This window comes from Hymenobacter actinosclerus (genome assembly GCF_900111515.1).
Classification (GTDB): domain Bacteria; phylum Bacteroidota; class Bacteroidia; order Cytophagales; family Hymenobacteraceae; genus Hymenobacter; species Hymenobacter actinosclerus.
The window spans coordinates 515258-571972 of the sequence record NZ_FOHS01000003.1; the positions used below are offsets into that span (position 1 = coordinate 515258).

The following is a 56715-nucleotide window of genomic DNA, read 5'->3' on the forward strand; positions in this document are numbered from 1 at the left end:
CATGGTGGAACGCAAGAAATTCGGCAAGCGTAAGGCCCGCCGTTCGTTCCAGTTCTCGAAACGCTAATCTTCCAGAGGAACCCTATCATGGCCCAGACTACCACCTATAAAGAATTGCTGGACGCCGGTTCGCATTTTGGTCACCTCACCCGCAAGTGGGACCCCAAAATGGCTCCGTACATCTTCATGGAGAAGAACGGCATCCACATCATCGACCTCAACAAAACGCTTGCCTCGCTCGAGCACGCGACCAGCGCCATTCGCAACATCGCGAAGAGCGGCCGCAAGATCATGTTCGTAGCGACCAAGAAGCAGGCCCAGGAAATTGTGACCGAAGAGGCCAAGCGCCTGCACATGCCCTACGTTACCGACCGTTGGTTGGGCGGCCTGCTCACCAACTTCGCTACTGTTCGCAAGTCGCTGAAGAAGATGAGCACCATCGACAAGATGGTGAAGGAAAACACGGCGTACGCCGCCCTGGCTAAGCGCGAGCGGCTGATGCTGTCGCGCGAGCGGGAGAAGCTCGACCGGGTACTCGGTGGCATTGCCGACCTGAGCCGCCTGCCCTCGGCCCTGTTCGTAGTCGACGTGAAGCGCGAGCACATTGCCGTGAAGGAGGCCCAGAAGCTGGGTATCCCGGTATTCGCCATCTGCGATACGAACTCGAACCCCGAGTCGGTGCAGTTCCCGATTCCCGCCAACGACGACGCCTCGAAGTCTATCCAGCTCATCGTGGGCATCATGGGTAAGGCTATTGAGGAAGGTCTGTCGGAGCGTAAGGTCGACAAGGAAGACGCTGATAAGAAGCAAGCCGAAGAAGAAGGCATCAAGGAAAAGCAGGACGCCGACGAATAAGGTTGGCAGAAGCTAGAAGTTAGGAGCTAGGAGATAGAATCAGAGGGAAACCGACTGGCCAATTCTAGCTCTTAGCTCCTGACTTTTTTGCATCCAGCCAGACGGCTTTCTGGCCCTCTTTTCCCTCCTCTCATTCAATTCTACCCATCCGTTTTTAGCTTCCGGCTTTGTCCTTTGTGATTCTGGCTGCTAGCTACTAACTCCTAACTCCTACCAAATGGCCGCTATTACCGCCGCTGATGTAAATAAGCTCCGCACCATGACCGGTGCCGGCATGATGGATTGCAAAAAAGCCCTTGTAGAGGCCGACGGCGACTTCGAAGCCGCCCGCGACCTGCTGCGTAAGCAGGGCCAGAAGATTGCCGACAAGCGCTCGGAAAACGAAACGTCGGAAGGCGTGGTGCTGGCCGCCGTGAGCGAAGATGGCACCAACGGCAAGCTGGTGTCGCTGGCCTGCGAAACCGAGCCGGTTTCGAAGGTTCCCGATTTCAAGGAGTTGGCCCAGCGCATTCTGGATACGGCCGTTAAAACCGACGCCGCCACCAAGGAAGAGCTGCTGGCTGCCAAGCAGGAAGACGACCGTCCGTTGCAGGACCACATCACCGACCTGATGGGCAAAATCGGCGAGAAGCTGGTGGTAACGGCTTACGAGAACATCACGGCCGAGAAAGTAGCTTCCTACATCCACTCCGACAACAAGAAGGGTGTGCTCGTAGCCATGAAGAACGTGGGCGGTGCCGACGTTTCGACCGTGGGCCGCGACGTTGCCATGCAGATTGTAGCCATGAAGCCCCTCGCCCTCGATAAGGACGGGGTGGATGCCGCTACCATCGAGCGTGAAATCGAGATTGGCAAAGAGCAGGCCCGCGCCGACGGCAAGCCCGAAGCCATGCTGGAGAAGATTGCCCAGGGCAAGCTCAACAAGTTCTACAAGGAGAACACCCTGCTCAACCAGGAGTTCGTGAAGGACAACTCGATGACCATCGCCCAGTTGCTCGACAAGACCAACAAAGGCCTGACGGTTTCCGACTTCAAGCGCGTAGCTATTGTAGGCTAATTGAGCGGCAAGCTGTCAGCCACAAGCTGCAAGCTTTTTGTTCTGATTTAATAGAAGAGCCCCGCTGGCAACTTGCCGGCGGGGCTTTTCTTTGTACGCACACTTTATTTTCGGCTGATATGACTTACGAGCGCAAAAAACTATATCGGGAGCTACTGTATTGGGCAATGATTGATGTAAGAATGCAGTGTCACCCAGGAAGTCGCTTATCCGGTTTGTGGCACGTATTCAACCATCGGAGAAAGGTCCGTTTTGCGCAGACAGTTGCCAATTGGCTTCACAACCTTGTCCTTTATTCCGCTCTTGATTTTAAAGGCTTCCAGGAAGACTGGTTTTGGATGGAGTACGCTGAATTTCGGCAGGAATTTCCGGCTGACCGATGGCCACTTATGACGCAGAGAACCATCGAAGAATTGCGAAAACCACAGTAACTCTCCGCTACTTCGCCCGTGCCTGCCAGGCCCGCACCCGCGCCACGGCGTTCTGGCGGATGTTGGCGTAGAACAGGCCGTAGTCGGCAATGTGGAAGGAGTGCCAGAGCTGGGGCTGGCCGGGCAGCAGGAAGCGCGGGTAGCCCGAGGGCTTAGGCGGGTGCACCCACAGCAGCCCCTGGTGCACCTTGGCATCGACTACGCCCACATCGAGCCGGTCGAAATTCTGAGGGACGCCGCCGCGGTTGAGGGTGGCGGGGGCAGCCAGCGTGTCGAGCGTCCAGGTGAGCGGGTTGACGGCCACGCCGTTTTCGAAGGGCGGGTAGGCATTGCCCCAGGCCACGGTGTTCCAGGCCACGTAGCAGCCGGTCTGGGTCGAGTCGGCGCAGGGGCGCAGGGTCTGGTACTCGTCGGGCTTCACTTTGAAGCCGATGAGGTAGGCCGCCACCAGCCGCTGGCGCAGGGCGGGGTCGGTATCGAAGAACTCGCGCAGCAGGCGGGTGGCGTGCACGGTGCCCTGGCTATGGCCGGCAATGATGATGGGCCGGCCCTGGTTGTAGTGGGCGAGGTAATACTGGAAGGACGCTTTTACGTCGGAGTATGCCAGATCCAGCGCCTTCTGGCCGTTGGTGCTCTGGTCATCCACGAAGAAACTGTACAGCGTGGCCTGGCGGTAGCGGGGCGCGTACACCCGGGCCGCCGCGTTGAAGGCCGAGGCCTGGCCCCGAATCACGTCGTCGTCGGTGAACTGGTTGACCCGGTCGTTGCTGAGGCTGGCGTTCCACTGCTTGCGCCAGTAATAGGTGGTGGGGTGCACGTAAAACACGTCGGCCGCGGCCGTGGCCTGCTGGTCCTTGAAGGGCGTGTTGCGCGGCACCGCATCGGCCGAGTCGCGGCGGGTGGGCAGGGCGGCCCAGCTGGCCGGCTGGGCGTAGTCGGGCGCGGCGGGGTTTTCGTACTGGTCGAAATCCTTGCTCGGCTTGATGACTTTCAGGCAGGAGCCGAGGCTGAGCAGGGCAGCGGCGGATAACAGAACGGGACGGATACGCATAATAGATTTAGGAAGGATTGGCAGGCCTGGCATGACATCGTTTTGCCAGGCCTGCCGTCCCGGACGGAGAAAGTTTAGTCTCCAAACTCATTTTTCAGCAGCTTTTCCTGCCGCAGGTACACGATTTTAAAGTCCTTATCGAAGCGCACCCGCATCTGGGCACTGGTCCGCTGGCGCTCCTGCCGCGACTGGCGGAAAGCTTCGCTGTCCTCCACAAACGTGACCACCCGCGAGCCGTCGGCCACCGGGGCGCCGACCTGCAAGGTGCCGGCCTGGATGCTGCTCTGGCCCTCCAGGAACTCGGGGAAATGGGTTTTGGCCAGCTCGGCGTTGATGGCGGCCGGCGTCGTGCTTTGCATGGTGTAAAACCGCTCGACCTGGGGCGCAAAGTAAGCCGATGCCGTAAACGGCGCGGCCTGCAAATCGGCGTAGTAGCGCTGCATAATGGCTTCTACCCGGGCCTTGGCAGCACTTTCCGACAGCCCGGCCGGGGCTTCGACCGGCGCCGCGGTAGCCGCTACGGCCACTTCAGTGGCCACTGTATCGGCGGGCATCGGGGCCACGACGGGCGGGGCCACGGGCGCCGCCACCCGGATGGTTTCGGGCGCGGCGACGGGCGGCAGGTCAATCTGCTCGGTCTGGGGCCCGATTTCGGGCTGCACGGCCACCGAATCGGCGTCGGTGCGGGAGGTGCTGGTCAGGCGCTCCGAGCCGCGGCCGTCCATCAGCAGATACGCCACCAGCCCCAGCAACGCCAGCACGGCGGCCACCACCACAATGGTCATCAGGGGGCTTTTGCGCGGAGCCGTGTAGGCGTCCGGCTCCACGTACTCTTCCTCGTTGCTGAAGTCGGTAGCCGTGGTGTGGGTGATGGGCGGCAGCATGGGGGCCATTTCCACCGGGGCCACCGTAGTCGGCTCCAGGACAGGCTCCGGCCTGGGTTCCGGCGTAGGCGGCAGCGCCTCGGGCACCACGCTCACCGGGGCCGTAATGGGCGGCAGTAGCGGTGGCACCGGTGGCGTGGGCGGTACCGGCGGCACGGGAGGCACGGCAGCAGTTGGCGGAATCTCAGCGGGCACTTCGGCCGCAATGATTTCGGGCACCACTACGGGCGGCTCGGGGGCGGCCGGCGCGGGTGCGGCGGCGGGTTCGGCGGGCGGCGAAGTGGGCGCGGCGGGTTCGGGGAACAGCAGCTTCTGCTTCAGGGCCTTGAATTCGTCGGGCGTGATGGCCCCGGCGTCGAGCCATTCTTTGAGCTGGCGCAGGGTGTCGAGGGGCGAAGGATCTTGGTCCATAGGAAGGCGCGGCGGGGAGAACGTTACTTACGGTCGAGGTTGAGCAGGCGGGCGCGGTGGCGCTCCAGCTGGGCCTGGTGCAGCTCCAGCAGCCGGGCGTTGTCGAGCAACTTCACCGAATCGTCGGCCGATTTACGCTTATTGTCGATGTTTTGCTGCTTGAGCTGCTCGATTTTTTCGAGGTTGGACTTGGTGTTGCTGGCCAGGTTAGCGCGGCTTTTTTCCAGCTTGTCCTTGTCTTTGGTGGTGGCGGCGAGGGCCTTTTCGGCCATTTCCACCTGCTCGCGGTAGGCGCGCTGCCGGGCGGCCGTGCCGAAGCTCTGCACGATGGTGCGTAACGCGGCAAACTCACTGCTCGAAGCGGCCAGGAAGGTGTCGGGGCCCGTGGCGGCCCACACTGACAGCTCGGCCACCGTATCGGCCGGGGCGGTTACGGTCGAGAACAGGTCGACGAGCTGGCCGCTGATGCTCGACATGGGCACCTGCTTGGCCGTAAGGTTGTCGCGCTTGCCCACGCCGAACACGCCCTCGCCCTTGAGCTTGATGTTGTAGGTATCCTTGAGCCAGCGCTGCCAGAAGTCGCGGGTCCAGTCGGCCGAGGCCTCCACCTCCACTTTCACAGCGTCGCGGCTGCGCTTATCGAAGTTGACGCTGCTCGTGCGGGCCTCATACAGCTGGGCCTGGGCCGTAAGCGTGGCCAGCAGCAGGGCCGGCAGTAGCAGAAGTTTCATCAATGGAAATATGCGAAATGTGGAAATGGGCAGAATGTGAAAAATGGATTGACGAGCAGGATGAACGGCGTTAGTGCGTTTTTACATTTTCCGCAGCAGCACATTCTACCCGTTTCCACATGCTGTCCATGGGCTAAATATCGTGGCGGTCGAAGGCGGCCTGCAAGTCGGTTTGCATAGCGGCAAAGCGGGCCACGGCGGCCTGCACGAATTCGGCGTCGAGCAGCCGGTGGATGTCCTCCTCGCCCGTCAGGTCCAGCTCGCTCACCTTGTAGGTTTGCTCAAACGAGCCCTTTTCGAGCTTGATGAGGTACTTGCCATTCCAGCTGAAGAGCGTGATTTTGGCGTGCGGGTTGGGGATGATGGCGAGCTGGCGCATAGCAGGACAGGGCAACGAAGCGGAACGGCGCGAAGATACGCAGTCCGGGCCGGCCCCGGACCAAGCTCAACTAAACACCAGGCTGCCGTGCTTCGTAAAAACAGCGTTTGAATGTTTCACCCTAAAACCTTCATTACCATGCCCCAGGGAGATAAATCGGCGTACACCGACAAGCAGAAGCGGCAGGCCGAACACATCGAAGAAAGCTACGAGAAGCAGGGCGTATCGGAAGAAGAAGCCGAAAAGCGCGCCTGGGCCACCGTCAACAAGCAGGACGGCGGCGGCAAGAAAAGCGGCTCGGGCCGCAAAAAGAGTGACTGAGTGAGTCGGTGAATGCGTGAACCCGGCTGTCATTCTGAGCACAGCGGAGGACCTTGTACCATCTGTAAGTCAGGTGATAAAAAGTCCTTCGCTTCGCTCAGGATGACAGCCGGGTTCACGCATTCACCGAGTCACTCAGTCACCGAGTCACAGAGCGACAATCACGTACAGCGAGGCCGCCGAAATCACCAGCCACAGCAGTACGCCGAGCGCGAACGGGCGCGGGCCAACCGACCTGATGGTTTTGAACGACAGGCCCGCCCCGATGAAAAACAGCGTCACGACCAAGCCCAGGTGGGCCAGCTTCACCAGCCAGGGCCCCACGGCGTGGGTGGCGGGCACGTAGGTGTTGAGCAGCATGGCCCCGATGAAGCCCAGAATAAACCAGGGCAGCTTCACCTTCACGTCCTGCTGCTTGAAAAAGTAGGCCGTACCCAGCGCCACCGGAATAATCCAGAGCGCCCGCGCCAGCTTCACGGTAGTAGCCACGCCCAGCGCCTCGGAGCCATACGCCGCCGCCGCCCCCACCACCGACGAGGTATCGTGAATGGCAATGGCGCACCACAAGCCGAACTGCTGTTGCGTGAGGGCCAGCGCGTGGCCGATGGGCGGGAAGGCGAATAAGGCCACCGCATTCAGCACGAACACCGTGCCCAGCGCCACCGACATTTCCTCATCCCTGGCTCCCACCACCGGCCCCACCGCGGCAATGGCCGAGCCGCCGCAGATGGCAGTACCGCAGGAAATCAGGTGCGTGACCACCCGGCCCAGCTTCAGCCAGCGGCCCGCAAAGTAGCCCAGCACCAGCGTGCCGAAAATGGAGGCGACAGTGAACAGGATTCCCTCGCGGCCGGCCTGCACCGCCGCGTGGGCGTTCAGGCCGAAGCCCAGCCCGATAACCGAGAACTGCAACAGCCTGGCGGTGTACTTTTTGGTGAAGGCCGGGAAGGGGTTGCCCAGCGTTTGGGCCAGCACCAAACCCAACGCCAGCGCCACCGGCGGCGAGGCCCAGGGCGTAAGGCAAAACGCCAGTAGCAGCCCAAACGCCACTTTCGGCAGCCAGCCGGCCGCGGCGGGGGGCTTTTGAGGCCCAAGGGTTGGAGCGGCGGGAACGACGGAGGCGGTGGCGGGCATGAACAAGGGGGCAAAAAGCAGTACTCAAAAGTACGGCTACCCAACCTCGTTCGATAATCTAAAATAGTTATGGGTTATTCCTTCAGGTTATACTGCTGCCGCACAAAGCGCAGGAACCGGTCGGCGGGGCGGGTCAGGGGCTGGCCCTGCACCCAGAGGGCCTCGAACTGCCGGGGCAGGCGCAAACCCGCCACCGGCACTTCCTCCAGCAGCCCCGCGGCCAGCTCCCGCGTCAGGGCCCGGCGCGAGACGAAGCCCAAGGCGTCGGGGGCGGCTTCGAGGTAGGTTTTGATGGCTTCGGTATTGTCGAAATAAAAGGCGACCCGCAAGTTGGTTAGCTTAATTTTCTGCTCGCGCAGGGCGAATTCCAGCACTTCGAGGGTGCCCGAGCCCCGCTCGCGCAGCACCAGCGGGTGGGCCAGCACCTCGGCCAGCGGCAGGGGCTGGCGGGGCGCACCGGCGGCCGTGGCCCGGCGGACGGCCACCAGCTCGTCGGCCAGCAGGGGCTCGTAGTGCAGGTCGCGGCTTTTGGCCCGGCCTTCCACGAAGCCGAGGTCGAGCTGGCCCTGGAGGAGGGCTTCGGCAATCTGCTCGGAGTTGGCGTTGAGCAGGGTGAGCTCCAGGGCCGGGTAGCGGCGCTGGAAGCCGGGCAGCAGCGCCGGCAGCTCGTACTGGGCCAGGGTGGTGCTGGCCCCCAGGCGCAGGCGGCCGGTGGCTTCGCCGTGCAGTTCCTGAAGCTGGTCGGTGAGTTGCGCATGCAACTGGGCAACTTCGTCGGCGTGGGCGAGTAGCAGGCGGCCGGCCTCAGTAAGGCTCACGCGGTTGCCGCGCCGCTCAAACAGCCGCTGGCCGTAGGTCGTTTCCAGCTCCCGCACATGCTTGGTAACGGCGGGCTGGGTGATATACAGCTCCTGGGCAGCCTTGGTAAAGCTCAGGTGCCGGGCCACGGCCTGAAAAACGCGCAGTCGGAAATCGGGCATGGCGGCAAGGTAGGACGATTGTAGAGACGCGACCCATCGCGTCTCGGCGTTGCTGACGTTGCCTATCAGGCGTCACCGTTCAACGACGAGACGCGATGGGTCGCGTCTCTACATTTCATCGGCGTATCAATAAACTAACGCAAACCGCTTCTTGGTTATCTTGCCCGAAGTTCCACCTTCCACCCTGATGATGCACAAACCGCTCATAACTGCCCTGCTCCTGCTGCCCTTCGCGGCAGCGGCCCAGACGACGTACACGCCCGAGCTGCTGATGAAACTCGGCCGCCTGGGCGAAATGCAGGTGTCGCCGGACCAGAAAACGGTGGCCTACACCGTGACGCGCTACTCGCTGGCCGACAACAAGGGCCAGTCGGATATCTGGCTGGTGCCCACCGCCGGCGGCGCGGCCCGGCAGCTTACCAACACGCCCACGACTTCGGAAAACACGCTCAACTGGCGCCCCGACGGCCGGCTGACATTTATGAGCGCCGAAAGCGGCTCTGACCAGCTCTACGTGATGAATTCTGACGGCTCGGGCAAGCAGCTGCTCAGCAGCTTCCCGGCCGACGAGGGCGTGGCCAACCTGAAATACGCGCCCAAGGGCAATTTCATTCTGTACACCCAGGACGTGAAAACCGGCAAATCGGTGCAGGACTGGTACCCCGACCTGCCCAAGGCCGACGCCAAAATCATCGACGACCTCAACTACCGCCACTGGAGCAGCTGGGACGACTACAAGGTGTCGCACGTGTTCTTCCAGCCCGTGGGCGCCGACGGCAAGCCCGTGGGCAACGGCGGCAAGGACATCATGGCCGGCGAGAAGTTCGACGCGCCGTTGCAACCCTTCGGCGGCAACGAGCAACTGGCCTTTTCGCCCGATGGCTACTCCCTGGCCTACACCTCGCGCAAGCTTACGGGCAAGGCCGAGGCCGAAAGCACCAACTCCGACATCTACCTCTACGACATCCGCACGGGCCAGACCCGGAACCTGAGCGAGGGCCTGGGCGGCTACGACACCGAGCCGGTTTTCTCGCCCGACGGCTCCCAGGTGGCCTGGCTGAGCATGGCCACGCCCGGCTTCGAGTCGGACCGCAACGGTATTGTGGTGTATGATTTCAAAACTCAAAAGCGTCAGGACGTAACGGCCGGCTCGGAGCAGGCCGCCAGCAACATCCGCTGGAGCCCCGACGGCAAAACCATCTACTTCGCCAGCGCCCTGGCCGGCACCCAGCAGCTGTTTTCGGTGCCCGCGAAAGGCGGCAAGCTCAAGCAGCTGACCAAGGGCGCCTTCAACTACAACGGCTTCGAGCTGGCGGGTAAGGATGCAGTTATCGTGAACAAAACCACCCAGGCCACGCCCGCCGACCTCGTGCGCGTGGACCTGAAAACGGGCCGCGAAACGGTGCTCACCAACATCAACCAGACCGAGCTGGCGGGCGTGAAAACCGGCCGGCTGGAGTCGCGGATGGTGACGACCACCGACGGCAAGCAGATGCAGGTATACGTGACGTTCCCGCCCGATTTCGACCCGGCCAAGAAGTACCCCACCCTGCTGTATTGCCAGGGCGGCCCCCAGAGCCCCATTTCGCAAAGCTTCTCGTTTCGCTGGAATTTCCAGCTGATGGCGGCCCAGGGCTACATTGTGGTGGCGCCCAACCGCCGCGGCCTGCCCGGCTTCGGCACCGAGTGGAACAACAGCATCTCGGGCGACTGGGGCGGCCAGCCCATCCGCGACTACCTCTCGGCCATTGACGCGGTAAGCCAGGAGCCGTACGTGGACAAGGACCGGCGCGGCTGCGTGGGGGCCAGCTACGGCGGCTACTCGGTGTACCAGCTGGCCGGCAAGCACGAGGGCCGCTTTAAAACGTTCATTGCCCACGCCGGCCTCTACAACCTCGTCAGCTGGTACCCCACCACCGAGGAAATGTTCTTCGCCAAGCACGACATTGGCGGTGCGCCCTGGGAAACCCCGCTCCACAAGAGCTACACCGAATTCAACCCCCAGCAGTTCGCCCAGAACTGGGATACGCCCATCCTCGTCATTCACGGGGCCAAGGATTTCCGGGTGCCCGAGGACCAGGGCATGGAGGCCTTCGGCACGGCCCAGCTGCGCGGCATCCCGAGCCGCTTTCTGTACTTCCCCAACGAGGGCCACTGGATTCAGAAGCCCCAGAACGCGGTGCTCTGGAACCGGGTGTTTTTTGAGTGGCTGGGCCGCACGCTGAAGCCGGAAGGACAGGCGAAGCAGTAACCAGCTTACAGTACTTCCCGCTGAGATGCGCCGAGAGTTTTGTAGAATAGCACAGTGGACGGCCTCCACGAACTTCTGCAAAGCTCTCAACGCATCTCGGCGGGATTTTTATTTGACGTGCATACTTCTCAACGAACCCGCGTTTATGACTCCACGCTTACCCACTTTGCTAGTTGCGGGCCTGCTGCTGGCTGCCACTGCCGCACCAGCTCAGAAACGCCGCCCGGCCCCGGCCAGCCCGGCTAAAAACGCCGAGGCGGCCATCAAGGAAGCCGACCTGAGGCGCGACCTGTTCGCGCTGGCCGGCGACAAGTACCGGGGGCGCGAGGCGGGCACGCTCGACGAGCTGCGGGCCTCCAGCTGGCTGGCCGAGCAGATGCGGGCCATTGGTATGCAGCCGGCCGGCGACGACGGCACGTACTTCCAGTGGTTTCAGCTGCGACGTACCCGCCTCACGCCCGCCAGCACCCTCAGCATCGGGGGCCGGGCGTTGCGGCCGGGGCACGAGGCCGTGGTGGTGGCGCCCGTGGATGCCCAGGTGAAGGCCAAGCTGGTATGGGTGGGCACGGGCACGCCGGCGGAGGTGGCCAAGGCCAAAATAAAGGGCAAGGCGGTGGCCGTGCAGCTTTCGGGCGAGCCCACCAACGGCATCAGCTACCGGCGCTACCTGTTTGGCAAGCTGCGCGAGCAGGCCGCCGAGCTGGCCAAAGCCGGAGCCGTGGCCGTGGTGTTCGTGTCCGACGACAAGGCCCAGGCGATTTACGAGCACTGGAGCCACATTTTTGAGCGCGGCCGCTACGGCCTGCCCGCCGATGAGTCGTTGAAAATCGTGGCCGGGCAAGTGCCGGTGGTGTGGCTGCCAAAGACGGAAGCCGAGGCCCTGAGCAAGTCGGGCCAGGAGTTTACGGCCGATTTGCGGGCCGAAACGTTTCTCTATCCTTCGGTGAATATCGTGGCCAGGCAGCCCGGCACCGACGCCCAGCTCAAAAGCCAGTACGTGCTTTTCAGCACTCACCAGGACCACGACGGCGTGCGCGCCCCGGTGGCGGGCGACTCGATTTACAACGGCGCCGACGACAACGCCACCGGCTGCGCGGCCCTGCTGGCCATTATGCGCGCCTTCCGGCAGCAGCCGGCCCGGCGCTCGGCGTTGTTCGTGTACCACGGGGCCGAGGAGCGGGGCCTGCTGGGCTCGCGCTACTTTTCCAATAAGCCCACCGTGCCCGCGGGCAGCATTGTAGCCGTGCTCAACGCCGAAATGATGGGCCGCAATGCCCCCGACTCGGCTGCGCTGCTGGGCTCTACCCCGCCCCACCTGAACTCGTCGGATCTGGTGAAAACCGCCCTCACCGCCAACCAGGCCGGGCCCCGCTTCAAGCTCGATACCGAGTGGGACAAGGCCAGCCACCCCGAGGGCTGGTATTTCCGCTCCGACCACCTGCCCTACGCCCGCCTGGGCATCCCGGCCGTCATGTACACCTCGCTGCTGCACGCCGACTACCACACGCCCCAGGATGAGCCCGCCCGCATCGACTACGCCAAGCTGCTGGGCATGACCCGCTGGATGTACCTGACCGGGTGGGCCGTAGCCAACCGCGTTGCGCCCCCCGCCCGCGAGCCAGGCTTCCGGCTGGAACGGTAAGGAGAATGAGTGAATGAGTGACTCGGTGGATGAGTGAGCAAGGAAAGGAGCGCTGTTCACTCATTCACCGAGTCACTCATTCACTTATTCCCCGCCACCGTTTCTGTGAGCCGGTTGATGTCGCCGCTGAGCTTCTGGATGAACTCCAGTTGCTCGCCGAGCTGGGCGTCGTCGGCTTCGGCAGTGGGAGCCGGGGCGGCGGCGCTAGCAGGCTCTTCGGGCGTGTCGGGCTCGCCGAGGCGGACCAGGCCGCGGCGGAGCTGCTGCTGGGCCTGGCGGAGCGTTTTCAGGCCCGCGGCAGATACGCCGGGGCGGATTTCGCCGGCCAGCATGGCCGAGGTAATGGCCGCCACGTTGGCCGCCAGAATGTGGTTGAGCACCACGAACTCGTGCACTTCGGCCGGGTGGCGCTGCTTGGCCTGGGGCTCGGAGAGCATGCGCTGGAAGGCCGCGCCCAGGTTGGCCGAGCTCACGTACACTTCCTTGCGGGCCAGCTTGTAGTCGAGCAGCGCCACGGGCGAGCCCAGCAGCGCCTCCTGGAGCGTGCGCAGGTAGGCCAGGTTGGCTTGCAGCACCGGCCGCAGGTAGCCCTGCAGCAGCTCCGACTCCCAGCGCGGAAACAGCAGGTAGCCCACGGCAAAGGCAATGCTACAGCCCAGCACCGTATCAAAAATGCGCTCCTGCACCACCCGCACGTAGCCGTGGCCCAGCAAGCTGAACAGGATAAGCACGAAGGGCGTCATGAAAATGACGGTAATCAGATAGTTGAGGCGGGCGAAGCTGAAGGAAACCACCATAAAGCCCACCATCAGCGCCAGCAGCAGCAGCCGGTCGGAAATCAGCCAGAGCATCACGGCCCCGAGCACGCCGCCGAGCAGCGTGCCCAGCACCCGCTGCTGGTTGCGCTGCTTGGTGAGGCTGAAGGCCGGCTTGAGCATGTAGGTAATCGTCATGAGCACCCAGTAGCCGTGGTGGCCGGCCAGCATTTCGGTGATGAGAAACCCGATGAGCGAGGCCACCAGCATGCGCAGCGCGTGCCGGAAAATGCCCGAGCGCATGGTGAGCTGGCCCGTGAGCTGGCGCCAGGTGAACTGCTGGTGGGCCACAAACCGGTCGAGCTCCTGCCCGGTGGTGCCGTTGGCCTGCAGCGTGAGCAGGGGCGCGGCGGCCTCGGCAAAGTAGCCCTGCATGCCCTGGAGGCGACCCACGAGGTTGCGCAGGTTCACCAGAATTTTGCGCAGCGGCAGCACCGAGCCGGGCTGGGCGGGGTCGGCTTCGCGGGCGTCGAGGCGGGCCTTGAGCTGGTTGAGGCCGGCCAGCAGGTCGGGGTTGGCGGGGCGGTAGCGGTAGTTGCCCTGGATGGCAAAGCCCATGCGTTCGAGCTCGGCGGCCAGCGCCTCAATTTCACTGGCAAAGGCACCGAGCAAACCGTCGGCCCCGAAGCGGCGGTGCAGCTCGGCGTAGTCGTAGCTCGTGATGGTGACCTGCTCGTAGAGGTCGACCAGATTGACGAACGTGAGCACCAGCCGGCGGCCGATGGCCGACGATTCGCTCACCAGCTGCCGGGTTTTAAACAGCAGCTCGCGCACCCCATCCTGCTTTTCGCTCACGCTTACCTGCTGGGCCACCAGGCGGCGGTAGGCCTCCTCCAGGTCGGTGCCGGGGCGGTAAAATTCGGCCTTGAGGCGCAGAAAGCTCGCCACGGCCAGCACGGCCTCGCCCAGGGCCTGCTGGGTCTCGCGGTAGGGCCGCAGCCGGTTCAGGGCCAGCGCCAGGGCCAGGTACCAGAGTCCGCCCGTCACAATCAGGCCGGCGTAGCTGAGCACGTGGCCCTGGGGCAGGGGCTTGTCGAGCATCAGAATCATCACCAGCAGGCCGGCCGTGCCCACGGCCCCGGCCCGGTTGCCGTACACCAGCAGCATGGTAAACCAGAAGCTCACCGCTACTACCAGCGCCCCCAGCAGCCACGGATATGGTTGCGCCAGGCCCGTGAGCAGCGCCATCAGGCCCGTGAGCACCACGGCCGCCAGCCCGCCGTTGCGCTTGTGCAGCGGCGGGCCGGGCGTGTCGGTAAAACTCACGCACAGCGCCCCCACCGACATGGTAACCCCGGCTTCCAGCTGCCCCAGCGCCCCCAGCACCAGCCCCGGCACCAGGATGGCCAGCGTGGTGCGCAGGCCGTCGGAAAACTCCTGGCTCGAAAAAAAGTAGCGCAGCTGGCGGGCGTGGTCGGCGAACATAAGCGGCGGCAAACGGGGTGCGGAGGGCGGGCGGCAACGGGCGGTGCGGGGGCCCGCGTGCAAGTTGCAACGGCCGGCTTAAATTCCGGCCCGGCCGCTGCGGTAATGTGGCCGGTGGCGGGTATCTTCGGCCCCTCACTTTTTGTTTGGTTTGATTTCAGCCCAACTTATGCCAAACCAGATGCGGCCGAAACTACCGGCCGATGCGCCGCCGGCCGATGAGCTCCTGAACACGCTGCTCGAAGTATCGCAAACGGGCCTGATGTTGCTACGGCCGGTTTTCAACTCCGAAGACGTCATCGTCGACTTTCTGCTTGAGTACCTTAACCCGGCCGCCCAGCGGCTGCTCGGGCAGCCCGAGTGCCCCACCCTAAGCCTGCTCGGGCTTTACCCGCACGCGGGCTCCTCGACGGGCGTTTTCACCTTTTACCGCAACGCGTTCGAGTCGGGCACCAGCCAGCAGGAGCACTTCAACTACCAGTACGACGGCATCGACGGCTACTTCCGGGTGGTGGCCCGTGCCCGGGGGCCGCTGCTGGTCGTGAGCATCGCCGACGACAACGACACGCCCCGCACGGCCATGCAGGAGGCGCTGCGCCAGAGCCAGCTGGCCGAGCAGCAGGCGCGGGCGGTGGCCGAAACCGAGCGCAACCTGCTCCAGGCCCTGCTCACCCAGGCCCCCGTGGCCATTTGCCTGTTTCAGGGCGACGAGTGCCGGATTGCTTCCGCCAACGACCAGATGAGCAACATCTGGAGCTCGACGGTTGCCCAGGTGCTGGGCCGCCCGCTGCTGGAAGCCGTGCCCGAGCTGGAAGGCCAGGGCTTCGACGACCAGATTCGGGAAGTGGCCCGCACCCGCCAGCCTTTCGTGGGCCGGGAGGTGCCCGCGCTGCTGCGCCAGCCCGATGGCCGCATGGAAACCTATTACTTCAACTTTGTTTTCCAGCCCCTGTATGGCCCCGGCGGCGCCACCGATATGCTGGGCGTAGTCGATATTGCCGTTGATGTAACCGAGCAGGTGCTGGCCCGCCGGCAGGTGCAGGAGCTCAACGAGGAGCTGGCCGCCATCAACGAGGAGCTGCGGGCCGGCAACGACGAGTTTCAGCTGGCCAACACCCAGCTGCTGATGGCCCAGCAGCAGCTGCGCCAGTTGAACGAGGAACTGGAGGGCCGGGTGGAGCGGCGCACCGGCGAGGTGCAGCAGGCCCTGGCCGAGGCCGAGCACCAGCGCGGCCAGGCCCGGCTGCAACAGGAGCTGCTAAGCCAGATTCTGGGGCAGGTGCCGGCCATTATCGTCACCTTCAGCGGCCCTGAGCACCGCTTCACCTTCTTCAACGAGCACTTTAGGGCCCTGGCGGGCGAGCGGGCCACGCTGGGCGGCGTGGCGGCCGAGCAGCTGTCGGAAATGGAAAGCCAGGGCCTGCTGCCCCTGCTGGAGGGCGTGTACGCCAGCGGCCGGCCGCTGCTGACCCGCGAAACGCCGGTTGAGCTGGAGTACGAGCCGGGCCGGCTACGCTACTTCGACATCACGGCCCAGCCCCTGTTTGATGCCCGGCAGCAGGTGCGGGGCGTGCAGGTGTTTGCCATGGAAGTAACCGAGCGGGTACTGGCCCGCCGCGAGCGGGAAACCCGCCAGCGCGAGTTGCAGGCCATTTTCGAGCAGGTGCCGGTGCCCATTGCCATTACCCGGGGCCCCGAGCTGCTGGTAGAGTCGGCCAACCACGCCATCAGCGAGCTGTGGGGCCGCCCGGCCACTCAGCTGCTGGGGCGACCCTACTTCGAGGGGGTGCCCGATGCGGCCGGCCAGGGCCTGGAAGAAATTCTGGCGGGCGTGATGCAAACGGGCGGCACGGCCTTTATCAACGAACGACCCGTGCAGTTCGACCGGACCCACACCGGCCAGCCGGCCCTGGGCTACTTCAACTTCGCTTTCCAGGCACTGCGCGACGAAACGGGTACCGTGAGCGGGCTGGTAGCCATCGGCACCGAGGTAACCGACCAGGTGCTGGCCCGCCAGCAGGTGCAGGAGCTCAACAACCAGCTGGCCGCCATCAACGAGGAAATGCGGGCTACCAACCAGCAGCTGGCCGACACCAACCACCGCCTCAGCCGCACCAACGCCGACCTCGACACGTTCGTGTATTCGGCCTCCCACGACTTAAAATCGCCCATAACCAACGTGGAGGGGCTGCTGCTGGCCCTGCGCGAGCATCTGCCGGCGCAGGCCTACGAACACCAGCCCGTACCCCAGCTGCTGGCCATGATGGATGACGCCGTGCGCCGCTTCCAGCAAACCCTGGTGCATCTCACCGACGTGTCGCGCCTCCAGCAAACTACCGCCGACCAGCTGCCCGAAGCCGTGGACCTGCCGGCGCTGGTGGAGGCCGTGCGCCTGGATATAGCCCCCGAACTGGCGGCGTCGGGCGCCACGCTCGACGTGGAGCTCCAGGGTTGTCCGACGGTGAAATTCTCGGCCAAAAACCTGCGCTCCGTCGTTTATAACCTGCTCAGCAACGCCATTAAGTACCGCACGCCCGAGCGCCCGCCGCACGTGCGGCTGCACTGCCGGCACGTGGGCCGGCACGTGGTACTGGAGGTGCACGACAACGGCCTGGGCCTGAGCGAAACCCAGCGTCGCGACCTGTTTCAGCTGTTTCGGCGGCTGCACAACCACGTGCCGGGCTCGGGCGTGGGCCTGTACATGGTGAAGAAGATTGTGGAAAACGCCGGCGGCCGCATCGAGGTGAGCAGCGAGCCGGGCGTGGGCACCACCTTCACCGTATTTTTACCTGCCACCGAGTAGCTTCGCGGCTCGCCTTTCGTTGTTCGTTGCTCGTTTTTCGGCTCGATGCATCCTCTTTAGAAGAGCCCGCTGAACAACGCAAAAGCAAACAACAAAAAACGAGCAACGAAAAACGAAAAAACGATATGCAAAAATTACCGAGTGTTCTGTTGATTGACGATGACCAGACCAATAACTTCCTCAACGAGCTGCTGATAAAGAAGCTGGATGTGGCCGAGCGCGTGCTTATAGCCGAAAACGGCACTGAGGCCCTCGACCTGCTGGCCCGCCAGGCCCCCGATGCGCCGGCCCTTATTCTGCTCGATGTAAACATGCCCGGCATGAGCGGCATCCAGTTTCTGGAGGCCTACCAGCAGCTGCCCGCCGACCAGCGCGGCGCCACGGTGGTCGTGATGCTCACGACCACCATGGACGCCCGCGACCTGGGCCGCCTCGACGAACTGTCCATTGCCGGCCTCGTCAGCAAGCCCCTCACCAAGGAGAAGGTCGACAATCTGCTCCAGCTGCACTTCCAGCGGCAGCTGGGCGGAGAATAACGCGCCACCGCCGTCATTGCGAGGAGGCACGACGAAGCAATGACGGGGGGCCTACTCCTCCCCCACGTCAATACCCATCAGGCGCATGAGCTGGCTGGCGTTGAAGGAGCGGCAGACGCCGGGCGTGAGGTGGTAGTCGAAGCGCAGGGTACCGTCGGGGTTGAGGTAGGAGTTGAAGCTGACGTTGCGCACGTGGGCGGGCAGGTCAGTTTCGAGGGCGGCCAGCTCCAAATCGTGGGTGCTGATGAGGCCGCTGGCGGCCCGCTCGCGCAGCTGGAACACCAGCGCCCGCGCCCCCCGGTGCCGGTCGGCCGAGTTGGTACCCTTCAGAATCTCATCGAGCAGGTAGAAAACGGGGAGGTTATCAGTTGTCAGTTGTGAGTTGCCAGTTGCCAGGCTGTTGGGTGATGAGGCGGGGGCTGTTTCAGCGTCGTCAGCGTCGTCAGCGGCCACCGAAACGACTCCGCCTGCAATTTTTAATGTTGAATTTTTAATTTTCAATTCCTCGCCAGCGGTCAGGTCCAGCAGCAGGCGCAGGCGCTTGAGCTCGGCGTAGAACGAGGACGTGCTTTCGGCCAGGTTGTCGTGGCTGCGCATGGCGGTGAACACCTGGGCGGGGCCGCTGCGGAAAGTGGCGGCGGCCACCACCGCGCCGGCCTGGGCCAGCACCAGATTCAGGCCCACGGTGCGCAGAAACGTGCTTTTGCCGGCCATGTTCGAGCCGGTTACGATAACAGTCTGGCCCGCGCCGGCCGTCTGAAAATCGTTGCGCACGCCCTCGCCGCCGAACAGCAGCGGGTGGCCCAGGCCGGTGGCTTCCACCGTGAGGGCCGCCGCCGAGAGGTCGGGCGTGGCAAACGTTGGGTTGGCGGCCTGGAACGCGCCCAGACTTACCAGCGCATCCAGTTCGGCCGCCGCTTCGAGCAGTGGCTCCAGGCCGCCCGTCACGCGCCGTTTCCAGCGTTCCAGCTGCCAGATGCCCCACAAATCCCAGAGCAGCAGCGTGTTCAGCAGGCCCGCCACGGCCGGGTTCTGGCGGGCCGAAAACCAGCCGGCAATATTGCCCAGGCGCTTCAGCAGCCGGGCGGCCGCCGTGTTGCCGGTGGCGTGCAGGGTACGGTGCAGCCGCTGCAACGCCGCGCTTTGCCAGGTGCCGGCCTCGAAGTGCGCCAGCTGGTCGTGGGCGGCCCGCAGCGCGTCGCGCATGGTGGTGGCGTGCTCGTAGTAGCGGGCCCGCACCTGGCCGAACGCCCCGTTGAGGGCTACCGCCGGCAGCAACAGCAGCAGCCACTGCGCGCCCTGGCCGGTGAGCATCAGGGCCACGCCCGCCAAACCCAGCAGCGGCAGCAACCCCAGCAGCGGCAGCACCCAGCCGCGGCCGGCAAAGAAATCGGGCGCGCGCAACCAGCCGGCAAACTGGCGTGGGTCGGTTTCCTGGCGCGGGTAGTGCCGGGCGCGGGCCTGCCACTCCTGCTGCCAGGCCACGTTGGGGGCCAGCTCGGCGGCGGCCTGCTGGCGCTCCAGCACCGCTGCGGGCAGCGCCGGGGTCAGCAGCCAGCCGGCCAGCCAGTCCTGCCCCAGCCGCGAGGTGCTGCGGTTGAGCAGCTGAAACAGCGAGTGGTCGCCGAACACGTCGAGGTCGGCGGCGTAGGGGTGCTGGGCATCGAGGTAGCGGCGGCCGGGGTCGAAGCCGGCCAGCTCGCCGGCCAGCCGGGCCAGCTCGTCGCGGTTGAGCTGGGCCAGCAGCCGGTGATGCTCGCGGCGGTAGCCCACGGCATCGTGCCAGCGCACCAGCCCGATAAACACCAGGTAGGCGCCGAAGCCCAGGCCCAGCGCGGCGGCCGTCTGGCCGGCGCTCAGCAACGCCCAGATGCCCGCGCCCGCCGCCACAAACACAGCCAGCCGCACGAGTGCCACCGCCCGGTGCCGCCCGGCAAAATGGGTTTCCTGCGCCGTATGGTGGGTTAGGTTCTGCTGAAAAAGGTCGGCGGGGGTACTTGTGAGCGGGTGAAAATCGGACACGTTCGGGTGGTGAGGTGATAGGGAAAGCAGGCAACAAAGAACGTCATTCAGAGCGAAGCGAAGAATCTGGCGTACTGACGTTGAATTACTATTGCAACGACTTCACGCCAGATTCTTCGCTTCGCTCTGAATGACGTTTTTGCAAATGCACTTCCAACCACTATCGCCCCACTTCCACCCAAATTTCCGAACTTGAAGGGCGGCGGGTACGGTTGTTGTGTCGGGCCGGCCGCATTTCGTCCTGCTTTATTTCTATGAAACAGTCTTTTCGTCAGGTTCTGCTCACCGCCCTGCTCGGCACTGCCGCCCTGGCCCCGGCCGCGGCCCAGCAGAAACTCAAGTACCCCAAAGCGCCGGCCGCCAACGCCATTTACGACGCCGTGGAGAAACCCGCGCTGCCCGCCGGCGGCGTCGAGGCCTTCGCCCAGTACCTGGCCGACCACCAGCAATACCCCACGGCGGCGTTGCAGGCCGGGGCCCAGGGCACAGTAACCGTCAATTTCGTGGTCGAGAAAACCGGTTCGCTCGCCGAAGTGGCCGTGGCCCAGCCCGGCAACGCCCTGCTCGATGCCGAAGCCGTGCGCCTCATCAAGGCCGCTCCGCGCTGGACGCCCGCCCGCCACCGCGGCGGCGTAGTCCGCCAGCGCCAGACGGTGCCCATCACGTTCCAGATTCCGGGCGAAACGGCGGCGGCCACGGCACCGGCAGCTTCGGGGGCAACGGCCGGCAGCGGCACCGAGGTGGTAACGGCCGACCGCCCGGCCCGGCCGGTGGGTGGCACGGAGGCCTTTTTCGAGTGGATTCAAACCAACCAGAAATACCCCGCCCTCGCCCTCCAGCGCAAAGTAGATGGCAAGGTAATGATGGAGTTTCTGGTGGAAAAAGACGGCTCGCTCACCGATATCAAAGTGATTAAGCGGCTGGGCTCGGGCCTCGATGAAGAAGCCCTGCGGCTGCTGAAAGCGGCGCCCAAATGGGAGCCCGCCTTATATAAAGGTCAGCCGGTAAAGCAAAAGATGGTGTTGCCGGTTGTATTCTCGCTGTAAGCCCGACAGTTGCTGCCGGGCTTGTGTAAAACCCTGTTCCCGCCCGTTGGCCTGAACTCCGGGCCACCTGCTTTTTGCTCTCTTCCTTCCGCTATGTTGTCGCCCTTGCCGCTGCTTTCTGCCCCGCCCGTTGCCTTTGGCACCCCGCTGCCCCTGCCCACCAGCCACCCCATCTGGCCCTACCAGGCGCGGTTTCGGCAGGCGGCCCAAACGGTGGCCAACGGCCTGTTCAATGCCCTCGACGAAGACCTCGAACCCTACGTGTACCTGCTGGCGCTGCCCGTAACCGCGGCCGGCCGCAGCCACAACGACCTGTACCCCGTGGCCGAGTTCGAGCCCGCCCAGGAAGCACTGCCGGCCCATCATTTTGCGCGGGTGCTGGAGCGGGGCCAGGCCCTGCAACAAGCCCACAACTGGCAGCTCTCCGACCCCGACATCGAGAGTGAGGACATGCAGCGCCGCAAGCAGTTTGGACGGGGCGTGCGTCTGGCCGTGCAGGAGGTTCTCGACGAGCTCGATGCCACCGATAAGCGGCTGTCGTTTGCCGGCTGGCCCGCCCAGATTGGCCATTTCGCGGTGATGCCCGTGCTCCGGCTCAACCGCAAGGTGTACAACAGCTACCCCTCGCTGCAACCCAACCGCTTCTACACCGACGGCCGCCAGTTGCCCCACTCCCTCATTCAGGCGGCCATTCTGCGCTTCAACGAAGACTGCATCAAGTCGCTGACCGAGCCCGAACCCGGCTCCGGCCTGCTCATCCGCCCCCGCGACACCGAGGAGATTATCCGCTCGGCGGGCAAGCTGTTCATGGACACGCCGGCCCAGGACATGGGCATGAACCCGGTGGTTACCAAGCTGTTCGCTACCTGCAACACCATTTCGTCGTTGCGCTACGAAGGGGCCGAGGGGGTAGGCAAGCTGCTGCTGGCCCGCCGGGGCCACCCCAACCTGGCCGAGGTGTTCGCCCTCACCTGCCCCACCCCGCTCACCGACTACCGGGCCGTGCGCAAGCTGCTCGAAATGACGACCTCCGACGTGAGCCTGCTGGCCGATGGCGAGAACGTGTACGCCCTGGGCCGGCAAATCGGCCAGTACGATGCCGCCCGCGAAGATTTGTTTGTCATCAGCTTCATCACCCACTATGCCTGGGAGTTTCAGCACGGCGGGCAGGTGCTCATGCGGGCCCACTACGGCCACCCCAGCCTGCCCCGGGCGCGCCTCAACCGCACCAAGTTCCGCCGCGACCTGCGCCGCACGTTCGAGCTCACCGATTCGGCCAAAGTCGAAAAGCTCTGGGACGTGGTGCTCGAAGCCAGCCGCCAGAAGCATGGCACGCTGCTCGTCATCACCACCGAGGCGCTGGCCGAAGCCGACCGCCTCAAGCTGCAATGCACCCTCATCGAGCCCGTGCCGCTCACCCCGCTCATCACCCGCCTCGTTACGGCCATCGACGGCGCCGTGCTCCTCGACCCGGACGCGTACTGCTATTCCATCGGCGTGATTCTGGACGGCAAGGCCACTGGCCGCGGCACCAGCACCCGTGGCGCCCGCTACAACTCGGCCATCCGCTACGTCGAAAGCAGCCCCTACCCCTGCCTGGCCATCGTGGTAAGCGAAGACGGCCTGATGGACGTGATTACCAAGGAAAGCATGCGGGAAGAGTAGCGGTGAGATGGCTCAAGGTGAGATGGTGAAATGGTGATATGGTGATATGGTGATATGGTGAGTTTGACGTTCTGGGGGCCTCATGGCGCCAATTGTGCCGGTAGGCCCCCAGGCCCCCAGAACCCCAGAACGTCAAACTCACCATTTCACCATCTCACCATCTCACCTTGAGCCATCTCACCGTTTCGCCCGAAACGACCAAGTAATCCGGAACACGGCTACCGGGTCGCCGGATTCATCGACGCCGGTGCTGGTGGCCAGCACGGTGCGGCCCTCGCCGGTGGCGCGGCTCTCGGCAATGGCCTGGCCGATAGCGGCGCCGTCGGGGCAGGTGAAGCGGATGAGGCCCACGGCTTTCTTGGTGAAGTCGGCCTCCAGGCCTACCACCAGCATAGACACCGGGCTGCCACTCTGCACGTGCATCATGGCCAGCAGGCCGCTGGCCATTTCGGCGGCCATACTCAGGCAGGCGAAATAGATGCTACGAAACGGGTTCTGGGTCAGGTATTTATAAGGAATCGTGATGGTGCAGCGCTCCGGCTGCACCTCGGCCACGCGCAACCCGGCCAGGTAGGCCATCGGCAGCTTGCGCAGCATGAACAGCTTTAGCTTCAGCGGGTTGCTGATGGCACGGCGGAATTTCTCCAGGCGGGCGGTATCGGGCGGGGCAACGGCAGCAGATTGGTCGGACATGACGAGCGGGTTTCCTACAAGAAACGAAATTTACTCGGCATGCCGAGTAATGTGGCCCGGACTTAAGTGCTTAGCCCGGCTGCCGGGCCGTTCCAACCAGCGGGCCACGGACTGAAGTCCGGGCCACATTTCACGTGTACGGTCTACTTTTTACGCGCTGCCGGGCTTTTCCTGGGCGGGCTAACCGGGACGGCGGGCCACACGACCAGCTCTTGGTAGCCAAAGGTGGGGTCGGTTTCGCGCCGGAAATCCAGGGCCGGCAGCTCACCAATAACCAGCTCAGCGGTGGTGTAGATGAGGTTGCCATCGAGCAGGTGCCCGCCCAGGGTGCGGCCCGTCGAGTCGGCCACCGAAAGGTGCAGGTGGCTGCCATTTACCGAAAGCGTACCGACGAGCGACACGATTTCAAAATGGCCCTGGTAGACGGTGGGGCCCTCCTGGTTGGCCAGCCGGAGCGTGGCCGTCGTCAGGCTGCCCACGCCCGTGAGCACGCAGGCGGCGCGCAGCCCGTGCGCCTGGGCAAAGGCCAGTAGCTCGCGCCGCAAGTCCTGCCCCGGCTTCAGGCGCAGGGCGTAGGTACGCAGGGGCGACGAAGCGGTAGCAGCGTCAGAAGCAGGGCTAGGGTCAACCAATGGAACGTCAGGCACAGGCTTAACGGCAGTTTGCGCAACTCCTGGAGCTGCCAAGAGGAGCAGGTATACCAGCAGAAGCCGGGACATGAGGTAGCAACCGTATGAATAAGAGCTTACGCGAGTCAACTGCCAGGTCTGTGCGATTCTGGATAAATGCCGCGGCGGGCTTTTCCTGGAGAAATGTTACAAAATAATACTCACCCCGAAATAGTTTGCGAAAAGCAGGCGGCTGGTTTTGAACAAAATAGCTTAGCAGGACTCCCGCGAGCCGTTCAACCACGAAGCGCAACGAGTCGCCTCGCTACAACATCCGCCCGATTCACTTCCCGGTGAGTGTCACTAACCCGTTTTTCAACTACGCTTCATCCTTGTCAACCCCTTACTTATTGAAGCTCACGTTGCCGTAGCGGACTTTGATGTTTACGTTGCCGCCGTTGCGGGCCGAGGCCGCCCCAAACGTGCCCTGCGTGTCGCTGGAATTGGGGCTGGTTTCCTCCGAGGCCACTTTCACGAGGCGCTTGTCTACCAGCAGCTGGCCGTGCTCGGTATTCACATCGAAGCCGAAGGCGGCGCCGTCGGGGAAGTTGAGCAGGATGGTGCTGTAACCGCCGTCGAGGGTGATCTGGCGGAAGTTGGGGCCGGTGTTGCGCACTTCGAAGCTGGGGCTGTACTGCACCTTCATATCAAGGGCGCTGTTAAGCTTATCGACGCTGAAGCGCGAGTAGCCCGAGCTGCCGCGCAGGTTCTGGACCGTACCCAGGGCCACGTCGCCGTACTTGCTGTGCACGGTCAGGTCGCTTACCAGCCCGATGTCGATGTCGGAGTAGTTGCTGCGCAGCTCCACGCTGCCGCCTTCGGTGAGGCGCACTTTGGCGTAGGAAGCCTCGATGACGGCCCGGCAGGCGAAGGGCACGGCGGCGCGGGCATTGTTGAGCTTGAGGCTGTTGCGCGGACCTTCCAAGCGGGCCGTGCGCAGGTGCCCGTACTCCACGGCCAGCTCGGTGGCCCCGGTCAGGTTGCCGGTCAGGCTGATTTCGCCGAAGGCCGTGTGCAGGGCCAGCGGGTTGTTGGCGGGCACCCACACGGTGTAGTTTACCTCGTAGAGCTTCACCTGGCTGCGGCACTCGCGGGGCAGCTCGCCAAAGCGCGAGCGGGCCGAAACGCCCCCCGTGGCGGGGTCGCGGGCCAGCAGCTCCACCTCAATCATGGCCTGCAACTCCTGCGCCTTTTCGTCGGTGTCGGCTCGGGTAATGATGGTAACGTCGGTGCGGATTTCGGGCCGGTTCCACACGTTTACCTGCACCCGGCCGTAGCGGGTATCGAGGGTGTAGAGCCTGGTGGGGCTGGTGGCAAACGTGCGGCTGAGCCGGCGCACCTTCTCCACGGCCGGCGCGGGGGCGGCATCGTTCTGGGCTGGTCCCTGCTCAGTGCTTTGGGCGGGGCCCTGGGCGGCGCTGCTCATACGGGGCGCGGCCGGGCCCGACTGGCCGGGCAGCGGCGCGGCGGCCGGCTCGCAGAAATGGGCATCGGTAGGGCCACCCGGCGCCACCACCTGGGCTCGGGCCGCGCCCAGAGTCAGGCTCAGCAGCGCTGCCAACGCCAGCCGCAGATGGCTGGCCCCGTTGCTTTTCATCCGGAACCAAGGCATGGCTTAGGGCAAGCGGCGGCTATCGGCCACCATGTAGGGTTGGTTGTGGTACTCGCGGATTTGCTCGCGGGTGCGCAGCTGCTGGCCCAGCAGGTCGAGCCGGATCTGCATGTTGCGGTTCATGGCCTCCAGCACCATTTCGGGCTCGGGGTTCTGGTAAAGCTCGGTTTTGAGCTGCTCGTACGCCTCATCCAGCGAAGCCAGTTCCTGCTGCCAGTCGGCCCGCGGCGCATTGGCCGCAACGCCCTCATCGGCCTGGCGCAGCTCCTGCTGGCGCTCGGCCAGCTGCACGGCGTAGTAGGTTTCCATGCGCTGCACAGCACTGGCCAGCCGCTGCTCGGGACCAATAGAGGCCGGCGAAGCCAGTCCGGGCACGGTGTAAGGCGGCAGTTCGGGCGCTACCTCGGCCGGCAGCGCCGTAGTGGCTCCGGCTTGGGTCCAGCTGGCGGCCTGCGGCTGTTGCCAGGCCCAGGTGCCCAGCAGCAACAGCGTAGCCACAGCGGCGGCAATGCCGTAGGGCCGGGCCGAGCGAACGGCGGCCGTAGTCGTATCGGTGGCGAGGCCAGCGGCCCCAACCAGGGCGGCCGGCGCCGCGGGCGGGAACAGGGGCAGCACCCGGGAGGGCGCTGGTTCGGTGGGCAACGCGGGGGCGGCGGGAGCCGCGTCCAGGTCCTGGGCAATGGCTTCCCACAGGTCCGGGCGCGGCTCAAACGCGTCGAAATCGGCGCGGTTATGGTCCACGAAGGTTTCCAGTCCGGGGTTGATAATGTTCATGGCAAAAGTAGGGGCGGAACCGGGCGGCTGGTCGGGCAAGGGGTGGGCCAGCGCCGCGCGGTATTGAATAGGCTGATTATGAAGAGTGAGAGAACGAAGTAGCCTTGCGGCATAACCGGCAGACTTACAGAAAAAACAACAGCGGTTGAATGGACCCGTGGGGTGGCGGTAGTGGCTGGGTTGAGCAGCTTTTCCCGGTCAGACTCTCTGCTGGCAGTGTATCATAGGCCGTGCTGCCGGGCCAGTTCGAGGAGCTTCTTACGGGCCCGGCTGTATTGAGATTTAGAAGTGGATTCGCTGATGTTGAGAATACCGGCAATTTCGGCGTGGTCGTAGCCTTCGAGCAGATACAGCGTGAGCACCACGCGGTAGCCGTCGGGCAGGTCCTGTACGCAGCGGCGCACCACATCGGCCCGCCAGCTGGTTATTTCGGGTTCGGGGCCGTGGTCGGGCGCCTCGGCGGCGGCATCGTGCTGCTCGCCCAGCGGCACCAGGCTCAGGCGCCGGTTGCGCAGGCAGTTGATGCTTTTGTTGATGACGATGCGCTTGAGCCAGGAGCCGAACGACGAGTCGCCCTTGTAGCTGTGCAGCTCGCGGAAGGCGCTCAGAAACGCCTCCTGCAACACGTCCTCGGCCTCGGCGAAGTCGCCGGTGATGCGCAACGAGGCGTTGAACATGGCCTTGGAGTAGCGCTTGTAGATTTCGGCCTGGGCGCGCCGGTCGCCTAAGCGGCACCGCTCGACCAGCGGCGCGTTAATGTCGGTGTAAGCAAAAGCCTCCATAGGATGTGGCAGTAGCGGAACGAAAGAGTGGGGAAAGGTAAATATCCCACTTTCCGGGCAAACCGGCCCCGGGCCGGCGGGTAAGCAGCACAAAGACCAGCCGCCCGGCCGGTAGTTGCACCTGCGGCCCGCCATGGGTTCAGGCTGCAACCAGCCGCTGCTTACCTTGCTGCTCCTTAAAGCCTTTCCTGCACTATGAAGTTTCTTCCGGCGCTACTTATTGTCGGCATCAACCTGACTGCCTGCCATAAAAAGGACGCCACGCCCACCATCGACTTCGGCCCCAACGGCGGAATTACAGCACGCGATAATACGGGCTACCTACAGGGTTCTGCCGACCCGACCGACTGGACGCTGGATGAGACCTGGAATCAGCAGGAGCAGGACCTGTTTAAAGACCTGGGATTCAACCTGAATACGCCAGCAGTTAGTGGGGCGGCTCAGGCCTCCAGAATATTGGCTTGGCCTAATCCGGTTGGGGCGGGTCAGGTGAGCGTGAACTTTGAAAGCAACAGCCCCGTGGCGTTGAGTTTTGTCGTAGTAGATGCCAGGTACCAGGTAGTTCTGCCGCTGCAAACGTCCCCCAATCTCAGCCCTTACCACCAATATTCACTTGATGTAAGCGGCAATGGCTTCCGGCAGGGCAAGCTTTATCGTCTTTACTATGTGCTATACGATGGCAAAATCCTTCATTACAAAGGCCACGGTGACATCAAAATCGGCCTTTAACCATCCGCAGTAAAACGCCAAACGGCCCGCCCGGTAAAACCGGGCGGGCCGTTGTTTTAACCTCAAAGCACGGCGGTTACACGTCGAACTTGATGCCCTGGGCCAGCGGCAGCGTGGTGCTGTAGTTGATGGTGTTGGTCTGGCGGCGCATGTACACTTTCCAGGCGTCGGAGCCGGATTCGCGGCCGCCGCCGGTTTCTTTCTCGCCACCAAACGCGCCCCCGATTTCGGCCCCGCTCGTGCCGATGTTCACGTTGGCAATGCCGCAGTCGGAGCCGGCCTGGCTGAGGAAGGCCTCGGCCTCGCGCATGTTGAGCGTGAAGATGCTCGACGACAACCCCTGGCGCACCCCGTTTTGCAGGTCGATGGCGTTGGTTACGTCGCCGCTGTACTTGATGAGGTACAGAATGGGCGCGAAGGTTTCGTCCTGCACCGTGGCGTACTCGTTCTTGGCCTCCACGATGGCCGGCGTTACGTAGGTGCCGGTTTCGTAGCCTTCGCTTTCCAGCAGCTCGCCGCCAATGAGCAGCGTACCGCCTTCGCTCTGTACAGCCTTCAGCGCCTTCTGGAAGCCAACCACCGAATCCTTGTCAATCAGCGGGCCGACCAGCGTGCCCTCCTGCAGCGGGTGGCCGATGGGCAGGTTGGGGTAGATTTTGAGCAGGCGGGCCTTCACGTCGTCGTAAATCGAGTCGTGGATGATGAGGCGGCGGGTGCTGGTGCAGCGCTGGCCGCAGGTACCCACGGCCCCGAACACGATGCCCGGCATGGCAATGCTCAGGTCGGCGTGCTCGGTGAGGATGATGGCGTTGTTGCCGCCCAGCTCCAGCAGCGACTTGCCCAGGCGGGCGCCCACGGCCTCCCCTACTTTCTTGCCCATGCGGGTGCTGCCGGTGGCCGACACCAGTGGCAGGCGCCCATCAGCGGCCATTTTAGCCCCGATTTCGGCATCGCCAATGATGAGGTTGAAGATGCCCTCGGGCAGCTCGTTTTCTTCGAGCACGCTCTTGATGATGTGCTGCACGGCCACGCCCGTGAGCGGGGTTTTCTCGGAGGGCTTCCAGATGCAGGTGTCGCCGCAGACGGCGGCCAGCATGGCGTTCCAGCTCCACACGGCCACCGGAAAATTAAAGGCCGAAATGATGCCCACCACGCCCAGCGGGTGGTACTGCTCGTACATGCGGTGGGCGGGGCGCTCCGAGTGCATGGTCAGGCCGTGCAGCTGGCGCGAGAGGCCCACGGCGAAGTCGCAGATGTCAATCATTTCCTGCACTTCGCCCAGGCCTTCCTGCAGGATTTTGCCCATCTCGTAGCTCACCAGCTTGCCCAGGTCGTCCTTGTGGTCGCGGAGCTTGTTGCCAATCTGGCGCACGATTTCGCCGCGCTTGGGCGCCGGCACCAGCCGCCAGGTTTTAAACGCTTCCTGGGCCTTGGTTACCACGTGCTCGTAGTCGGCGGCCGTGGCCATGGCTACCGTGCCGATAACCTTGCCATCGGCGGGCGAATGGATGGTGCGGGTGTTCTGGCTGTCGGTGTTGCCCCACTCCAGGCCGGTGCTCCAGGCGGCGTTGTGGGCCTGTACGCCCAAATCGCGCAGCACCTGCCGGATGCCGTGGTGGTCGTGGTCCTGAACGTCGGTGCCGGTGGCAACTGCTTCTTCGAGTGCTTGCTTCATGGAAAGGAAAATATGGGTGGGATTACGATTGCGGAAGAAAGAGGCAGCCGAAGCAGCCTGTTACAAAGCTAACAAAAGCTTTCGGGGTGAGTTTTTGGTGCTCAGCCCCAAAGCCAGGCCAACACAAAAAACCCTGCCGCAGCAGCCGCCACGGCAGGGTTTTGAGATTTTCAAGCGACAATCCGTATTTCAGGGCTCACTCGGAATCCGGACAACTTACTGGGCTTGTCCGATAGGATAGTAGGCTTTGCGGCCGTCGGGGTACACGCCTTCTACCAGCGCGCCGTCGGTTTCTTTGGCGGCTTCGAGCAGGCGCTGCACGTCCTGAGGCTTTTCCACGCGGTTCTTGTCGATGCGGGTGATGATGAAGCCGTCGGCAATGCCGGTTTCGCGGAAGTTCGAGTCGCGGATACCGCTGATTTTGGCGCCACCCTCAATGCCCAGCTTGCCCTGCTCCTGGCGCGTTACCGGGCTCAGACTGGCGCCTTCGTACTTGATAGTGGTGGCGGCTACTTCCCGAATTACATCGGTGGTGCCGGTGGCATTGCGCAGGGTGGCCGTAGCCGTACGGCTGGAGCCTTCGCGCAGGTAGCTCACCTTTATTTTGTCGCCGGGGCGGAAGCGGGCCACCTGCTCCTGCAGCTGCGAGGCCGTGTTCACTTTCGCGCCGTTGATGGACGTAATCACGTCGCCTTCGCGCAGGCCAGCCTCGGCGGCACTGCTGCCTTTGCCGGCCCCTATCACGTACACCCCGTTCAGGGTGCTGAGCTTCTTTTCGGCGGCCAGCGTGGCGTCAATCTCGCGGATCTGCACACCCAGCAGGGCCCGCTGCACCACTTTATACTTCAGCAAATCGTCAATCACCTTGCTCACAATGGAACTGGGCACGGCGAACGAGTAACCCACGAACGAGCCGGTTTGCGAGGCAATGGCCGAGTTGATGCCAATCAGGTCGCCGTTGAGGTTGACCAGCGCGCCGCCCGAGTTGCCGGGGTTCACCACGGCATCGGTCTGCAGAAACGACTCGATACCCATGCCATCCTCGCGGCGCAGGATGTTGATGTTGCGGCCCTTGGCCGAGATGATGCCGGCCGTTACGGTCGAGTTCAGGTTGAAGGGGTTGCCCACGGCCAGCACCCACTCGCCCACTTTGATGTCGTCGGAGTTGCCGTAGCGGATGAAGGGCAGGTTTTCGGCTTTCACCTTGAGCAGGGCCAGGTCGGTGTTGGGGTCTTTGCCCACCAGCTCGGCCTCGAACTTGCGCTTGTCGTCCATCACCACCTCAATCTTGCTGGCTTTGTCGATAACGTGGTTGTTGGTAACGATGTAGCCGTTGGCGGCAATGATAACGCCCGAGCCCGAGCCCTGCTGCGGACCCTGCTGGCGGCCACGGCCGCGGTACTGGTCGAAATCATCCCCAAAGAACTGGCGCAGGAAGGGGTCCATGCGCATGGCGGCGTCGTTCTGGCCCGACTGGGGCGAGTATTCCGTCATCACGTGCACCACGGCCGGCGTAACGGTGGCGGCGGCGGCCGTGAAGTTCAGGCCGTCGGGGATGGAGTAAGTGCTGCTTTTGAGGGCGCTGGTGTAGCGGACGTTGGGGTCGGCGGCCAGGGCCTGGGGCGAATTGTCGCGCTCCGGCTCGAGCAGCTTATAGCCGCCCACGGCCACGCCTCCGCCCAGAATGGCGGAGCCCAGCAGGCCGAGCATCATTTGTTTTGCTTGCATGGGTATTGAGGACTTAAGGGTAAAATAGCAAGAGTTGAATTTACGATGAAAAAGGCAAATAGACCAGTAAATGGTGCGGCGAGTCCTTTCTCCGGTGCTTCTACAACGTCAGATGCCCGGCCAATGGTGTCCGGTTGCACGGGCGTTCAGGGAATAAAACAGCCCGTTGGTAGATTGTTTCAGCCGAGCGGCACTCGCTGAGGACGTTAGCCGCTCAGTTAAGCAAAAAGGGCGCCCCGGTTGAGCGCCCTTTTTGGTGAAGATTTAGCGAACCTCGATTTGCAGCTTGCTCACCTTCTTGCTGTCGAAGGGCAGCGTCAGGTGCAGGATGCCGTTGGTAAGCTCGGCGCTGATGGCCGTTACGTCCACGGTATCAGGCAGACGGAAGGTGCGCGCGAACTTACCGTAGCCCGACTCGACGCGGCGGAATCTGGGGGCCTCTTCGGTGGCTTCCGGAGCCTTCCGCTCGCCGCTGACGGTGAGGCGGCCCTCCTGGAAGTCGATTTTCACGTCTTCCTTGGCCACGCCGGGCAGCACGAGCTGCAGCTGGAAGCCTTCGGGACCCTCCAGCACGTCGGCGGCGGGGTTGAACGATTCGGCGGGCTGGTTCTGGGCTGGCAGCGTATCGCGCAGCATTTCGTTGAGCGCCGAGTTGAAGGAAGTGCGGGCCGGACGGTTGTTATACAGCAAAGTTGCCATAGTAGTACAGAAAGTAAGGTTGAGGTTGAATAGCCGATTCACTAACCGGCGACACCTCTACTCTCTAAATTCTGTACCAACCAAATTCCAATGCCATATTGACATCAAACAGTAACTACCACCCACCCAAGCAATCTAAAAAGGCTCTTAAATGCCTGAAACCGACATTACCCATGCGTCAATATGACACTACCGCCAGCTAGTGCTGAGTGGGCAGCGGCTGGCGGTCGGCAGCGAGGGCGGCGCGGCCCAGCGTAAAGCGCACGTCGAGGCCCACAGTGGGCGTGCGCAGATTGACGCTGCCGCCCGATACGGGGTTGCCGTTCTTGTCGAACTGCTGCAGGGCGTTAATGTACTGGGTTTGCGAGGCCACCCAGAGCGTGAAGTCGAAGCGCGGCGAGAGGCGGACCCCCACTTCGCCCCGCAGGTTGCCGAAATCCACGAACCGCTCCTTCAATTGGTCCTCATCCCGCTGGAAGCGCAGGTAGGCCAGCGCTTCGTAGGCCACGCGGGGGCGCAGCTTCACGACAGAGCCTACTGCAAACTCGCGGTCGAGGCCCAGGCGCAGGCGGGCATGGGCGCGGCTCTTGCTGTCGAGCGTGTTGCCGGTGCGGGCGGCGTACTCCACGGCCAGGCGCTGGGAAAAGTTTAGCGGGCCCAGCGGGGCGCGGTGCCGCAGCAGCAGCCCGGGAATGATGTTGCCGGCCAATCCCAAGTACTCGCCGTTGCCATTGCTTTCATTTCTTTCGGGCACCGCCCGCAGGGTAGCGCCCCAGCTCCAGCTTGGGTTCCAGAAGTGCTCGTAGCCCAGCCGCAGCTGCCCGTTGCTATAAGCGCCGCCGCCGTTCCTGGCCTGCCGCGCCCAGCTGACTCCCAGCAGCAGATAGTCGTTGCCGCTAAGGGTATATTCGGCCTGCACCTCGGGCAACACCAGCCAGTTGCCGGTATAGCGGGTCTGGGCGGCGGCGGGTCGGGCGGCTAATGCCAGCAGCGAAGTAGCTGCAACAGCAGAAAATAGGTGAATACGCATACGTAAGGAGCAGCTATACAAAGACCCAGGGCCCATACTTCACTGGTGTTGAAAAAAGCTGAAACGCCTTCAGCCCAGGCAAACTACAACCGGCTATTTCTCCGCCAGCTCGCACAGTGTTAACCAGGCCATCAGGCCGGGGCCAACTTCCAATGCGTGCGGGTCAACGTCGAAGGTGGGCGTGTGCACGGAAGCCGTGAGGCGGCCGCTGCCATCGGCGGCGGCGGTGCCAAGGCGGTAGAAGCAGGCGTTGGCAGCCTGGCTGAAGTAGGCAAAGTCTTCGGCGGCCATCCACTGGTCGAGCTCTACCACATTGTCCGCACCCAAGTACTCGATGGCGGCTTGCCCGGTGCGGGCCGTGAGGGCGGGCTCGTTTTCGAGGTAGGGGTAGCCGCGGCGGATTTCCAGCTCGCAGCGCGCGCCCATGCTCTCGGCCAGGCCCTCGCAGAGGCGGCGCAGGTGCTCGTGGGCCTCGTTGCGCCACTCCTCATTTAGCGTCCGGAAGGTGCCTTCCAGGTACACCTCGTTGGGAATGACGTTGGTGGCGCCCTGGGCCAGCACTTTGCCGAACGACAGCACCGAGGGCAGCTTGGGGTTGGCCCGGCGGCTCACAATCTGCTGAGCCGCCACAATGATATGAGCCGCTACCAGCACCGGGTCCACGTTCTGCTCAGGCATGGCGCCGTGGCCGCCCTTGCCGCGCACGGTCAGGTACAGCTCGTCGGTGCTGGCCATGTAGCGGCCGGCCCGCAGGCCCACCTTGCCGGCCGGCAGCATCGGAAAAACGTGCTGGCCCAGCACGCTGGCCGGCTTCGGATTCTCCAGCACGCCTTCGGCAATCATCAGCGAAGCACCGCCCGGCAGCCGCTCCTCACCCGGCTGAAACATGAGTTTTACGCTGCCCTCGAACTCGTCTTTCAGCGCCACCAGAATCCGGGCCGCGCCCAGCAGCGAGGCCGTGTGCACGTCGTGGCCGCAGGCGTGCATCACGCCCGGGTTCTGCGACTTGTAGGGCACCTCGTTCTGCTCCGTAATGGGCAGCGCGTCCATGTCGGCCCGCAGCGCCACTGTGCGGCTGCCGGGGTTGCGGCCCTCGATAACGGCCACCACGCCGGTGTTGGCAATGGGCTGGGGCTGCAACCCCAGCTGCCGCAGCTGCTCCGTGACAAAAGCCACCGTTTTATGCTCCTCAAACGACAGCTCGGGGTGCATGTGCAGGTGCTGGCGCAGCGCCACGGTGTCGGTGGCGGCTTCGGCCGCCAGCTGCTTCACGCGGGAGAGTAAGTCCATTTCTTAAGCTGATAGCTGTTAGCTGAGAATCCTGCCATGCTGAGCAGCGCGAAGCATGACATCGTTCCGTCGTATCAGGAGTTAATACCCTGTCTTGTTGATAATCACCTGCATGGCTTCCAGTTCGGCGCGGGGGGCCAGGGGGCGCAGGCGCAACAGGGCCTGGGCGGCTTCGAGGCGGGTGAGGTAGTCGCCGATTTGCAGGCGGAAGATGGGGTTCTTGTAGGTCAGGTAGTCGGTTTCCTCGGGGTAGCGGCTGATGATGGCCCGGCGCACGCTCATGGCCTTGTCCTTTTCCAGCCCCACGTACGCCAGAATCCGGTAACCCTGAGCATACTTCACGTTGCGGTTGCTGTACGACAAGTCGCGCAGCCGCTGCTCAATTTGCGCGTTTACCTGGTTGGTAGGCGGCACCGGCCGGGCGCGGGGAGCCGGCACGGCGGCCGTCGCTTTCGGCGCCGGAAACACCGGCCGGAACTGGCTCAGGTCCTCGGCCGGCAGCTGGCTGCTGCGGCGGGTAGTGTCGGCCGATGGCGCGGCCGGGCCCGAGGCGGCACAGGCGCCCAACGACAGCAGGCCACATAACAGCAGCACGTTACGAGACAGGGTCAGAGTCGTGGTCGGAGTCATAGGCGGCGGGTTTGGAAGCGGATTCAGCGGCGGGTTCGGCCAGCAAAGCTACGCCATCGGAGGCACCCAGCCGGTCGGCGCCGGCTGCCACCAGCGCCAAAGCGGCCGCACGGGTCCGGATGCCGCCGGAGGCTTTCAGGCGGATGTGGGTGGGCAGCGAGGCGCGCATCAGCTCGATGTCGGCCACCGAGGCGCCGCGGCTGGCAAAGCCGGTGCTGGTTTTCACGAAGTTGGCCCCCGCCTCGGCGCAGAGCTGGCAGGCCGTCACGATTTCGTCGTCGGTGAGCAAAGCGGTTTCGATAATGACCTTGAGCAGGGCCCCGCGCAGGCGGCACAGTTCGGCCAGCTGCCCGATTTCTTCCTCCACTTCCTCGTGCCGGCCGGCCTTCAGGGCCCCAATGTTGAGCACCATGTCCAGCTCGGTAGCCCCGTCGGTCAGGGCCAGGTGGCCCTCGAAAAACTTCACCTTGGCCAGCGAGTAGCCCAATGGAAATCCGATAACCGTGCATACGGCCACGCCCGAACCTTGCAGCGCCTCGACGGCCTGGCGCACGTAGCAGGGCGGCACGCACACGCTGGCAAAGCGGTGGGTGGCCGCCTCGGCGCAAAGCCGCGCAATCTGCTCCGGCGTGGCGTCAGGCTTGAGCAGGGTAAGGTCGATGTAGGGGGCGAGGTTCATAACGATTGAGTTGGAGGGCTTAGGGCGAAGATGTAGTTTAACTGCCTGGTTCGGCTGCCGGTAAAGCAGCCGGCTAACGAACGGGCCGCCCTCTCAAAAACCTTTCCAGCAAAAGCCCCGGCCCGCGGCCAGAGGGCAACGAACCGGGGCTTACACTAAAAAACAGGGTTCTACGCGAACTGGCGCAGCTTTCAGAAGGCCAGAGCCAAAATCCTGAACATTACGCAGGACTCAAGCGCCCAACGTTTCCCGTGGTCCGCTAGTCAATCAGCACGGCGCGGTCATTCAGCAGGTCGTCTTCCACCTGCTTGAACTTCACGTCGCGCACGATGCGGCCGTCCATGTACTGCACGCTCACCTTTTCGTTGCGGTTGGCCACTTTCTGGGAGCGGATGGGCTGCTGCTTTTCCAGCACCTGGGGCATGGCGCCGTCCTGCTCCAGGTCCTCGGGGCCGGCGCCGAGCGAGACGGACGACGTTTCCTTCTCCATCGTGAGCTTGGGCTGGGGCGGGGCGACGGGCAGTTCGTCCTCGGTGAAGTACTCGAACTCCTCCTCGCCATCCTGGCCGGCCTGCATGGGCACGTCGGCGCGGAACAGGAACTGGATGGTGTCCTCGTTGACCTTGCTGATCATCTGCTTGAACAGCTCGAACGACTCGAACTTGTACACCAGCAGCGGGTCCTTCTGCTCGTACACGGCGTTCTGCACCACCTGCTTGAGGTCGTCCATGGCGCGCAGGTGCTTGGTCCAAGCCTCGTCGATAACCGACAGCACCACGACTTTCTCCATGCCCCGGATAACCTCCTGGCCCTGGGTGGCCTGGGCGCGGCGCAGGTTGGCCACGGCCTGAATCTGCTTGCGGCCGTCGGTGAAGGGCACGGCAATGTTTTCGTAGGGCGCGTTCTGGCTCAGCAAATCGTTGATGAGCGGCATGGCATTGTTGCCGATGAACTCGTTCTTGCTGTGGTAGTAGCCCAGGGCTTCGTCGTAGAGCAGCTGGGTGAGCTGGGCGGCCGTCATGCCGGTCAGCTGCTGGGCGGTCAGGTGGGTGTCGTAGCCGAAGATGCGGATGATGGCCAGCTGGAAGTCGCCGAAGTCGTTGCTGCCTTTGTGGCCCACCACGATGTCTTCGCAGACGTCGTAAATCATGTTCCAGATGTCGAGCTCCAGCCGCTCGCCGTGCAGGGCGTTGCGGCGGCGCTTGTACACCACCTCGCGCTGGGCGTTCATCACGTCATCGTACTCGAGCAGGCGCTTGCGGATGCCGAAGTTGTTCTCCTCCACCTTCTTCTGGGCCCGCTCAATCGAGGAGGTAATCATCGAGTGCTGAATCACTTCGCCCTCTTCCAGCCCCATACGGTCCATGAGCTTGGCAATACGGTCGGAGCCGAACAGGCGCATCAGGTTGTCTTCCAGGCTCACGAAGAACTGGCTGGAGCCCGGGTCGCCCTGGCGGCCGGCGCGGCCCCGCAACTGGCGGTCGACGCGGCGGCTTTCGTGGCGCTCGGTGCCGATGATGGCCAAACCGCCCGACTCTTTGCTGGTTTCGCGCAGCTTGATGTCGGTACCGCGGCCGGCCATGTTGGTGGCGATGGTTACGGTGCCGGGGTAGCCGGCGGCGGCCACGATTTCAGCTTCGCGCTGGTTTTGCTTGGCGTTGAGCACCTGGTGGGCAATGCCCTTGAACTTGAGCATGCGGCTCACCAGCTCCGAAATCTCGACGCTCGTGGTACCTACCAGCACCGGGCGCCCGGCCTGCACCAGCTCCTGGATTTCGTCGGCCACGGCGTTGTACTTCTCGCGCACCGTTTTGTACACCTTGTCGTGCTCGTCCTTGCGGGCAATGCCGCGGTTGGTCGGAATCACGACTACGTCGAGCTTGTAGATTTCCCAGAACTCGCCGGCCTCGGTTTCGGCCGTACCCGTCATGCCGCCCAGCTTGTGGTACATGCGGAAGAAGTTCTGGAGCGTTACGGTAGCGTAGGTCTGGGTCAGCTCCTCGACGCGCACGTTTTCCTTGGCCTCCAGGGCCTGGTGCAGGCCGTCGGAGTAGCGGCGGCCTTCCATCACGCGGCCGGTCTGCTCGTCCACAATCTTCACCTTGCCGTCCTCGGTGAGGATGTACTGGTCGTCGCGCTCGAACAGCGTGTAGGCCTTCAACAGCTGGTTGATGGTGTGCACCCGCTCCGACTGCTGCTGGAAGTTGTCCATCAGCTGCTCCTTGGCGTGCAGCTTTTCCTCGCCAGTGAGGGCAGCGTTCTTCTCAATATCGGCCAGCTCGGAGCCGATGTCGGGCATGATGAACAGGCGCGGGTCCTCGCCCTCGCCGGTAATCAGGTCGAGGCCCTTTTCGGTCAGCTCAATCTGGTTGTTTTTCTCGTCGATGGTGAAGTACAGGGGCGAATCGGCCTGGGGCATCTGGCGCGAGTTGTCCTGGAGGTAGAAGTTCTCCACCTTCTGCAACGCGGCGCGCATGCCGGTTTCGCTCAGGAATTTGATGAGCGGCTTGCTCTTGGGCAGGCCGCGGTAGGCGCGGAACAGCGCCAGGCCACCTTCGCCCTCCTTGGGGCCAAAATCACCTTCCTTGATGGCTTTGCGGGCCTCCACGAGGTAATTCTGCACCAGCTTTTTCTGGGCTTCCACCACCTTCTGAATCCGGGGCTTGAGCTGGTGGAACTCGTGCACGTCGCCGCGCGGAATGGGGCCCGAGATGATGAGCGGGGTCCGGGCGTCGTCAATCAGCACCGAGTCCACTTCGTCAATCATGGCGTAGTGGTGCTTGCGCTGCACCAGCTCCTGCGGGTCGCGGGCCATGTTGTCGCGCAGGTAATCGAAGCCGAACTCGTTGTTGGTGCCGTAGGTGATGTCGGCCAGGTAGGCCTTGCGGCGGGCGTCGGTGTTGGGCTGGTGCTTGTCGATGCAGTCCACGGTAATGCCGTGGAACTCGAACAGCGGCGCGTTCCACTCCGAGTCGCGCTTGGCCAGGTAGTCGTTCACCGTAACCAGGTGCACGCCGCGCTTGGCCAGCGCGTTCAGGAACGAGGGCAGCGTCGAAACCAGCGTTTTGCCTTCGCCGGTGGCCATTTCCGAAATCTTGCCCTGGTGCAGCACCACGCCGCCAATCAGCTGCACATCGTAGTGCACCATGTCCCAGGTAACCTCGGCGCCGGCGGCCAGCCACTTGTTGCTCCAGATGGCCTTGTCGCCCTCAATCGTGACGTTGGGCTTGCGGCTGGCGTACTCGCGGTCGTAGTCGGTGGCCGTTACCACGAGCTGCTTGTTTTCGGCGTAGCGGCGGGCGGTTTCCTTGGTGATGGCGAAGGACAGGGGCAGCACTTCCAGCAGCACCACTTCCAGCTCCTTGTTGCGCTGCTTCTCGAGGGCATCAATCTGGTCGAACAGCTCCTCCTTCTGGATGGCGTCGAGGCCGTCGGCATTCACGCGCTCGTGCAGGCCGGCCAGCTGGTCGTCGGTCGTTTTCAGGTGGGCGTTGATGCGGGCGCGCACTTCATCGGTGCGGGCGCGCAGCTCGTCGTCGCTGATGGCTGCCAGTTTGGCATATTCGGCGTTGATGAGCGCCACGTACGGGACAATCTCCTTCAGGTCCTTATCGGCCTTGGACCCAAATAATTTGGCGACGGTCTTCCCTAAAAAATCAAGCATGTGGTAGTTACCTTGGATTGAAACGCCGGGGCGCAGGTCAAATTTACGGCGTTTTTCGGGAATCCTCCCGGCTCTTTTTAAGCTGCCGCGCCGCTCCGCCCCCCGAAACGACCTGGCCCGTCCTTCAAAGATTGTGCGCATTGCGGCCGCCCCGCCGGCTTGTCAGGGCAGCTGGCTGGCTGCTAGGCGGCAGCTAGTAGCTGATAGCTTCCGTTTATCCGGTCAAACTCATAAAAAAACGTCATTCCGAGCGAAGCGAAGAATCTCGTGTGCTATCGTTGAATCAATTGACAACGATAATACGCGGGATTCTTCGCTTCGCTCGGAATGACGTTTCTTCAGCTACCAGCTAACCAGGCTACGGCTTGGCCGGGTCGCGCGACACCAGCTTATCGACCAGCTCGGTGGAGCCGGCAATGGCGGGCTTGCGCACGGCCTCGTCCGATTTCTCGGTGAGCTTCTTATAAAGCGTGAGGGCCTGGGCCACCACCTGGTCCATGTTATAGTACTTATAGGTGGCCAGGCGGCCCACGAAATGCACGTTCGGGGTCTGGTCGGCCAGCTTCTTGTACTTGGAGTACAACTCGGCGTTTTCGAGGCGCGGCACGGGGTAGTAAGGGTCGCCCTCGGCCTTGGGGTACTCGTACACGATGGCCGTTTTGGGGTGCTGCTGGCCGGTGAGGGCCTTGAACTCGGTGATGCGGGTATACAGGTTGTCGTTGGGGTAGTTGACAACCGGCGCGGCCAGGTAGTTCTCGGTGTTCAGCGTTTCGTGCTTGAATTCGAGCGAGCGGTAGGGCAGCTTGCCGTACTGAAAATCAAAGAACTCATCGACCGGCCCCGTGAAAATCATCTCCTTGAAGGGAATAAAGTCGATGATGTCGTGGTAGTCGGTGTTGAGCATCACCTTGATGTTGGGGTGGTCCAGCAACCGCTCGAACATGCGGGTGTAGCCGTGCAGGGGCATGGCCTGGTAGGTGTCGGTGAAGTAGCGGTCGTCGCGGTTGGTGCGGGTGGGCACGCGGCTGGTCACCGACTTATCGAGCTCCGAGGGGTCCATGCCCCACTGCTTGCGCGTGTAGTTGCGGAAGAACTTCTCGTACAGCTCCCGGCCCACCTTGCTCACCACCACGTCTTCCGACGTTTTGATGACCGGCACTTTCTCGGCTACCGATTCGAAGAACTCCTCCACTTCGAAGCTGTTCAGCTTCAGGCCGTAGAGTTTGTTGATAGTATCGAGGTTGATGGGCATGGGCACCATCTGGCCATCCACCGAAGCCAGCACGCGGTGCTCGTAGGGGCGCCAGTCGGTGAAGTTCGACAGGTACTCGAATACGTCCTTGGAGTTGGTGTGGAAGATGTGCGGACCGTATTTGTGCACCAGAATCCCGTCCTCGTTATAGTGGTCGTAGGCGTTGCCGGCAATGTGGTTGCGCTTGTCGACAACCAGTACTTTCTTGTTGGAGCGCGTAGCCAGCCGCTCGGCTAGCACGCTACCGGCAAACCCGGCCCCGACGATTAGATAATCAAACATAAAGTGGTGTTTGGAGGAGGTTTGGGAGAGGCTGAAACGCAACGCTTCAGCCTTGGATGGAGGAAGGCAGAACCAGGAAACAGAACCTGCGTCTTGGAACAAACCAATCAGTATTTTGATGCAACTTTTTAGCAAATTCAGCCAAAATAATTGGCCATCCTGCTTAAGCTGAACACTACTATAACCTGCTAATCAATTACTGCACCTTGGTTTTGGCCTGCATCAACTCCACCATCTGCTGCCAGGTGAGGTCCCAGCTGATGGTGGCCAGGTAGTCGTCGGTGCGCCGACGCCAGTCGGCGTCCTGGGTCTGGGTGAGGGCCGTTGCTATGGCCTGGCCGAACTCGTCGGCGGTGGCGGCAATCTGCACCAGGTTCAACTCACCATAGGGCCGTACCACGTCGCGGATGGGCGTGCTGACCACGGGCCGGCCGGCGGCCAGGTACTCGGGCGTTTTGGTGGGCGAAATGAACTTGGTGCTCTCGTTATCGGCGAACAGCAGCGTGGCCACATCCCAGCCCGCCAGGTAGGTGGGCAGCTCCTGGTAATCTTTGCCGCCGAGGTAGTGGATGTTGGGGTTTTGGGGCAGCGTGGCGGGGTCGATTTTAACGACTGGGCCGATGATGACGAACTGCCATTCGGGGTGCGCTTCGGCCAGCTGGCCCAGCAGCGCAATGTCGAGCCGCTCATCTACTACGCCGAAGAAACCGATGCGCGGGTGCGCAATGCCGGCCTGGTCGGCGGGCTCGGGCAGGGGCTGGCGGGCCTGGCCGAAGTGGTCTTTGTCGATGCTGCTGGGGAAGGGGTGGGCATCGGGGTGTTGCTGGCGCTTGGCCTCGTAGAGTGTGTGGCCGCCGGTGAACACGAGGTCGGCTTTACGGAACAGCTGCTGCTCCCGCTCGCGCAGCTCGGGCGGCGCGAACTTGAAGTTGGCCAGCTCATCCATGCAGTCGTACACCGTGAGGGCGGGAGCAAAGCCGCCCGACTTGCCCAGGGCCATCGGGGTGTAGTACCAGAACAGGTAGTTGGTCAGGTTTTGCTCTTGGAAAAACGCGTGCAGCAGCGTATTCTGGGCGGCATCGGCCGCCGGGGCATCGTGGCGGAGGCGGTTGGGCAGGTGGGCCACTACCACTTGCAGGCCGTGCTGCCGCTCCTTCAGTTCGAGGTGGGGCTGCACTTCGTCGTTGTCATGAAAGAAGGCATCTTCTACGTAAAACACCCGCCCCTGCTGGGCAAAGCGCGACATCAGGTGCTGGGGCCGCTGCCACACGAAATCCCAGTGCAGGTGCGCAAAACACACAACGTCGGGCAATGAGTAAGCGGTAGGCTGGCCAGCAGTAGTGGCAAGGGCGGAGCGCACGGGCGCTTCCGCCGGTGGGGCAGATGACATAAAGAACGGGCTAAGTAATTGGGTGAAGCCAGGCAACCACACGGTTCTTTCCGCCGCGCTTCCTTGGCCTATACGCCCGTCTTTTTAAAAGGATATTGTTGAGCTACGGCTATTTTAACTGGCCGCGCCGGCTAAGAAATTCAGGTTCTTGTCGAGCTAAACCTTTCCGCGCTGCCTCCGGTTATGCGGCCTTTTGTTTCGCCTGGGCCTTCTGCTAAAGCAGGCATTGCAGTTCCACGGCGTCCTGCCAGCCTTCGGCGGTGCGCAGCCACTCGCGCCGCACGCCCACCCGCGAAAAACCCGCCGCGGCAAATAGCTGCAAACTGGCCTCGTTATCGGCCCCAATCGTGCAGAAAAGCTGGTGCAGGCGCAGCACCTGCCGGGCGTAGGGTTGCAGCAACTCCAGCGCGGCCCGGGCGTAGCCGTGCCGCCGGTGCCCGGCCAGCACCGTAATGCCCACGCCGGCCCGCTGGTGCAACGGCTCGAAGCCGAACAAATCCAGCGTGCCCACGGCCGCCCCGCTGGCCGCATCCTCCAGCACCAGCCGCAGCTGCCGCACCTCAAAAAAATCGGCCGCCGCGTTATCCAGGTACTGCCGCAGTACGTGCCGCGACACGGGCGCCAGCGTATCCGACACGCCCCACACGGCCGGGTCGTTTTCCAGCTGGTACAGGAAATCGAGGTCGTCGGCTTCGAGGGTGCGCAGGCGGATGAGGTCGGATTGGAGCATGGGCGTTAGATAGTAGGTCGAAAAATATAAGTGAGCGGCGATATACCGGCGCTATATTGCTAACCGTTAGCTTGTCTGGCATTCCACCGCGACACTATTCTTTTTATCTTATGCTCAAGTTTTTCTGTTTGTTCTTCATTCTACTGCTGCTTGGCACGTCTGTTAGCTATGCTCAAAGCAAGCTCTACCTGGACCTCCGTCTGGGCGTCAATCACAATCAAGCCGAAGGAGCTTACTTCGGCAAAGGTACGCGACCTTTCAAGCCTTACAGCACGCTCAGAGACATGAGCTTTGATGAACAGGGCGTTGTGATGTTACGCCTTCAGGTGCAGGAAAAGCTTGGTATAGCGGCCGGCTACAGCGGCAGTTCTTTGGCCTGGGCCTATAGCCTTCAAATGCCCCAAAAATATACTGTAAATCCATTTCACGGCGAATGGAAGGGACATGGCACCGGCGTATACATGCACCAGTTACCAGTGCTGCTCAGCAAAACATTCCGCGAAATAAATATCCGCGAAATCGACACCATCCGCCACACGTATCTGGCTAGCTTCCGTCTGGATGCGGTGCTGGGTGGTGGGCTGAATCGGCTTGGCAACAACTGTTTGGATTGTGGAGGAGTGAGTGCTGGTGGCTTGTTATACGATACTATCGACTTCCGCCAAACCATTATCGTGCGTCGCAAGTGGGGCGGATTCCTGATGGGCGGCGTTACAGCCCGATTTTACCGCTTGGGCAAGGAGCGGCTGAACCTGAGCATTTACTACACGCAGGGCCTCACCGATATGCTGCTGGTACCAGTACAGTATCAATACAATTCGCAGCGCGGGGCCACTACGCTGCATATCCGTGGCTCTGGGGTTAGCGCCACGCTGGGAGTGCCCATCCGGCTGAAAACCTTCGGCAAAAACCCACCCGGTTGAATGGTATAACCTACGCCGTTAAATCAATAAACGAAACCGGCGCGCCTTCCGCCAGCTGCACTACCACCGCCTCACCTGCCACTACCGATGCGGCCGGCAGGCGCACTCGTAGCAACGTGGCGGGTAGCTGCACTTCGGCTTCGTAGTAGCTACCCAGGAAACGCACGGCCCGCACGGTGCCGGCCGCGCCGGGGCTGCCGGCGGGGGCCAGTTGCAGGTTTTCGGGGCGCACGAGCAGCACCGGGCCGGGCAGGCGGCGGCGCGGGGCGGCGGCCAGCAGGGCGCGCAGGTCGGGGCCTGCGAGGTGGTTATAGTCGCCGAACAGGGCGGCCGCGTACTCGCTTACCGGCTGGCGATACACCTGCTCGGGAGGGCCCTGCTGCACCAGCCGGCCGCGGTGCAGTACCAGAATCTCATCGGCCCAGGGCAGCGTGTCGGTGGGGTCGTGCGAGACGAGCAGGCAGGTGATGCCCAGCTCCTCCCCCACTTCGCGGATGACCTGCTGGAGTTGCTGCTTGTGGGTGCGGTCGAGGTTGGAGAAGGGCTCGTCGAGCAACAGCAGGCGCGGGGCCGAAAGCAGCAGCCGCGCCAGCGCCACCCGCTGCTGCTCGCCACCCGAAAGCTGGTTGGTGCGCCGGGCCATGAGCGGGCTGATGCGGCAGACCTCGTACACCGCCTGAGCTTCGGCCGCGGGCCGCTTGCTGGCGTAGCGCAGCACCTGCTCCACCCGCAGCGACTTGGGCAAGTCCGACTTCTGCGACAAATACACGATGCCCGGATGCCCAGGCACCAGCACCTCCTGGGGCCCGCGCACCCGGCGGCCGGCAAAGCGCACCTCCCCCGCCGTGGGCTGCACCAGCCCGGCAATTACCTGCAACAACGTACTCTTGCCGGCCCCTGATTCGCCTGCCAGCGCCAGCTTGCGGCCCGCGGGCTGCTCGAAGCTGATACCGCTCAGCATGGCCTGGCCGTGCTCTTCCAGGCTGATGTTGCGGACGGTGAGAAAGTCAGTTTGGGGCACGGGTTGGTGTTTTGGATATTTCGCGGCCGGTATGGGATTGTAGAGACGCATCTTTGCGTCTCTACAATCCCATACCGGCCGCACAATTAGCAAGCCTTACACCTCTCCTTCGAACACAAACGTAGCGGGGCCGCTGAGGTAGATGTGGGTGAACGAGCCGTCGGGCTGGGCCTCGAAGGCCACCTGTAGCTCGCCGCCGGGCGTGCGCAACTGCACGGGGCTGGCGGCGCCGTGGCGCGAGGCGGCCAGCGCCACGGCCGTTACGCCGGTTCCGCAGCTCAGGGTTTCGTCCTCCACGCCCCGCTCGTAGGTGCGCACCTGCCAGGGCTGGCCGGGCGCGACGGGCGCCTCCACGAAGTTGACGTTGGTACCTTTCTGGCGGAACAACTCGCCGTTGCGCAGGGCCCGGCCTTCGGCAAACACGTCGAGCCCGGCCAGGATGCCGGTTGGCTCGAAGCGCACCAAGTGGGGCGAGCCGGTGTCGAGGAACACGCCGTAATCGTCGATTTCCTGCTGGCCGCGCACGTCCTGCATGCGCAGGTGCACGAGGCCGTCGGCCTCTATGCGGGCCTCGTGGGGGCCGTCGGTGGCCAGGAAGCGGGTGTCGGTTTCGATGACGCCCAGCCGCCGGGCGAAGGCGACGGTGCAGCGGCCGCCGTTGCCGCACATCGAGCCCAAATGGCCGTCGGCGTTGAAATACACCATCTCGAAATCGTACTCCGGATGCTGGCGCAGCAGAATCAGCCCATCGGCCCCGATGCCGCGGCGCCGGTCGCAGAGGTGGCGCACGCGTTGATGGTCGGCGGCATCGAACTGATTGGCCCGGTCGTCGACCATGACGAAGTCGTTGCCGGTGCCCTGGTATTTGCAGAAGTGCAGCGTGGTACTCATAGGGCAAAGGTAGCGGGTGAGGAGGTGATGGAGGTGAGGAGGTGATGGAGGTGATGGAGGTGATGGGGGTGAGGAGGTGATGGAGGTGAGGAGGTGAGGGAGGTGATGGAGGTGAGGAGGTGATGGAGGTGATGGAGGTGATGGAGGTGATGGAGGTGATGGGGGTGATGGGGGTGATGGGGGAGCGGTCATTCTGAGCATGTGGCGAATTGCGCCAGGGTGCGCAGCCGTAGTCGAAGAATCTCGCGGGCAATGCTAACCTGTCGTCAGGAATTACTGTGGCACGCGAGATTCTTCGTCCCTGCTCTAAGCGCAGCATGCTCAGAATGACCGTTCCTCCATCACCTACTCACCTCCATCACCTCCTCACCCGCTACCTTTGCCCGCAGCATGTATACTTTCCTTACCACGAGCCCCTGGGCCGATTACGAGTTGCTCGACGCGGGCAACTTCGAGAAGCTGGAGCGTTTCGGCCAGCACATTCTGGCCCGGCCCGAGCCGCAGGCCATCTGGGACCCGCACCTGCCGGCCTCGGAGTGGCAGCGCGCCAACGCCATTTTCACCCGCGAAAAAGGCAGCCAGGAGCGCGGGCAGTGGAAAATAAAGCCCGGCACGCCCGAGCAGTGGCACATTGGCTACGAGCGACCCGACGGCCTGAAATTGCGCTTCCGGTTAGGCATGTCGTCGTTCAAGCACGTGGGCCTGTTTCCGGAGCAGGACCCCAACTGGCAATTTATCTACAACGAAACGCGCCGCCGCAAAGCGGCCCAGCCCCGGGTGCTCAACCTGTTTGCCTACACGGGTGCCGCCACGCTGGCCGCCCGCGCCGCCGGCGCCGACGTTACGCACCTCGACTCGGTGAAACAGGTCAATTTCTGGGCCCGCGACAACATGGAAGCCTCGGGCCTCGATGGGGTGCGCTGGCTGGTCGAGGACGCCATGAAGTACGTGAAGCGCGAGGTGAAGCGCGGCAGCAAGTACCAGGGCCTCATCCTCGACCCGCCCGCCTACGGCCGCGGCCCCAACGGCGAAAAGTGGCAGCTCGAAGACGAGCTCAACGAAATGCTCAAGCTCTGCCAGCAGCTGCTCGACCCCGAAGACCACTTCTTCCTCGTCAACCTCTACTCGCTGGGCTTCTCGGCCCTGATTCTGGATAATCTGGTAAGCGAAATCTTCCCCACGATGCGCGAGCGGCGCGAAATCGGGGAAATCTACCTGCACGACGCCGGGGCCCGCAAGCTGCCGCTGGGCACCTTCTGCCGGTTTGCCACCTGATTTTCTCGTTTTTCGTCTCTCGTTTTTCGTTTTTCGTCTTCTTGCGTAATTCGGGAAGCCGGTTGCTGCCATAGCGCCAGCAGGGCTGATTCGGCCAGCAAGAACCCGCGAGGCAACGGCCCACGACGAGCCGAAAAACGAATAACAAAAAACGAACAACGCTTATGCCCCACCGCCGCCTCGCCCTCATCGATATGGGCACCAACACGTTTCACCTGCTGATTGTGGAGCTGCCCGACGACGGCCAGGCCGCGCCGCGCCCATTGTTGCGCACCAAGGTGGGCGTGCGGCTGGGCGAGGGTGGCATCAGCGCGGGCCGCATTGCCGAGCCGGCCTACGAGCGGGCCCTACACGCGCTGCTGGGCTTCCGCGAAGAAATTGAGCTGCACCAGGTAACTGACGTGCGGGCCACGGCCACCAGCGCCATGCGCGTGACGGAAAACGGCCCCGAGCTGGTTAAGGACATCTTTGAGCAGACCGGCATCCGGGTGGAAGTGATTGGCGGCGACCGGGAGGCCGAGCTGATTTGCGCCGGCGTGCGGCAGGCTGTGCCGCTGGGCCCCGAGCGCCACCTTATCATGGACATTGGCGGCGGCTCAGTCGAATTCATCATCGCCAACGACACCACCATTTTCTGGAAGCGCAGCTTCGAAATCGGGGCCCAGCGCCTGCTCGACCGGTTTTTCCCGGAGCCCAGCGGCATCATGCCCGCCGAAGCCATTGTGGCCGAGCAGCACTACCTGGCCGAAGTGCTGGCCCAGCTGACGGCCGCCCTGGCCGAATATCCGCCGGTGAGCCTGGTAGGCGCGTCGGGCAGCTTCGACAGCCTGGCCGACATGCAGCTGGGCCAGCTGCGCCCCGAGGCCGAGCTGCCGCCCAGCACCGAACTGGCGCTGAGCAGCTTCCGCCACAGCTACCAGCAGCTACTCAGCCTCAACCACGAGCAGCGCCAGGCTCTGCCCGGCATCCTGCCCATGCGCGCCGATATGCTGGTAGTAGCGGCTATTCTGATTGACTATGTGCTGAACCTGACCGGCCTGACCCGCATCCGCACCTCGGCCTACGCGCTCAAGGAGGGCCTGCTGGCCGAAATGCTGTAACGCGAAGCTCCAGCTTCGCGAATCGTTGAACGATGTGAGGAGTGGAAAAACCGGGGTCATGCTGAGTGAAGCGGAGCGCAGCCGAAGCATCTCTACCGCGGTAGTAAAATCAACGACAGGATTAGCGTTGCGGTAGAGATGCTTCGACTCCGCTCCGTTGCGCTCAACATGACCCCGTTCTTTTATCTCGCACTCACTCCAAACGCCCTCTCCCCTACCGCCCATGACTACCACGCTTCCCTACTCTCAGCTTTTCGCCTTTTCCGAATCTGTGTTCCGCGCCATCGGCTGCCCCGACGAGGACGCCACGCTGGCCACCGAAACGCTGCTGTCGGCCGATTTGCGGGGGGTGGACTCGCACGGCGTGGCCCGGTTGATTGGCTACGTGCGCCTCTGGGAAGCCGGCCGCATCAACGCCCGCCCGCGGGTGGGCGTCACGTACGAAACGCCGAGCACGGCCGTGGTGGACGGCGACGGGGGCCTGGGGCTGGTGGTGGGGCCGCGGGCCATGCGCGTGGCCATGGAAAAGGCCCGGCAGGTGGGCACCGGCTGGGTTTCGGTGAAGAATTCCAATCACTTCGGCATTGCCGGCTACCACGCCATGCTGCCGCTGGCCCACGACATGATTGGCGTGGCCATGACCAACGCCTCGCCCCTGGTGGCCCCCACCCACTCGCTGGAGCGGCTGCTGGGCACCAACCCCATTGCCGTGGCCGTGCCCGCCGCCGAGCAGCCCGATTTCGTGCTCGATATGGCCACCACCACCGCCGCCAACGGCAAGCTCGAAATTGCCCAGCGCAAGCAGCAACCCATCCCCGAAGGCTGGGCCCAGGACGCGGCCGGCGTGGGCTCGACCGACCCCAACGCCGTGAAAAACGGTGGGGCTTTGCTGCCGCTGGGCGGGGCCACCGGCTCGCACAAGGGCTACGGGCTGGGCGCGGTGGTCGATATTTTTTCGGCGGTGCTCAGCGGGGCCAATTATGGCCCTTGGGTACCGCCCTTCGTGGCCTTTTTGCAGCCGGCCGCCAACCCCGTGGGGCAGGGCCTGGGCCATTTTTTCGGGGCCATGCGGGTTGATGCCTTCCGCCCCGCCGCCGAGTTCAAGGCCGATATGGACAACTGGATTGCCACCTTCCGGGCCGCCCGCGCCACGGAGGGCCAGCGCGTGCTTATCCCCGGCGACCCGGAGCGCGAAACCGCCGCCGTGCGCCTGCTCGAAGGTATTCCGCTGCTGGAGCCGGTGCTGCGCGACCTGGAAAGCCTGGGCCAGAAGTTCGGGGTGCGGTTGTAATGGCAGGCGGGTGTAGAGACGCAAATATGCGTCTCTACATCGTGCAGCAAACAGTTTTTCCGTAGCTTCTGAGCTGATTCTTGTTCCTGCCGCTGCCATGAAACGCTTTCTTCCGCTGTTGCTGCTGCCGCTGCTGGGGGCCGCCCCCGCTGCTCCTACCGCCCCCCCAGCCCCGCTTACCCGTCACCTCACGCTGCGCATCGATGGCAAGAATGTGCCCACCGATACGCTCAGCTCCCGCTTCTTTCTCAGCGAAGACCGGGCCCTGCGCCTCAACATCGTGCGCGCCGACGACCCCGACGGCCAGGGCCTCAACGTCATCATCGACCGGTTTCCCATCAAAGTCGATACCTACAAGTTCCAGGAAATCCTGAGTGGCCGCAACCGCGACGCCTCCTACCGCTACAACGCCATATCGGCCTATTCCAAATCGTGCTCCGACAACCCCGGCCAGGTGGTGATTACGGGCGTGAATGCCGAGCGGCACTGGCTGCGCGGCACCTACCGCTGCCAGGTGTGCGAAGTCGGCCGCGGGGCCCGCCGCTTCACGCTGGAAGGCGAGTTTGAGTTTCCGGTAGAGAAGGAATAGGTCGGGATGAATACAAGCACGTCATGCAGAGCGGAGCGAAGCATATCGTCCGCTTCGTTGCAGTAATAAACCAATTGTCAGGGGTTACTTTTACAACGAAGCGGGCGAGATGCTTCGCTCCGCTCTGCATGACGTGCCTTTCCATTCAAGATTCCTTTATGCCCTCTCCCACCCTCCGCCGACTAACGGCCGCTGCCCTGCTGCTGGGCGTTGCCAGCGCCGCACAGGCCCAAACCACGGCCCCGACGACGCCCAACCGTTTTCTTACCGACAGCCTCGACAGCTACGTGCAGCGCGGCATGCGGCTCTGGAATATTCCGGGACTGGCCGTGGTGGTGGTGAAGGACGGACAGACGCTGGTGCAGAAGGGCTACGGCGTGCGCGAGGTGGGCCGCCCGGCTCTCGTCGATGACCAGACGCTGTTCATGATTGCCTCCAACACCAAGCTGTTTACCGGCACGGCCCTGGCCAAGCTCGATGGCGAGCATCAACTCAGCCTCGACGACCGCGTAACCAAGTACCTGCCCGATTTCCGGCTCTACGATTCCACCAGCACCCGCCTCGTCACGGTGCGCGACCTGCTGAGCCACCACCTGGGCTTCAAAACGTTTCAGGGCGACTTCACCTTCTTCAAATCCAACCTCGAGCGGGCCGACATTGTGCGCCGGATGCGGCTGATGCAGCCCACCCGCGAGTTCCGCAAGGATTACGGCTACTGCAACTCGGGCTTCGTAGCGGCCGGTGAGGTGATTCCGGCCGTAACCGGGGGCAAGAGCTGGGAAGACTATGTGCGCCAGAACCTGCTGCAACCGCTGGGCATGAAAAGCACCTTCGTCTCGTCGCTCGAATTCGCCAAGCAGCCCAACATCGCCACGGCGTACTCCAACACCTTCGGGCCACTGGCGAAAGTTCAGTTCGACAACTGGGACAACATGGGCCCCTGCGCCAGCATGGCCTCCAACGTGAGCGACCTAAGCCACTGGCTGCGGTTCCAGCTCGATAGTGGCCGCTACGAGGGCCGGCAGGTGCTGCCCTGGGCCGCCCTGCGCAAAACCCGCGACGCCAACACCATCATCAGCAGCCGCAAGTCGCCGCTGTTCCCCACGCACTTCGTAACCTACGGGCTGGGCGTGGAGTCGGCCGACTACAACGGGCGGCAGGTGTACTGGCACACGGGCGGCGCCTCGGGGCAGGTGAGCAACGTGTGCTTCGTGCCCGAGGCCGGCCTGGGCCTGGCCGTGCTCACCAACAACGATAACCAGAGCTTCTTCGAGGCCCTGCGCTACCAGCTACTCGACGCCTACCTGGGCGTGCCCTACATCGATAGGAGCGCCCAGCTGCTGGCCCGCCGCCGCGCCGGCGAGTTGGCCGCCGGCCCCGACCCCACGCTGGCCCTGGCCGCCCGCGTGGCCAAGAAAGCCAAAAACCCACTGCCCCTCAAAGCCTACGTCGGCGAGTTCGACAATCCGCTGTTCGGCCGCATCCAGGTAACCCAGAAAGGTAAGCAGCTGCTCGTGACGCTGCCCACCCACCCCGGTCTCACCGCCACGCTCGACTACATGGACGGCCAGGAGTTCCGCGCCACCTACTCCGACCTGGTGTTTGGCGTGCTGCCCGCCAAGTTTGAGGTAGAGAACGGCCGGGTAAAATCCCTGGAAATGCGCGCCAACGACTACGTAGAAGCCGATTCGTACGTGTTCGGGAAGCTGTAGAGCTGCCAGCTTTTAAGCTGCAAGCTACAAGCTTCAAGCGGCAAGCTGACCGCCTGTCATCCTGACGAAGGAAGGACCTTATCACGTGAAGACGAGTCGTTATTACGGTCGTTCCAGCGTGATAAGGTCCTTCCTTCGTCAGGATGACAGGCGGTCAGCTTGCCGCTTGAAGCTTGTAGCTTGCAGCTCTAAAACTATCCTTTCAAACTCTCCATATCAATCACGAAGCGGTACTTCACGTCCGACTGCATCATGCGCTCGTAGGCTTCGTTGATGTAGTCGATGTTGATGACTTCCACGTCGCTCATCACGTTGTGCTCGGCGCAGAAATCGAGCATATCCTGAGTTTCCTGGATGCCGCCGATAAGCGAGCCGGCAATGCGGCGGCGCTTGCTGATGAGGTTGAAGGCGTGCAGCTGGGCCGGCTCGGGCGGGACGCCGAGCAGCACCATCGTGCCGTCGAGGCGCAGGCTGGCCACGTAGGGCATCAGGTCGATAGGGGCCGATACGGTGTTGATAATCAGGTCGAAGTAGTTGCTGATGCCTTTCATCGCGCCTTCTTCTTTGGTGACCACGAATTTGTGGGCCCCGAGGGCTTTGGCGTCGGCCTCTTTGTCGGGCGAGGTGCTGAGCACGGTTACCTCGCAGCCCATGGCGGCGGCGAATTTCACGGCCATGTGGCCCAGGCCGCCGAGGCCGATAACGGCTACCCGGTCGCCGGCCTTGGCCTTCCACTCGCGCAGCGGCGACCAGGTGGTGATGCCGGCGCACAGCAGCGGGGCCACCCGGGCCAGATCGAGCTTTTCGGACACGTGGAGCACGAATTTCTCGGTGACCACGATGGTGTTGGAGTAGCCGCCCTGGGTGATGGAGCCATCCTTGTCCTTGGCGCTGTAGGTGCCCACGAAGCCATTGTCGCAGTATTGCTCCAGGCCCTCGTTGCACTCGGCGCAGTGCTGGCACGAGTCGACCATGCAGCCGACACCGGCCAAATCGCCCACGTTAAAGCTCTTTACGTGGGAGCCGACTTCGGTTACGCGGCCCACGATTTCGTGGCCGGGCACCATCGGGAACAGCGAACTGCCCCACTCGTTGCGGGCCTGGTGAATATCGGAGTGGCAAACGCCGCAGAACAGAATTTCGATGCGCACGTCGTGGGGGCCCACGTCGCGGCGCTCGAAGCTGAAGGGGGCGAGGGGTTCGTTGGCGGCGGGGGCCGCGTAGCCTTGGGCTGCAATCATAACAAGAGGAGTAAACGCCGGAACAGAGCGTGCCGGGCGTGGGGTGTAGAACTACGGCCGGGCCCGAATTGTTGCGTCGCGGCCGGTTTGCGCGACTTCTCACCCGAAATTTGCCGGCCCCGACGTACCTTCCGCAACCAAATACTTTTTTACTTCTCCTGCCTACCTTATGGCCGCTCCTCAGCCCGTTTCCGCCACCTCAGCTACCCGTACCGGCCTCAGGCACAACTCGCGGGGCCTCCGCATCTGGCACTGGCTCAACTCGGGCCTGGTGCTGTTTCAGCTGATGACGATTCTGTTTCTGTTCGTCATTGTGAAAGTAAAAACGCTGGCGCCCGAGTTCAGCCAAGTGCTGGCCGACAAAGGCGTGAACCTGCCCGCTGCCGAGCTGCGCGGCCTCACCCGCATCGTGTCGCACCGCATCTGGGACTGGCACATCTGGAGCGGCATCACCATTGCCTGCCTGCTGGCTTTCCGCGTTATCGTGAGTTTCCGCCAGCGCGGCAGCCAGCGCACAGCAGCTAAAATCGACGCCATCAAAGCCCGCGGCACCGGCGCGACCAAGGCGCTGTGGGTGCGCTACAGCTACCGCGCCTTCTATATCATTCTGGCCGTGATGGTGCTCACGGGCCTGATTCTGGTGTTCGAGGATTATTTCCCCAGCATCGAGCACCTGATGAAGGAAATCCATGAGTACACGATGTACGCCGTCATTGCCTTCGTGGTAGCCCACATTCTGGGCGTCTTCCGCGCCGAAGTAACCGATGAGCCCGGCATTGTATCGGCTATGATTAACGGCGGCGAGCCGGCGGAAGAGGTTTAGCTGGTAGCTGAGGTCTTTGTCATTCTGAGCGAAGCCGGAGGCGGAGCCGAAGAATCTCGCGTGCCAAAGTAACTCCTGACGACAGGATTAGCATTGCACGCGAGATTCTTCGACTCCGCTCCGCTTCGCTCAGAACGACGTTCTTTCCCAAATACCTCAGCGGTTTTTCTCCAGTTGCTCCTGCGCGCTGTCGTGGGCCGAAATGGACTGCACCGTTGGGCCAGCCGTTGCCGGGGCCTGCCAGCCTTCCCGCAGCATCTGGTTCACCTGTGCCTTCAGCCGCTGCAACGACTGGCGGGAAAAGCGCACTTGCAACCGGCGTCCAAACAGCTTAAAGCCCAGCCAGTAGAATGGGTTGCGGATGCGGCCTGTTTGCGACACGGCGTGGATGTGGCACCACACGCGGCCCGTAGTCAGGTTTTTATGCACCAGGAACTCAATCTGGCCCCGTTCGAAATGGCCTTCGAGGGTGCGGTAGTTATAGCCCCATACCTGCTCCTGCCCCCCGCCGGGCAGCGGCCGGGTTTCGTCGGTAACGCCGCCGATGCGCACGCCAAACCAGAACGAGAAGCCCAGGAACCCGGCCCGGAGCACCATTACGCGCTGCTCCAGGGGCTGGTCGGGCAGGAAGATGCCGGTGATAAGGCCGGGCGGCGGAAACGAATAGCGGCGCAGCACCTCGCAGGCGGCGGCCCAAGCGCCCCGCTCGGCAGGCGGACCGGGCGCTTCGGCCGGCAGCTCGGTTTCGTAGTCGTCTACCCGCCAGCCGGTGGCGGCGGTGTAGTCGGCCAGTTGGTTGGGGTCAAAGTTATAGCCCGCGTTGGTGAAAGCATCGAGGCGGGCTTGCTGGCGGGTAGTAAGGGAAGCGCGGGCGGGCATTGCTTTTTAATATGCAGAATGGGTGAAGAATGTGCGGAATACAGAAGACAGACGGGGAGCGGATGTAAACCGGATGACAGCCGGTTTACATTCCCCACATTCACTCCACATTAATCCCCTGCTTTATCGTTTCCACCTGCACCGGCCCCAGCAGCAGGCCGCCGCTGAAATCGGCTACCCGCTGGCAGAAGGTTTCCCAGGTCTGCTGCTGCACCCGCCGGCCCAGGCCCAGCGTGTCGTAGGTGAAGGCCACCAGCCCGTCGCGCGAGCGGGCCCAGGAGTGGATTTCGAAGCGTAGCGTTTCGGGCAGCGTGGCGTGGGCGCGCAACGAGAAGCGGATGCGGCCGGCCTCGGGGTGGTTTTTCAGCGTGGCCAGCTCGAAGAAGTCCTCTCCCATCTCAGCTACGCGCACGTCGCCGTTCCAGGGCCCCAGAATCTTAATGCTATACTCGTCGCCCACCGTCAGGCAGCCTTCCGTGCCCTTAGATTTCTCGAAGTCAGCCAGCAAATCGGGGGAGAAATCGGGCAGGTGGCATTCGATATGGTGCAACAGCTCCGCGGCCGACTGGCGCGGGCGCTGCACGTCCACCCAGTAGCGGCGCTCGAAAAGCGGGCCGCTACCGGCGCTGGCGGGTTGTTCGGGCTTGGGCATGGTCATTTACGCAAGGGTACCCTCCAATAAACGGCCCCGGCGGTGGCGGGTTCTTGGAAAAAGCCGCGCCCTGCCTGGCGGGCGGGCAAGCGGCGGGCATTTCCAGCTCGGCCTGGGCAACCCCGGGCCCGCGCTGGCAGTACACCCGGTTCACCCCGCCCTTCCCTGCTCATGGCTTACTTTCGCCCTCCCGGCCCCGCCCCCGACCCGCAAGTAGTACGCGAGTTCACCCAGCTGCAGGAGCAGCTGCGCAACCAGGTTCGGCTGGAGCCGCCCACCGGCGAGCTGCGCTACATTGCCGGCTGCGACTCCTCATTTCCCACGCCCGACACGGTGCTGTCGGTGTTCGTGGTGCTGGAGCTGCCCTCGTTGGGCTTCATCGAGAAAGTGTACCACGTGGGCCCTGTGCCGCTGCCCTACATTCCGGGACTGCTCTCGTTCCGCGAAGCACCCAACCTGCTGCGAGCCTACGAGAAGCTGCGCCGCCAGCCCGACATTATTATGGTGGATGGCCACGGCATTGCCCACCCGCGCCGCATGGGCATTGCGGCCCACCTGGGCGTCGAGCTCGACGTGCCCACGTTCGGCGTGGCCAAGCAGCGCCTGACCGGCGTTTATGAGGAGCCGGCCCTCACCAAAGGCAGCATCACCCCACTCACCGACAAAAGCGGCGAGCTGCTAGGCCAGGTTATCCGCAGCAAGGACAAGGTGAAGCCGCTGTTCGTGAGCCCCGGCCACCGCTGCGACCAGGCCACTGCTACGCGCCTCACGTTGGCCTGCCTGCGCGGCTACAAGCTTCCCGAGCCCACCCGCCTTGCCGACTATTGGGCCGAGGAGTTCAAGAAAGAGTTATAAGCCCAACGTAGGCGCGGGGCTTGCCCCCAACCGCCTTATACCCCTCGGAACGAAATCGTCGTAACGGCGCAAATGGCGGACGGGAGCAAGCCCCGCCCCTACCTCGGGCTATACTCAGCTAATAGCTCAGCTAACGACATGCCCGTTCCGGCCGGCAGCCCCAGCAGCGCGGCTACGGCGCGGTACACCACCTGGGGCGAGGTGGCTTCGGCCAGAATACCGCGCTGCTGGCTGGTTTGGGTTGATTTGGATAGCTTCTGACCGGCCGCGTCGAGTAGCAGGCCGTGGTGCAGAAACCGGGTGTGGGTGAAGCCGGCCTGGCCCGGTAAGGACTCGGCCAGCCAGAGCTGGGCTGCCGTACTGGTCCTTAGGTCCTGGCCCCGCACGATGAAGTTTACGCCCAGCCGCTGGTCGTCGAGCACCGAGGCCACCTGGTAGGCCGGTGCGCCATCCTTTTTGCGTACTACAAAGTCGCCCAGTTCCTCGGTCAGAGCCACCGTTTGCGGGCCCTGTGCCAAATCGGGCCACGCTACGGTGGTGGCGGGCGGCACGCGGGTGCGCCAGGCCAGGTCGGGGGCGTCGAAGGGCAACGCCAGTGCCGCGCAGGTGCCGGGGTAGTGGCCGTTGGGCGCGGCGGCGCGGGCCAGCGTGGTGCGCGAGCAGCGGCAGGCGTAAAACAGGCTGGGGTGGGCGGCGCGGGCGGCTTGCAGGGCCTGC

The 56715-nt window shown here is 63.4% G+C and carries 49 protein-coding genes (2 of these 49 only partly in view); 19 read left to right on the forward strand and 30 right to left on the reverse strand.

Features of this window, described 5'->3' with window-relative positions:
• The 3 genes from rpsI to tsf form a co-directional block, all read left to right on the forward strand.
• Positions 1 to 67 carry the final stretch of a 30S ribosomal protein S9 gene (gene rpsI / locus BMY67_RS13775; RefSeq protein ID WP_092741435.1) on the forward strand. The gene continues 320 nt to the left of window position 1, outside the view, so the window shows 67 of its 387 coding nt (coding positions 321-387); its start codon lies off the left edge, out of view; its stop codon occupies positions 65 to 67.
• A 20-nt stretch (positions 68 to 87) separates the two neighbouring features.
• Positions 88 to 855 carry a 30S ribosomal protein S2 gene (rpsB, locus tag BMY67_RS13780; RefSeq protein WP_092772533.1) on the forward strand — a complete coding sequence of 256 codons (768 nt, stop codon included), beginning with the start codon at positions 88 to 90 and terminating at the stop codon, positions 853 to 855.
• Between the two features lie 217 nt (positions 856 to 1072).
• Positions 1073 to 1912: a translation elongation factor Ts gene (gene tsf / locus BMY67_RS13785; RefSeq protein WP_092772535.1), complete on the forward strand. Its 840-nt coding sequence runs from the start codon at positions 1073 to 1075 to the stop codon at positions 1910 to 1912.
• A 438-nt stretch (positions 1913 to 2350) separates the two neighbouring features.
• Here tsf and BMY67_RS13795 read toward each other — a convergent pair whose 3' ends face one another.
• The 4 genes from BMY67_RS13795 to BMY67_RS13810 all read right to left on the reverse strand — a co-directional run bounded on the left by BMY67_RS13795 (position 2351) and on the right by BMY67_RS13810 (position 5799).
• Positions 2351 to 3394, reverse strand: a complete 1044-nt coding sequence (locus BMY67_RS13795; RefSeq protein ID WP_092772539.1) for a DUF3089 domain-containing protein — start codon at positions 3392 to 3394, stop codon at positions 2351 to 2353.
• Positions 3395 to 3468: 74 nt separating this feature from the next.
• On the reverse strand, positions 3469 to 4689 hold the full coding sequence (locus tag BMY67_RS13800) for an SHOCT domain-containing protein (RefSeq protein ID WP_092772541.1): 1221 nt from the start codon (positions 4687 to 4689) through the stop codon (positions 3469 to 3471).
• A 23-nt stretch (positions 4690 to 4712) separates the two neighbouring features.
• On the reverse strand, positions 4713 to 5420 hold the full coding sequence (locus BMY67_RS13805; protein ID WP_092772543.1) for a hypothetical protein: 708 nt from the start codon (positions 5418 to 5420) through the stop codon (positions 4713 to 4715).
• 133 nt (positions 5421 to 5553) lie between these two features.
• Positions 5554 to 5799, reverse strand: a complete 246-nt coding sequence (locus BMY67_RS13810) for a hypothetical protein (protein ID WP_092772545.1) — start codon at positions 5797 to 5799, stop codon at positions 5554 to 5556.
• Between the two features lie 138 nt (positions 5800 to 5937).
• On the opposite strand from BMY67_RS13810, the gene BMY67_RS13815 reads away from it, so the two are divergent.
• On the forward strand, positions 5938 to 6120 hold the full coding sequence (locus BMY67_RS13815) for a hypothetical protein (RefSeq protein WP_092772929.1): 183 nt from the start codon (positions 5938 to 5940) through the stop codon (positions 6118 to 6120).
• Between the two features lie 147 nt (positions 6121 to 6267).
• On the opposite strand, the gene BMY67_RS13820 is transcribed toward BMY67_RS13815, so the two are convergent.
• A complete protein-coding gene (locus BMY67_RS13820) occupies positions 6268 to 7254 on the reverse strand; it encodes a YeiH family protein (protein ID WP_245745050.1) in 987 nt (328 codons plus the stop codon).
• Between the two features lie 74 nt (positions 7255 to 7328).
• The gene (locus tag BMY67_RS13825; protein ID WP_092772547.1) at positions 7329 to 8234 is read right to left on the reverse strand and encodes a LysR substrate-binding domain-containing protein; all 906 of its coding nucleotides are present in this window, start codon (positions 8232 to 8234) and stop codon (positions 7329 to 7331) included.
• Between the two features lie 190 nt (positions 8235 to 8424).
• Between BMY67_RS13825 and BMY67_RS13830 the strand changes: the two genes are divergently transcribed.
• Entirely contained in the window at positions 8425 to 10485 is a 2061-nt protein-coding gene (locus tag BMY67_RS13830; RefSeq protein WP_245745051.1) for a S9 family peptidase, read from the forward strand.
• A 145-nt stretch (positions 10486 to 10630) separates the two neighbouring features.
• Complete coding sequence (locus tag BMY67_RS13835) at positions 10631 to 12127, forward strand: M28 family peptidase (protein WP_092772551.1); 1497 nt, start codon at positions 10631 to 10633, stop codon at positions 12125 to 12127.
• 80 nt (positions 12128 to 12207) lie between these two features.
• Here BMY67_RS13835 and BMY67_RS13840 read toward each other — a convergent pair whose 3' ends face one another.
• Positions 12208 to 14367, reverse strand: coding sequence for an FUSC family membrane protein (locus BMY67_RS13840; RefSeq protein ID WP_092772553.1), 2160 nt, complete (start codon positions 14365 to 14367; stop codon positions 12208 to 12210).
• Between the two features lie 181 nt (positions 14368 to 14548).
• Here BMY67_RS13840 and BMY67_RS13845 point away from each other — a divergent pair, with 181 nt between their 5' ends.
• Both BMY67_RS13845 and BMY67_RS13850 read left to right on the forward strand, forming a co-directional pair.
• On the forward strand, positions 14549 to 17170 hold the full coding sequence (locus tag BMY67_RS13845) for a PAS domain-containing sensor histidine kinase (protein WP_177189834.1): 2622 nt from the start codon (positions 14549 to 14551) through the stop codon (positions 17168 to 17170).
• Positions 17171 to 17295: 125 nt separating this feature from the next.
• A complete protein-coding gene (locus BMY67_RS13850) occupies positions 17296 to 17706 on the forward strand; it encodes a response regulator (protein WP_092772557.1) in 411 nt (136 codons plus the stop codon).
• A 51-nt stretch (positions 17707 to 17757) separates the two neighbouring features.
• On the opposite strand, the gene BMY67_RS13855 is transcribed toward BMY67_RS13850, so the two are convergent.
• On the reverse strand, positions 17758 to 19728 hold the full coding sequence (locus tag BMY67_RS13855; protein WP_092772559.1) for a MutS-related protein: 1971 nt from the start codon (positions 19726 to 19728) through the stop codon (positions 17758 to 17760).
• A 254-nt stretch (positions 19729 to 19982) separates the two neighbouring features.
• On the opposite strand from BMY67_RS13855, the gene BMY67_RS13860 reads away from it, so the two are divergent.
• Complete coding sequence (locus tag BMY67_RS13860; RefSeq protein WP_092772561.1) at positions 19983 to 20774, forward strand: energy transducer TonB; 792 nt, start codon at positions 19983 to 19985, stop codon at positions 20772 to 20774.
• 93 nt (positions 20775 to 20867) lie between these two features.
• Positions 20868 to 22439: a DNA integrity scanning protein DisA nucleotide-binding domain protein gene (locus tag BMY67_RS13865; protein WP_092772563.1), complete on the forward strand. Its 1572-nt coding sequence runs from the start codon at positions 20868 to 20870 to the stop codon at positions 22437 to 22439.
• 177 nt (positions 22440 to 22616) lie between these two features.
• Here BMY67_RS13865 and BMY67_RS13870 read toward each other — a convergent pair whose 3' ends face one another.
• The 5 genes from BMY67_RS13870 to BMY67_RS13890 all read right to left on the reverse strand — a co-directional run bounded on the left by BMY67_RS13870 (position 22617) and on the right by BMY67_RS13890 (position 26968).
• Positions 22617 to 23132: a PaaI family thioesterase gene (locus BMY67_RS13870; protein ID WP_092772565.1), complete on the reverse strand. Its 516-nt coding sequence runs from the start codon at positions 23130 to 23132 to the stop codon at positions 22617 to 22619.
• A 143-nt stretch (positions 23133 to 23275) separates the two neighbouring features.
• A complete protein-coding gene (locus BMY67_RS13875; RefSeq protein ID WP_317040346.1) occupies positions 23276 to 23779 on the reverse strand; it encodes a PPC domain-containing DNA-binding protein in 504 nt (167 codons plus the stop codon).
• Positions 23780 to 24143: 364 nt separating this feature from the next.
• On the reverse strand, positions 24144 to 25412 hold the full coding sequence (locus BMY67_RS13880; RefSeq protein WP_143069830.1) for a hypothetical protein: 1269 nt from the start codon (positions 25410 to 25412) through the stop codon (positions 24144 to 24146).
• Positions 25413 to 25415: 3 nt separating this feature from the next.
• Positions 25416 to 26186 (reverse strand): hypothetical protein, encoded by a 771-nt coding sequence (locus tag BMY67_RS13885; protein ID WP_092772571.1) that lies wholly within the window; start codon positions 26184 to 26186, stop codon positions 25416 to 25418.
• 221 nt (positions 26187 to 26407) lie between these two features.
• The gene (locus BMY67_RS13890; protein WP_092772573.1) at positions 26408 to 26968 is read right to left on the reverse strand and encodes an RNA polymerase sigma factor; all 561 of its coding nucleotides are present in this window, start codon (positions 26966 to 26968) and stop codon (positions 26408 to 26410) included.
• 195 nt (positions 26969 to 27163) lie between these two features.
• Between BMY67_RS13890 and BMY67_RS13895 the strand changes: the two genes are divergently transcribed.
• Positions 27164 to 27697 carry a hypothetical protein gene (locus BMY67_RS13895; RefSeq protein WP_092772575.1) on the forward strand — a complete coding sequence of 178 codons (534 nt, stop codon included), beginning with the start codon at positions 27164 to 27166 and terminating at the stop codon, positions 27695 to 27697.
• 76 nt (positions 27698 to 27773) lie between these two features.
• Here the strand turns inward: BMY67_RS13895 and amaB are convergent, their stop codons facing one another.
• From amaB to BMY67_RS13950, 11 genes are all read right to left on the reverse strand, one after another.
• On the reverse strand, positions 27774 to 29372 hold the full coding sequence (amaB, locus tag BMY67_RS13900; RefSeq protein WP_245745052.1) for an L-piperidine-6-carboxylate dehydrogenase: 1599 nt from the start codon (positions 29370 to 29372) through the stop codon (positions 27774 to 27776).
• A gap of 216 nt (positions 29373 to 29588) precedes the next feature.
• Positions 29589 to 31100, reverse strand: coding sequence for a Do family serine endopeptidase (locus BMY67_RS13905; RefSeq protein ID WP_245745053.1), 1512 nt, complete (start codon positions 31098 to 31100; stop codon positions 29589 to 29591).
• A gap of 264 nt (positions 31101 to 31364) precedes the next feature.
• On the reverse strand, positions 31365 to 31799 hold the full coding sequence (locus tag BMY67_RS13910; protein ID WP_092772577.1) for an Hsp20/alpha crystallin family protein: 435 nt from the start codon (positions 31797 to 31799) through the stop codon (positions 31365 to 31367).
• Positions 31800 to 31998: 199 nt separating this feature from the next.
• Positions 31999 to 32829, reverse strand: a complete 831-nt coding sequence (locus tag BMY67_RS13915; RefSeq protein WP_092772579.1) for a hypothetical protein — start codon at positions 32827 to 32829, stop codon at positions 31999 to 32001.
• Between the two features lie 93 nt (positions 32830 to 32922).
• Positions 32923 to 34119: a M20 metallopeptidase family protein gene (locus BMY67_RS13920; RefSeq protein ID WP_092772581.1), complete on the reverse strand. Its 1197-nt coding sequence runs from the start codon at positions 34117 to 34119 to the stop codon at positions 32923 to 32925.
• An 81-nt stretch (positions 34120 to 34200) separates the two neighbouring features.
• Positions 34201 to 34749, reverse strand: a complete 549-nt coding sequence (locus BMY67_RS13925; RefSeq protein ID WP_143069831.1) for a sporulation protein — start codon at positions 34747 to 34749, stop codon at positions 34201 to 34203.
• Positions 34715 to 35428 carry a deoxyribose-phosphate aldolase gene (gene deoC / locus BMY67_RS13930; RefSeq protein ID WP_092772586.1) on the reverse strand — a complete coding sequence of 238 codons (714 nt, stop codon included), beginning with the start codon at positions 35426 to 35428 and terminating at the stop codon, positions 34715 to 34717. Before deoC ends, BMY67_RS13925 begins: the two co-directional genes overlap by 35 nt.
• Before the next feature lie 259 nt (positions 35429 to 35687).
• Complete coding sequence (secA, locus tag BMY67_RS13935; RefSeq protein WP_092772588.1) at positions 35688 to 39092, reverse strand: preprotein translocase subunit SecA; 3405 nt, start codon at positions 39090 to 39092, stop codon at positions 35688 to 35690.
• A 358-nt stretch (positions 39093 to 39450) separates the two neighbouring features.
• The gene (glf, locus tag BMY67_RS13940) at positions 39451 to 40626 is read right to left on the reverse strand and encodes a UDP-galactopyranose mutase (RefSeq protein WP_092772590.1); all 1176 of its coding nucleotides are present in this window, start codon (positions 40624 to 40626) and stop codon (positions 39451 to 39453) included.
• Between the two features lie 196 nt (positions 40627 to 40822).
• Positions 40823 to 42016, reverse strand: a complete 1194-nt coding sequence (locus tag BMY67_RS13945; protein WP_092772592.1) for a glycosyltransferase family 1 protein — start codon at positions 42014 to 42016, stop codon at positions 40823 to 40825.
• Between the two features lie 214 nt (positions 42017 to 42230).
• Entirely contained in the window at positions 42231 to 42746 is a 516-nt protein-coding gene (locus tag BMY67_RS13950; protein WP_092772594.1) for a GNAT family N-acetyltransferase, read from the reverse strand.
• Positions 42747 to 42856: 110 nt separating this feature from the next.
• Between BMY67_RS13950 and BMY67_RS13955 the strand changes: the two genes are divergently transcribed.
• Positions 42857 to 43669: a hypothetical protein gene (locus BMY67_RS13955; protein ID WP_092772596.1), complete on the forward strand. Its 813-nt coding sequence runs from the start codon at positions 42857 to 42859 to the stop codon at positions 43667 to 43669.
• A 10-nt stretch (positions 43670 to 43679) separates the two neighbouring features.
• Here BMY67_RS13955 and BMY67_RS13960 read toward each other — a convergent pair whose 3' ends face one another.
• Positions 43680 to 44690 carry an ABC transporter ATP-binding protein gene (locus tag BMY67_RS13960; RefSeq protein ID WP_218144621.1) on the reverse strand — a complete coding sequence of 337 codons (1011 nt, stop codon included), beginning with the start codon at positions 44688 to 44690 and terminating at the stop codon, positions 43680 to 43682.
• Between the two features lie 96 nt (positions 44691 to 44786).
• Entirely contained in the window at positions 44787 to 45581 is a 795-nt protein-coding gene (gene dapF, locus BMY67_RS13965) for a diaminopimelate epimerase (RefSeq protein WP_092772598.1), read from the reverse strand.
• A gap of 390 nt (positions 45582 to 45971) precedes the next feature.
• On the opposite strand from dapF, the gene BMY67_RS13970 reads away from it, so the two are divergent.
• The 5 genes from BMY67_RS13970 (at position 45972) to BMY67_RS13990 (ending at position 51548) form a co-directional block, all read left to right on the forward strand.
• Positions 45972 to 46856, forward strand: coding sequence for a class I SAM-dependent methyltransferase (locus BMY67_RS13970; RefSeq protein WP_092772600.1), 885 nt, complete (start codon positions 45972 to 45974; stop codon positions 46854 to 46856).
• 164 nt (positions 46857 to 47020) lie between these two features.
• Complete coding sequence (locus tag BMY67_RS13975) at positions 47021 to 47956, forward strand: Ppx/GppA phosphatase family protein (RefSeq protein WP_092772602.1); 936 nt, start codon at positions 47021 to 47023, stop codon at positions 47954 to 47956.
• Between the two features lie 223 nt (positions 47957 to 48179).
• Positions 48180 to 49247, forward strand: a complete 1068-nt coding sequence (locus tag BMY67_RS13980) for an Ldh family oxidoreductase (RefSeq protein ID WP_092772604.1) — start codon at positions 48180 to 48182, stop codon at positions 49245 to 49247.
• Between the two features lie 97 nt (positions 49248 to 49344).
• Entirely contained in the window at positions 49345 to 49836 is a 492-nt protein-coding gene (locus BMY67_RS13985) for a hypothetical protein (RefSeq protein WP_092772606.1), read from the forward strand.
• Positions 49837 to 49994: 158 nt separating this feature from the next.
• Complete coding sequence (locus BMY67_RS13990; protein WP_092772608.1) at positions 49995 to 51548, forward strand: serine hydrolase; 1554 nt, start codon at positions 49995 to 49997, stop codon at positions 51546 to 51548.
• A 194-nt stretch (positions 51549 to 51742) separates the two neighbouring features.
• Here BMY67_RS13990 and BMY67_RS13995 read toward each other — a convergent pair whose 3' ends face one another.
• Positions 51743 to 52789 (reverse strand): NAD(P)-dependent alcohol dehydrogenase, encoded by a 1047-nt coding sequence (locus BMY67_RS13995; protein WP_092772610.1) that lies wholly within the window; start codon positions 52787 to 52789, stop codon positions 51743 to 51745.
• A 169-nt stretch (positions 52790 to 52958) separates the two neighbouring features.
• Between BMY67_RS13995 and BMY67_RS14000 the strand changes: the two genes are divergently transcribed.
• On the forward strand, positions 52959 to 53612 hold the full coding sequence (locus tag BMY67_RS14000; protein ID WP_092772612.1) for a cytochrome b/b6 domain-containing protein: 654 nt from the start codon (positions 52959 to 52961) through the stop codon (positions 53610 to 53612).
• A 156-nt stretch (positions 53613 to 53768) separates the two neighbouring features.
• Here BMY67_RS14000 and BMY67_RS14005 read toward each other — a convergent pair whose 3' ends face one another.
• Positions 53769 to 54491 carry a DUF1990 domain-containing protein gene (locus BMY67_RS14005; protein ID WP_092772614.1) on the reverse strand — a complete coding sequence of 241 codons (723 nt, stop codon included), beginning with the start codon at positions 54489 to 54491 and terminating at the stop codon, positions 53769 to 53771.
• A gap of 100 nt (positions 54492 to 54591) precedes the next feature.
• Positions 54592 to 55143, reverse strand: a complete 552-nt coding sequence (locus BMY67_RS14010) for a DUF1990 family protein (RefSeq protein ID WP_245745054.1) — start codon at positions 55141 to 55143, stop codon at positions 54592 to 54594.
• Between the two features lie 171 nt (positions 55144 to 55314).
• Here BMY67_RS14010 and nfi point away from each other — a divergent pair, with 171 nt between their 5' ends.
• A complete protein-coding gene (gene nfi, locus BMY67_RS14015; RefSeq protein ID WP_092772618.1) occupies positions 55315 to 55998 on the forward strand; it encodes a deoxyribonuclease V in 684 nt (227 codons plus the stop codon).
• Positions 55999 to 56096: 98 nt separating this feature from the next.
• Here nfi and BMY67_RS14020 read toward each other — a convergent pair whose 3' ends face one another.
• On the reverse strand, positions 56097 to 56715 hold the 3' portion of the coding sequence (locus BMY67_RS14020) for a glutamate--tRNA ligase family protein (RefSeq protein WP_092772620.1). 293 nt of this gene lie beyond the right edge of the window; the window shows 619 of its 912 coding nt (coding positions 294-912); its start codon lies off the right edge, out of view — the gene reads right to left on this strand; the stop codon is at positions 56097 to 56099.

Excerpts from the sequence above, each read along its gene's own strand:
- BMY67_RS13805 (WP_092772543.1), bottom strand. The coding sequence starts at position 5,420 with ATGAAACTTCTGCTACTGCCGGCCCTGCTGCTGGCCACGCTTACGGCC.
- BMY67_RS13825 (WP_092772547.1), bottom strand. The coding sequence starts at position 8,234 with ATGCCCGATTTCCGACTGCGCGTTTTTCAGGCCGTGGCCCGGCACCTG.
- BMY67_RS14000 (WP_092772612.1), top strand. The coding sequence starts at position 52,959 with ATGGCCGCTCCTCAGCCCGTTTCCGCCACCTCAGCTACCCGTACCGGC.
- secA (WP_092772588.1), bottom strand. The coding sequence starts at position 39,092 with ATGCTTGATTTTTTAGGGAAGACCGTCGCCAAATTATTTGGGTCCAAG.
- BMY67_RS13870 (WP_092772565.1), bottom strand. The coding sequence starts at position 23,132 with ATGTCCGACCAATCTGCTGCCGTTGCCCCGCCCGATACCGCCCGCCTG.
- nfi (WP_092772618.1), top strand. The coding sequence starts at position 55,315 with ATGGCTTACTTTCGCCCTCCCGGCCCCGCCCCCGACCCGCAAGTAGTA.
- BMY67_RS13925 (WP_143069831.1), bottom strand. The coding sequence starts at position 34,749 with ATGACTCCGACCACGACTCTGACCCTGTCTCGTAACGTGCTGCTGTTA.
- BMY67_RS13800 (WP_092772541.1), bottom strand. The coding sequence starts at position 4,689 with ATGGACCAAGATCCTTCGCCCCTCGACACCCTGCGCCAGCTCAAAGAA.
- BMY67_RS14010 (WP_245745054.1), bottom strand. The coding sequence starts at position 55,143 with ATGCCCAAGCCCGAACAACCCGCCAGCGCCGGTAGCGGCCCGCTTTTC.
- deoC (WP_092772586.1), bottom strand. The coding sequence starts at position 35,428 with ATGAACCTCGCCCCCTACATCGACCTTACCCTGCTCAAGCCTGACGCC.
- dapF (WP_092772598.1), bottom strand. The coding sequence starts at position 45,581 with ATGAGTACCACGCTGCACTTCTGCAAATACCAGGGCACCGGCAACGAC.
- BMY67_RS13845 (WP_177189834.1), top strand. The coding sequence starts at position 14,549 with ATGCGGCCGAAACTACCGGCCGATGCGCCGCCGGCCGATGAGCTCCTG.
- BMY67_RS13890 (WP_092772573.1), bottom strand. The coding sequence starts at position 26,968 with ATGGAGGCTTTTGCTTACACCGACATTAACGCGCCGCTGGTCGAGCGG.
- BMY67_RS13985 (WP_092772606.1), top strand. The coding sequence starts at position 49,345 with ATGAAACGCTTTCTTCCGCTGTTGCTGCTGCCGCTGCTGGGGGCCGCC.
- BMY67_RS13880 (WP_143069830.1), bottom strand. The coding sequence starts at position 25,412 with ATGCCTTGGTTCCGGATGAAAAGCAACGGGGCCAGCCATCTGCGGCTG.
- BMY67_RS13830 (WP_245745051.1), top strand. The coding sequence starts at position 8,425 with ATGCACAAACCGCTCATAACTGCCCTGCTCCTGCTGCCCTTCGCGGCA.
- BMY67_RS13835 (WP_092772551.1), top strand. The coding sequence starts at position 10,631 with ATGACTCCACGCTTACCCACTTTGCTAGTTGCGGGCCTGCTGCTGGCT.
- BMY67_RS13910 (WP_092772577.1), bottom strand. The coding sequence starts at position 31,799 with ATGGCAACTTTGCTGTATAACAACCGTCCGGCCCGCACTTCCTTCAAC.
- BMY67_RS13950 (WP_092772594.1), bottom strand. The coding sequence starts at position 42,746 with ATGCTCCAATCCGACCTCATCCGCCTGCGCACCCTCGAAGCCGACGAC.
- BMY67_RS14005 (WP_092772614.1), bottom strand. The coding sequence starts at position 54,491 with ATGCCCGCCCGCGCTTCCCTTACTACCCGCCAGCAAGCCCGCCTCGAT.
- BMY67_RS13795 (WP_092772539.1), bottom strand. The coding sequence starts at position 3,394 with ATGCGTATCCGTCCCGTTCTGTTATCCGCCGCTGCCCTGCTCAGCCTC.
- BMY67_RS13895 (WP_092772575.1), top strand. The coding sequence starts at position 27,164 with ATGAAGTTTCTTCCGGCGCTACTTATTGTCGGCATCAACCTGACTGCC.
- tsf (WP_092772535.1), top strand. The coding sequence starts at position 1,073 with ATGGCCGCTATTACCGCCGCTGATGTAAATAAGCTCCGCACCATGACC.
- BMY67_RS13945 (WP_092772592.1), bottom strand. The coding sequence starts at position 42,016 with ATGTCATCTGCCCCACCGGCGGAAGCGCCCGTGCGCTCCGCCCTTGCC.
- BMY67_RS13860 (WP_092772561.1), top strand. The coding sequence starts at position 19,983 with ATGAAACAGTCTTTTCGTCAGGTTCTGCTCACCGCCCTGCTCGGCACT.
- BMY67_RS13815 (WP_092772929.1), top strand. The coding sequence starts at position 5,938 with ATGCCCCAGGGAGATAAATCGGCGTACACCGACAAGCAGAAGCGGCAG.
- glf (WP_092772590.1), bottom strand. The coding sequence starts at position 40,626 with ATGTTTGATTATCTAATCGTCGGGGCCGGGTTTGCCGGTAGCGTGCTA.
- BMY67_RS13915 (WP_092772579.1), bottom strand. The coding sequence starts at position 32,829 with ATGCGTATTCACCTATTTTCTGCTGTTGCAGCTACTTCGCTGCTGGCA.
- BMY67_RS13820 (WP_245745050.1), bottom strand. The coding sequence starts at position 7,254 with ATGCCCGCCACCGCCTCCGTCGTTCCCGCCGCTCCAACCCTTGGGCCT.
- BMY67_RS13905 (WP_245745053.1), bottom strand. The coding sequence starts at position 31,100 with ATGCAAGCAAAACAAATGATGCTCGGCCTGCTGGGCTCCGCCATTCTG.
- BMY67_RS13980 (WP_092772604.1), top strand. The coding sequence starts at position 48,180 with ATGACTACCACGCTTCCCTACTCTCAGCTTTTCGCCTTTTCCGAATCT.
- BMY67_RS13840 (WP_092772553.1), bottom strand. The coding sequence starts at position 14,367 with ATGTTCGCCGACCACGCCCGCCAGCTGCGCTACTTTTTTTCGAGCCAG.
- BMY67_RS13920 (WP_092772581.1), bottom strand. The coding sequence starts at position 34,119 with ATGGACTTACTCTCCCGCGTGAAGCAGCTGGCGGCCGAAGCCGCCACC.
- amaB (WP_245745052.1), bottom strand. The coding sequence starts at position 29,372 with ATGAAGCAAGCACTCGAAGAAGCAGTTGCCACCGGCACCGACGTTCAG.
- BMY67_RS13970 (WP_092772600.1), top strand. The coding sequence starts at position 45,972 with ATGTATACTTTCCTTACCACGAGCCCCTGGGCCGATTACGAGTTGCTC.
- BMY67_RS13885 (WP_092772571.1), bottom strand. The coding sequence starts at position 26,186 with ATGAACATTATCAACCCCGGACTGGAAACCTTCGTGGACCATAACCGC.
- BMY67_RS13995 (WP_092772610.1), bottom strand. The coding sequence starts at position 52,789 with ATGATTGCAGCCCAAGGCTACGCGGCCCCCGCCGCCAACGAACCCCTC.
- BMY67_RS13865 (WP_092772563.1), top strand. The coding sequence starts at position 20,868 with ATGTTGTCGCCCTTGCCGCTGCTTTCTGCCCCGCCCGTTGCCTTTGGC.
- rpsB (WP_092772533.1), top strand. The coding sequence starts at position 88 with ATGGCCCAGACTACCACCTATAAAGAATTGCTGGACGCCGGTTCGCAT.
- BMY67_RS13850 (WP_092772557.1), top strand. The coding sequence starts at position 17,296 with ATGCAAAAATTACCGAGTGTTCTGTTGATTGACGATGACCAGACCAAT.
- BMY67_RS13955 (WP_092772596.1), top strand. The coding sequence starts at position 42,857 with ATGCTCAAGTTTTTCTGTTTGTTCTTCATTCTACTGCTGCTTGGCACG.
- BMY67_RS13810 (WP_092772545.1), bottom strand. The coding sequence starts at position 5,799 with ATGCGCCAGCTCGCCATCATCCCCAACCCGCACGCCAAAATCACGCTC.
- BMY67_RS13975 (WP_092772602.1), top strand. The coding sequence starts at position 47,021 with ATGCCCCACCGCCGCCTCGCCCTCATCGATATGGGCACCAACACGTTT.
- BMY67_RS13990 (WP_092772608.1), top strand. The coding sequence starts at position 49,995 with ATGCCCTCTCCCACCCTCCGCCGACTAACGGCCGCTGCCCTGCTGCTG.